General features: G+C 60.9%; 50 protein-coding genes and 3 riboswitches (1 of these 53 running past the window's edge). Of the genes, 27 read left to right on the top strand and 23 right to left on the bottom strand.

What is annotated here, in order from left to right; translation table 11 throughout:
* A protein-coding gene (locus BHC62_RS13280; protein WP_070995274.1) for an MFS transporter crosses the window boundary here: on the top strand, positions 1-100 show its 3' end. The gene continues 1,199 nt to the left of window position 1, outside the view; the window shows 100 of its 1,299 coding nt (coding positions 1,200-1,299); its start codon lies off the left edge, out of view; the stop codon is at positions 98-100.
* Positions 100-1,077: a D-glycerate dehydrogenase gene (locus BHC62_RS13275; RefSeq protein ID WP_070995273.1), complete on the top strand. Its 978-nt coding sequence runs from the start codon at positions 100-102 to the stop codon at positions 1,075-1,077. Before BHC62_RS13280 ends, BHC62_RS13275 begins: the two co-directional genes overlap by 1 nt.
* A gap of 177 nt (positions 1,078-1,254) precedes the next feature.
* Here BHC62_RS13275 and BHC62_RS13270 read toward each other — a convergent pair whose 3' ends face one another.
* Complete coding sequence (locus BHC62_RS13270) at positions 1,255-2,880, bottom strand: methyl-accepting chemotaxis protein (RefSeq protein ID WP_070995272.1); 1,626 nt, start codon at positions 2,878-2,880, stop codon at positions 1,255-1,257.
* Positions 2,881-3,114: 234 nt separating this feature from the next.
* On the opposite strand from BHC62_RS13270, the gene BHC62_RS13265 reads away from it, so the two are divergent.
* The 3 genes from BHC62_RS13265 to BHC62_RS13255 are packed head-to-tail and all read left to right on the top strand — an operon-like array spanning position 3,115 to position 5,572.
* Entirely contained in the window at positions 3,115-4,542 is a 1,428-nt protein-coding gene (locus tag BHC62_RS13265) for a nucleobase:cation symporter-2 family protein (RefSeq protein WP_029291503.1), read from the top strand.
* An 8-nt stretch (positions 4,543-4,550) separates the two neighbouring features.
* Positions 4,551-5,018: an LEA type 2 family protein gene (locus BHC62_RS13260; RefSeq protein ID WP_029291501.1), complete on the top strand. Its 468-nt coding sequence runs from the start codon at positions 4,551-4,553 to the stop codon at positions 5,016-5,018.
* Between the two features lie 5 nt (positions 5,019-5,023).
* Positions 5,024-5,572, top strand: coding sequence for a GNAT family N-acetyltransferase (locus BHC62_RS13255; protein WP_029291499.1), 549 nt, complete (start codon positions 5,024-5,026; stop codon positions 5,570-5,572).
* A gap of 72 nt (positions 5,573-5,644) precedes the next feature.
* Here the strand turns inward: BHC62_RS13255 and BHC62_RS13250 are convergent, their stop codons facing one another.
* Entirely contained in the window at positions 5,645-5,896 is a 252-nt protein-coding gene (locus tag BHC62_RS13250) for a hypothetical protein (protein ID WP_029291496.1), read from the bottom strand.
* 164 nt (positions 5,897-6,060) lie between these two features.
* On the opposite strand from BHC62_RS13250, the gene BHC62_RS13245 reads away from it, so the two are divergent.
* Positions 6,061-6,381: a YqjD family protein gene (locus BHC62_RS13245; RefSeq protein WP_070995271.1), complete on the top strand. Its 321-nt coding sequence runs from the start codon at positions 6,061-6,063 to the stop codon at positions 6,379-6,381.
* 39 nt (positions 6,382-6,420) lie between these two features.
* Here the strand turns inward: BHC62_RS13245 and BHC62_RS13240 are convergent, their stop codons facing one another.
* The gene (locus BHC62_RS13240; RefSeq protein ID WP_070995270.1) at positions 6,421-7,449 is read right to left on the bottom strand and encodes an Ldh family oxidoreductase; all 1,029 of its coding nucleotides are present in this window, start codon (positions 7,447-7,449) and stop codon (positions 6,421-6,423) included.
* A gap of 182 nt (positions 7,450-7,631) precedes the next feature.
* Between BHC62_RS13240 and BHC62_RS13235 the strand changes: the two genes are divergently transcribed.
* Positions 7,632-12,737, top strand: a complete 5,106-nt coding sequence (locus tag BHC62_RS13235) for a DUF6543 domain-containing protein (RefSeq protein ID WP_070995269.1) — start codon at positions 7,632-7,634, stop codon at positions 12,735-12,737.
* Positions 12,738-12,748: 11 nt separating this feature from the next.
* On the opposite strand, the gene BHC62_RS13230 is transcribed toward BHC62_RS13235, so the two are convergent.
* Positions 12,749-13,018 carry a PepSY domain-containing protein gene (locus BHC62_RS13230; protein ID WP_029291487.1) on the bottom strand — a complete coding sequence of 90 codons (270 nt, stop codon included), beginning with the start codon at positions 13,016-13,018 and terminating at the stop codon, positions 12,749-12,751.
* 151 nt (positions 13,019-13,169) lie between these two features.
* Here BHC62_RS13230 and BHC62_RS13225 point away from each other — a divergent pair, with 151 nt between their 5' ends.
* The 7 genes from BHC62_RS13225 to BHC62_RS13195 all read left to right on the top strand — a co-directional run bounded on the left by BHC62_RS13225 (position 13,170) and on the right by BHC62_RS13195 (position 19,176).
* Positions 13,170-14,168, top strand: a complete 999-nt coding sequence (locus BHC62_RS13225; RefSeq protein ID WP_029291486.1) for a FecR family protein — start codon at positions 13,170-13,172, stop codon at positions 14,166-14,168.
* 318 nt (positions 14,169-14,486) lie between these two features.
* Positions 14,487-14,945 (top strand): hypothetical protein, encoded by a 459-nt coding sequence (locus BHC62_RS13220; protein ID WP_029291484.1) that lies wholly within the window; start codon positions 14,487-14,489, stop codon positions 14,943-14,945.
* The gene (locus BHC62_RS13215) at positions 14,942-15,490 is read left to right on the top strand and encodes an adhesin (RefSeq protein ID WP_070995268.1); all 549 of its coding nucleotides are present in this window, start codon (positions 14,942-14,944) and stop codon (positions 15,488-15,490) included. The genes BHC62_RS13220 and BHC62_RS13215 overlap by 4 nt, the downstream gene beginning before the upstream one ends.
* Positions 15,491-15,557: 67 nt before the next feature.
* The gene (locus tag BHC62_RS13210) at positions 15,558-16,310 is read left to right on the top strand and encodes a hypothetical protein (protein WP_070995267.1); all 753 of its coding nucleotides are present in this window, start codon (positions 15,558-15,560) and stop codon (positions 16,308-16,310) included.
* A 59-nt stretch (positions 16,311-16,369) separates the two neighbouring features.
* Positions 16,370-17,050: a C39 family peptidase gene (locus BHC62_RS13205; RefSeq protein ID WP_029291480.1), complete on the top strand. Its 681-nt coding sequence runs from the start codon at positions 16,370-16,372 to the stop codon at positions 17,048-17,050.
* 37 nt (positions 17,051-17,087) lie between these two features.
* Positions 17,088-17,834 carry a hypothetical protein gene (locus BHC62_RS13200; RefSeq protein WP_029291478.1) on the top strand — a complete coding sequence of 249 codons (747 nt, stop codon included), beginning with the start codon at positions 17,088-17,090 and terminating at the stop codon, positions 17,832-17,834.
* A gap of 49 nt (positions 17,835-17,883) precedes the next feature.
* Positions 17,884-19,176: an autotransporter outer membrane beta-barrel domain-containing protein gene (locus BHC62_RS13195; RefSeq protein WP_029291476.1), complete on the top strand. Its 1,293-nt coding sequence runs from the start codon at positions 17,884-17,886 to the stop codon at positions 19,174-19,176.
* 75 nt (positions 19,177-19,251) lie between these two features.
* On the opposite strand, the gene BHC62_RS13190 is transcribed toward BHC62_RS13195, so the two are convergent.
* The gene (locus BHC62_RS13190) at positions 19,252-20,577 is read right to left on the bottom strand and encodes a sigma-54 dependent transcriptional regulator (RefSeq protein ID WP_070995266.1); all 1,326 of its coding nucleotides are present in this window, start codon (positions 20,575-20,577) and stop codon (positions 19,252-19,254) included.
* Between the two features lie 340 nt (positions 20,578-20,917).
* Here BHC62_RS13190 and BHC62_RS13185 point away from each other — a divergent pair, with 340 nt between their 5' ends.
* Together BHC62_RS13185 and nhaB are read left to right on the top strand one after the other, a co-directional pair.
* Complete coding sequence (locus BHC62_RS13185; RefSeq protein ID WP_029291472.1) at positions 20,918-21,184, top strand: hypothetical protein; 267 nt, start codon at positions 20,918-20,920, stop codon at positions 21,182-21,184.
* 216 nt (positions 21,185-21,400) lie between these two features.
* Positions 21,401-22,903 (top strand): sodium/proton antiporter NhaB, encoded by a 1,503-nt coding sequence (nhaB, locus tag BHC62_RS13180; RefSeq protein WP_070995265.1) that lies wholly within the window; start codon positions 21,401-21,403, stop codon positions 22,901-22,903.
* Here nhaB and BHC62_RS13175 read toward each other — a convergent pair.
* Genes BHC62_RS13175 through gnd form a run of 3 tightly spaced genes read right to left on the bottom strand, consistent with a single transcriptional unit; the run spans position 22,891 to position 26,212 of the window.
* Complete coding sequence (locus BHC62_RS13175) at positions 22,891-23,715, bottom strand: Cof-type HAD-IIB family hydrolase (protein ID WP_070995264.1); 825 nt, start codon at positions 23,713-23,715, stop codon at positions 22,891-22,893. The two genes, nhaB and BHC62_RS13175, sit on opposite strands and share 13 nt — an antisense overlap.
* Positions 23,712-25,235 (bottom strand): glucose-6-phosphate dehydrogenase, encoded by a 1,524-nt coding sequence (zwf, locus tag BHC62_RS13170; protein WP_070995263.1) that lies wholly within the window; start codon positions 25,233-25,235, stop codon positions 23,712-23,714. Before zwf ends, BHC62_RS13175 begins: the two co-directional genes overlap by 4 nt.
* A complete protein-coding gene (gnd, locus tag BHC62_RS13165; RefSeq protein ID WP_070995262.1) occupies positions 25,232-26,212 on the bottom strand; it encodes a phosphogluconate dehydrogenase (NAD(+)-dependent, decarboxylating) in 981 nt (326 codons plus the stop codon). The genes zwf and gnd overlap by 4 nt, the downstream gene beginning before the upstream one ends.
* 279 nt (positions 26,213-26,491) lie before the next feature.
* Between gnd and BHC62_RS28605 the strand changes: the two genes are divergently transcribed.
* From BHC62_RS28605 to BHC62_RS13155, 3 genes are all read left to right on the top strand, one after another.
* Positions 26,492-26,641 (top strand): DUF6026 family protein, encoded by a 150-nt coding sequence (locus BHC62_RS28605; protein ID WP_222936214.1) that lies wholly within the window; start codon positions 26,492-26,494, stop codon positions 26,639-26,641.
* Between the two features lie 155 nt (positions 26,642-26,796).
* Positions 26,797-28,542: a phosphoethanolamine transferase CptA gene (locus BHC62_RS13160; protein ID WP_029291462.1), complete on the top strand. Its 1,746-nt coding sequence runs from the start codon at positions 26,797-26,799 to the stop codon at positions 28,540-28,542.
* Between the two features lie 149 nt (positions 28,543-28,691).
* Positions 28,692-28,913, top strand: a complete 222-nt coding sequence (locus BHC62_RS13155) for a hypothetical protein (RefSeq protein ID WP_070995261.1) — start codon at positions 28,692-28,694, stop codon at positions 28,911-28,913.
* 98 nt (positions 28,914-29,011) lie between these two features.
* Here BHC62_RS13155 and BHC62_RS13150 read toward each other — a convergent pair whose 3' ends face one another.
* The 8 genes from BHC62_RS13150 to BHC62_RS13115 form a co-directional block, all read right to left on the bottom strand.
* Positions 29,012-29,503 (bottom strand): GNAT family N-acetyltransferase, encoded by a 492-nt coding sequence (locus BHC62_RS13150; protein ID WP_029291458.1) that lies wholly within the window; start codon positions 29,501-29,503, stop codon positions 29,012-29,014.
* Positions 29,504-29,654: 151 nt separating this feature from the next.
* Positions 29,655-30,761: a cell division protein ZapE gene (zapE, locus tag BHC62_RS13145; protein ID WP_070995260.1), complete on the bottom strand. Its 1,107-nt coding sequence runs from the start codon at positions 30,759-30,761 to the stop codon at positions 29,655-29,657.
* Between the two features lie 186 nt (positions 30,762-30,947).
* On the bottom strand, positions 30,948-33,605 hold the full coding sequence (gene pepN / locus BHC62_RS13140; protein ID WP_070995259.1) for an aminopeptidase N: 2,658 nt from the start codon (positions 33,603-33,605) through the stop codon (positions 30,948-30,950).
* A gap of 13 nt (positions 33,606-33,618) precedes the next feature.
* Positions 33,619-34,449 (bottom strand): DUF2797 domain-containing protein, encoded by an 831-nt coding sequence (locus tag BHC62_RS13135; protein ID WP_029291451.1) that lies wholly within the window; start codon positions 34,447-34,449, stop codon positions 33,619-33,621.
* Positions 34,446-34,706, bottom strand: a complete 261-nt coding sequence (locus BHC62_RS13130) for a YeaC family protein (protein ID WP_029291449.1) — start codon at positions 34,704-34,706, stop codon at positions 34,446-34,448. The genes BHC62_RS13135 and BHC62_RS13130 overlap by 4 nt, the downstream gene beginning before the upstream one ends.
* 30 nt (positions 34,707-34,736) lie before the next feature.
* A complete protein-coding gene (locus BHC62_RS13125) occupies positions 34,737-35,606 on the bottom strand; it encodes a rhomboid family intramembrane serine protease (protein WP_070995258.1) in 870 nt (289 codons plus the stop codon).
* On the bottom strand, positions 35,603-36,577 hold the full coding sequence (locus BHC62_RS13120; protein ID WP_175581895.1) for a metallophosphoesterase: 975 nt from the start codon (positions 36,575-36,577) through the stop codon (positions 35,603-35,605). The genes BHC62_RS13125 and BHC62_RS13120 overlap by 4 nt, the downstream gene beginning before the upstream one ends.
* Positions 36,574-37,464 carry an NAD(+) kinase gene (locus tag BHC62_RS13115; RefSeq protein ID WP_010210870.1) on the bottom strand — a complete coding sequence of 297 codons (891 nt, stop codon included), beginning with the start codon at positions 37,462-37,464 and terminating at the stop codon, positions 36,574-36,576. Before BHC62_RS13115 ends, BHC62_RS13120 begins: the two co-directional genes overlap by 4 nt.
* Positions 37,465-37,619: 155 nt before the next feature.
* Here BHC62_RS13115 and BHC62_RS13110 point away from each other — a divergent pair, with 155 nt between their 5' ends.
* Complete coding sequence (locus tag BHC62_RS13110) at positions 37,620-38,567, top strand: DUF1853 family protein (RefSeq protein WP_070995257.1); 948 nt, start codon at positions 37,620-37,622, stop codon at positions 38,565-38,567.
* A gap of 154 nt (positions 38,568-38,721) precedes the next feature.
* Here the strand turns inward: BHC62_RS13110 and BHC62_RS13105 are convergent, their stop codons facing one another.
* The 4 genes from BHC62_RS13105 to cobW all read right to left on the bottom strand — a co-directional run bounded on the left by BHC62_RS13105 (position 38,722) and on the right by cobW (position 45,381).
* The gene (locus BHC62_RS13105; RefSeq protein WP_032866420.1) at positions 38,722-39,324 is read right to left on the bottom strand and encodes a VWA domain-containing protein; all 603 of its coding nucleotides are present in this window, start codon (positions 39,322-39,324) and stop codon (positions 38,722-38,724) included.
* Between the two features lie 53 nt (positions 39,325-39,377).
* Complete coding sequence (locus tag BHC62_RS13100; RefSeq protein WP_070995256.1) at positions 39,378-40,376, bottom strand: ATP-binding protein; 999 nt, start codon at positions 40,374-40,376, stop codon at positions 39,378-39,380.
* 179 nt (positions 40,377-40,555) lie between these two features.
* Positions 40,556-44,317: a cobaltochelatase subunit CobN gene (gene cobN / locus BHC62_RS13095; protein WP_070995255.1), complete on the bottom strand. Its 3,762-nt coding sequence runs from the start codon at positions 44,315-44,317 to the stop codon at positions 40,556-40,558.
* A 2-nt stretch (positions 44,318-44,319) separates the two neighbouring features.
* Entirely contained in the window at positions 44,320-45,381 is a 1,062-nt protein-coding gene (gene cobW, locus BHC62_RS13090; protein ID WP_070995254.1) for a cobalamin biosynthesis protein CobW, read from the bottom strand.
* Between the two features lie 92 nt (positions 45,382-45,473).
* Positions 45,474-45,676: riboswitch (cobalamin riboswitch) on the bottom strand.
* A 221-nt stretch (positions 45,677-45,897) separates the two neighbouring features.
* Between cobW and BHC62_RS28600 the strand changes: the two genes are divergently transcribed.
* The gene (locus tag BHC62_RS28600; RefSeq protein WP_176770977.1) at positions 45,898-46,362 is read left to right on the top strand and encodes a hypothetical protein; all 465 of its coding nucleotides are present in this window, start codon (positions 45,898-45,900) and stop codon (positions 46,360-46,362) included.
* A gap of 78 nt (positions 46,363-46,440) precedes the next feature.
* Positions 46,441-46,620, bottom strand: a riboswitch (cobalamin riboswitch).
* 292 nt (positions 46,621-46,912) lie between these two features.
* Positions 46,913-47,614 (top strand): hypothetical protein, encoded by a 702-nt coding sequence (locus BHC62_RS28595; protein WP_169390805.1) that lies wholly within the window; start codon positions 46,913-46,915, stop codon positions 47,612-47,614.
* A gap of 71 nt (positions 47,615-47,685) precedes the next feature.
* Here the strand turns inward: BHC62_RS28595 and BHC62_RS29325 are convergent, their stop codons facing one another.
* Positions 47,686-47,871 carry a hypothetical protein gene (locus tag BHC62_RS29325; protein ID WP_143007536.1) on the bottom strand — a complete coding sequence of 62 codons (186 nt, stop codon included), beginning with the start codon at positions 47,869-47,871 and terminating at the stop codon, positions 47,686-47,688.
* Positions 47,872-47,927: 56 nt separating this feature from the next.
* Positions 47,928-48,131, top strand: a riboswitch (cobalamin riboswitch).
* A 95-nt stretch (positions 48,132-48,226) separates the two neighbouring features.
* On the opposite strand from BHC62_RS29325, the gene BHC62_RS13080 reads away from it, so the two are divergent.
* From BHC62_RS13080 to cobM, 4 genes are all read left to right on the top strand, one after another.
* Positions 48,227-48,415 carry a CbtB-domain containing protein gene (locus BHC62_RS13080; RefSeq protein WP_027606475.1) on the top strand — a complete coding sequence of 63 codons (189 nt, stop codon included), beginning with the start codon at positions 48,227-48,229 and terminating at the stop codon, positions 48,413-48,415.
* Positions 48,416-48,426: 11 nt separating this feature from the next.
* Positions 48,427-49,128 (top strand): CbtA family protein, encoded by a 702-nt coding sequence (locus tag BHC62_RS13075; RefSeq protein WP_070995253.1) that lies wholly within the window; start codon positions 48,427-48,429, stop codon positions 49,126-49,128.
* Entirely contained in the window at positions 49,125-49,517 is a 393-nt protein-coding gene (locus BHC62_RS13070) for a cobalamin biosynthesis protein (RefSeq protein ID WP_070995252.1), read from the top strand. The genes BHC62_RS13075 and BHC62_RS13070 overlap by 4 nt, the downstream gene beginning before the upstream one ends.
* Positions 49,518-49,586: 69 nt before the next feature.
* Complete coding sequence (cobM, locus tag BHC62_RS13065; RefSeq protein ID WP_070995251.1) at positions 49,587-50,333, top strand: precorrin-4 C(11)-methyltransferase; 747 nt, start codon at positions 49,587-49,589, stop codon at positions 50,331-50,333.
* Positions 50,334-50,535: 202 nt separating this feature from the next.
* Here the strand turns inward: cobM and nfuA are convergent, their stop codons facing one another.
* Positions 50,536-51,120 carry a Fe-S biogenesis protein NfuA gene (gene nfuA / locus BHC62_RS13060; RefSeq protein WP_003190728.1) on the bottom strand — a complete coding sequence of 195 codons (585 nt, stop codon included), beginning with the start codon at positions 51,118-51,120 and terminating at the stop codon, positions 50,536-50,538.
* An 86-nt stretch (positions 51,121-51,206) separates the two neighbouring features.
* Positions 51,207-53,498: a fatty acid cis/trans isomerase gene (locus tag BHC62_RS13055; RefSeq protein ID WP_070995250.1), complete on the bottom strand. Its 2,292-nt coding sequence runs from the start codon at positions 53,496-53,498 to the stop codon at positions 51,207-51,209.
* Between the two features lie 165 nt (positions 53,499-53,663).
* On the opposite strand from BHC62_RS13055, the gene metH reads away from it, so the two are divergent.
* Entirely contained in the window at positions 53,664-57,374 is a 3,711-nt protein-coding gene (gene metH / locus BHC62_RS13050; protein WP_070995249.1) for a methionine synthase, read from the top strand.
* The last annotated feature ends 297 nt before the right edge of the window (positions 57,375-57,671 follow it).

Raw genomic sequence — 57,671 nt, 5'->3', positions numbered from 1 at the left:
GCTGCTGTCGGTGGTGCTGACGATTTTCCTCAAGACCGGTGCACGTGAACCCTCCCCGACAGCACCGTTGCATTCCCTGGATTTGAAGGTAAGAACCTGATGAAAAAGCATGTCGTGTTGTACAAGAAACTCTCCGCGCCGCTGATGGCCCGCCTGCACGAAGCGGCCCAGGTCACGCTGATTGAAAACCTCGGCCCCACCGGCCTGGCACAATTGCGTGATGCCTTGCCCAGCGCCCACGGCTTGCTGGGCGCCAGCCTGCGCCTGGATGCGAACCTGCTGGACCTGGCACCGCAGCTGGAGGCGGTGGCCAGTGTTTCGGTGGGCGTTGATAACTACGACATCGACTACCTGACCCACCGCGGCATCCTGCTGAGCAACACCCCTGATGTGCTCACCGAAACCACCGCCGACACCGGTTTTGCGCTGATCCTGGCCACCGCCCGACGCGTGGTGGAGTTGGCGAATATGGTGCGCGCCGGCAACTGGAACCAGAACATCGGCCCCCTGCACTTTGGCAGCGATGTGCATGGCAAGACCCTGGGCATCATTGGCATGGGGCGTATTGGCGAAGCGCTGGCACAGCGTGGGCACTTTGGCTTTGGCATGCCGGTGATCTACCACAGCCACTCGCCCAAGCCTGCGGTAGATCAGCGGTTTGACGCGCAATACCACAGCTTGCCGGATCTGCTGCAGCAAGCCGATTTTGTTTGCCTGACATTGCCGTTGACTGCCGAGACTCAGGGGTTGATTGGCGCCAAGGAGTTCGCGCTTATGGGGCCGGAGACGATTTTCATCAATATCTCCCGGGGCAAAGTGGTGGACGAAGCGGCACTGGTCGAAGCCCTGCAACAGCGGACGATTCGCGCTGCGGGTCTGGATGTGTTCGAGCGTGAGCCGTTGAATCACGACTCGCCGTTGCTGCGTTTGAGCAACGTGGTGGCGACCCCCCATATCGGCTCTGCGACCCACGAAACCCGCGAAGCCATGGCCAAATGTGCGGTGGACAACCTGCTGGCAGCACTGGCCGGCGAACGCCCGAAAAACCTGGTGAACACCGGCGCCTGGAAGCAATGAGCCTGGCCTGATTGGTGAGAGGACTCGTCTGTGGTGAGAGGACTTGTCTGTGGCGAGCGGGCTTGCCCCGCGCTGGGCGGCAAAGCCGCCCCAACAGCCTCACCCTGTTCTGCCAGGTACACCAAGGTGGCTGGTTCCGGGGCAGCAGCCGCAGCCCCCCACTTTCCCCACCAGTCGTTAGATCACGAAACGCGCCACCATACCGTTCAAGTCCACCGCCAGGCGCGACAGTTCGTGGCTGGCGGCGCTGGTCTGGTTGGCACCGGCCGCCGATTGGGTGGCCAGGTCGCGGATGTTCACCAGGTTGCGGTCCACTTCCCGTGATACCTGGGCCTGCTCTTCAGAGGCGCTGGCGATCACCAGGTTGCGCTCGTTGATCAGGCTGATGGACTGGGTGATCTGCTCCAGCGCCACACCCGCCGCGCGGGCCATTTCCAAAGTGCTTTGGGTACGCTGGTTGCTCTGCTGCATGGATTGCACCGCTTCACCCGTACCGTTCTGGATCCCGGCCACCATCTTCTCGATCTCTTGAGTCGACTGCTGGGTGCGATGGGCCAGGGCGCGCACTTCATCGGCCACTACGGCAAACCCACGCCCGGCTTCACCGGCGCGTGCGGCCTCGATGGCCGCGTTGAGGGCCAGCAGGTTGGTTTGCTCGGCAATCGCGCGAATCACGTCCAGTACCTTGCCAATATCACGGCCCTGGGTCGCCAGGCCTTCGATCAACACCGAGGTGTTCTGCACGTCCTGGGTCATGGTCTGGATCGCGCCCACGGTTTCCACCACACGGTCGCGCCCTTCCCGCGCGGCCTGGTTCGACTGGGTCGAGGCCTCGGAGGTCGACACCGCGTTGCGCGCCACTTCCTCTACGGCGGCGGTCATTTCATTGACCGCCGTGGCGGCCTGGTCGATTTCATTGTTCTGCTGCTGCAAGCCCTTGGAGGCTTCCTCGGTAACTGCGCTCAGCTCTTCGGCGGCCGAGGCCAATTGCGTAGCTGAGCCGGCGATGTGCTGGATGGTCTGGCGCAGGTTGTTCTGCATGGTCGCCAGGGCACCGATCAGGCGGGCCGGCTCGTCCTGGCCGTCGTCCTCGATGGCTTTGCTCAGGTCGCCACTGGAGATGGTCTCGGCGGCCGCCACGGCCTTGCGCAGGGGCGTAACGATGCTGCGAGTCAGCAGCCAGGCAAGCAATACAGTCATCAGCGCCGCGACCACCGCCACCACGATGATCCCGCTGATCGCATCGCTATAGCTGCGCCCGGCGTCTTCGCCGGCCTGTTTGGCATCGGCGGCATTGATCGCAATCAACTGGTTCAGTTGTTCACCCATCCGATCGGTGCCGTCCTTGATCCGGCTGTTGATCAGGGCGCGCATCTCCTCGACTTTGTTCTGCTGGGACAGCGCAAGCATTTCGGCCTGGGCTTTGAGGTAGTTGTCGAGCGTGGCCGCAAAGGTCTTGTACAGCGCGGCTTCTTCGGCGCCGGCCGGCATCGCGGCATAACCTGCCTGGGCTTGGCGGGCCTTGTCGACCAGCACCCCGATGCGCGTTTGGGCATCTTGCAGGGCTGCCGGCTCACGATTGACCAAGATACGGAAGGACAGAATGCGCAGGCGCAACACGTTCTCGGTCATATTGGCCAGGTAGCCGACACTCGGCAGTTGGTTGGCGCCCATGTCCAACGCGGCCTGGCGAATCAGCGTCATGCGGTTGACGGCAAACACCCCTAGAACAATCACAAGCAACGCAATAAACGCAAAACCGAGAAACGCCCGAGGTGCGATGTTCAAATTACGGAGGGACATAGGAAAGCTCTCAAGAAGGGATGGCTGCGAGCGTCCTTGCCGCGACACGGTCACTGTGCGTCAACGCACACAGGTGACTGTTCGGCGCCACTGTTGTAAGGGTTATGTGGGCCTATAAGGGATATCGGCAGGCTTGAGGCTTTTTGCACGGATCCGAGAAATATATTTTCACACTTTTGACAGCGGGCGCTTTCTGGCATCCTGCGCGTCCATTTTCTGACCCGAGCACGTATTTTGTCTGACGCTCAAGCCCCCCGCCCCCGCTATAAATCGGACCTGATCTATGGTCTGGAAGACCGTCCGCACTTCACCGCGGCGATTTTTGCCGCCCTGCAGCACGTGCTCGCCAGCTTTGTTGGGATCATTACCCCGACCCTGATCGTCGGCGGCGTGCTGGGCCTGGAAAGCGAAGTTCCCTACCTGGTCAGCATGGCCCTGTTCGTCTCGGGCCTGGGCACGTTTGTCCAGGCGCGGCGCTTTGGTCCGGTGGGCTCGGGCTTGTTGTGCCTGCAAGGCACCAGCTTTTCGTTTATCAGCGTGATTCTCAGTGCCGGGTTCATGGTCAAGGCCCGGGGCGGCGGCACCGATGAGATCCTGTCGACGATCTTTGGCATCTGCTTCTTTGCAGCGTTTATCGAAGTGGTGCTCAGCCAGTTCATCGGAAAATTGCGCAAACTGATCACCCCGGTGGTTACCGGCACCATCATCACCTTGATGGGCCTGTCGTTGATCAAGGTCGCCGTCACTGACATGGCCGGCGGCTACGGCGCCGCCGACCTGGGTGCCGCCAGCAATATGGGGTTGGCCGCCCTGGTGTTGGTGACCATCGTGGTGCTCAACCGCTTCAATAACCCATTCCTGCGTCTGGGCTCGATTGTCATCGGCCTCACCCTGGGGTTTGTCGTGGCCTGGTGGCTGGGCCGGGTCGACCTGGCGGCATTGCCCCAGGTGCCGTTGGTCAGCGTGCCGGTGCCGTTCAAGTACGGATTTTCGTTTGATTGGGTGGCGTTTATCCCGGTAGCCGTGATCTTCCTGATTTCCCCGCTGGAGGCGGCCGGAGATCTGACAGCTAACTCGATGATTTCCCAGCAACCGGTCAAAGGCCCGCTGTACATCAAGCGCATCAAGTCTGGCCTGCTGGCTGACGGCCTGAACTCGGTGATGGCCGCCACCTTCAATAGCCTGCCGATGGTGACCTTCGCCCAGAACAACGGCGTGATCCAGTTGACCGGCGTGGCCAGCCGCTATGTGGCGTATTTCATTGCCGGCCTGCTGGTGCTGCTCGGTCTGTTCCCGATGATTGGCGCGGTCTTGCAATTGATGCCCAAGCCGGTGCTGGGTGGCGCGACCCTGATCATGTTCGGTACCGTGGCCGTGGCCGGGATCAAGATCCTCGCCGAGGCCGGGCTGCATCGACGCAATGTGCTGATCGTGGCCATTTCCCTGGGGATGGGCCTGGGTGTGGCGGCGGTGCCAGAAGTGCTGCGCGAGTTGCCCAAGGCCCTGCATAACATCTTCGAGTCGCCGATTACCGTCGGTGCATTCTGTGCGATCCTGCTGAACATCTTCCTGCCTGAAGAGTTCATAGAGTTGCAGGAAGATGAATTTGATCCGGAAGCCTCGACCCTCAAAGTGATGCAGGACCCGGCCCCGACGAAATAGGAACCCTTATGCGCAGATTGATCGGCCTGACCCTATCCCTGGTATTGCTCAGCCTGAGCGCCTGCGCCCTGTTCCCCGACCGTGACGCGCTGCATATCAATGTGGTGGGCATCGAACCGTTGCAGAGCCAGGACCTGGAAGTGCGGTTTGCGGTCAAGCTGCGGGTGCAGAACCCCAACGAAACAGCGATCGACTACAACGGCGTGGCCCTGGACCTGGAGGTCAATGGACGGCCACTGGCGGCCGGGGTCAGCGATCAACAGGGATCGATCCCGCGCTTTTCTGAGACGGTGCTGACAGTCCCGGTCAGCGTTTCGGCATTTTCCGTGCTGCGCCAGACCCTTGGCCTGAGCCAGACCCAGAGCTTGAACAACCTGCCCTATGTCCTGCGCGGCAAGCTGGCCGGTGGCTTGTTTGGCACCGTGCGTTTTGTTGATCGCGGGACGCTGGACCTGCCCACCACAGTGACGTGGTAAACAACATGGACACCTTGCCCACCCTGCACACCGAACGCCTGATCCTGCAACCGCTGACCCTGGACGACGCCGAGGGTATCCAGCAACAGTTTCCCCACTGGGAGGTGGTGCGTTACCTCAATGCCTTGGTGCCCTGGCCCTACCCGGCCGATGGCGCCCGCAGCTTCCTGGAGCAAATAGCCTTGCCGGCCATGGTCGAGGGGCGCGAGTGGCACTGGTCGATCCGCCTGCGCGAAGAGCCCGGGCAGTTGATCGGCAATGTGAGCCTGATGGATGAGCTGGATAACAACCGGGGCTTCTGGCTGGCCCCGCATTGGCAAGGTCAGGGGCTAATGAGCGAAGCCAGTGCGGCGGTGACCGAGTATTGGTTCAAGGTGCTCGAACGCCCACTGCTGCGGGTGCCCAAGGCCGCGCCGAACCTGGGGTCGCGCAGGATTTCGGAAAAAACCCGGATGCGCTTGATCCGCACGGAAGAAGGACGCTTCGTGGCGGGGGTATTCCCCAAGGAAATTTGGGAAATCACCCGCGAAGAATGGATGAAACAACCCCTGTAGGAGCGGGCTTGCCCGCGATAGCGGTATACCAGCCAGCACATGTAGTGACTGAACTACCGCAATCGCCGGCCCCTACTTGGCCGCCATCAGTCGGTTGACTTCACTGCGCACCATGTTGGCAAACTCCGGTGGCGACATGCCGTCCAATTCCGAGCGGACCCATTCAGCCCATTTGCCCTTGCGTTTGGAGCGCTCGCCAAACAGTCGGGCGCCCTCGCCTTTGGCCTTGCCCAGGTTGCTTTGCCACAAGTCGTACAGGCGCGACTTTTCATCTTCAAGCGCAGCGCGCTCGGCAAGGGGCTTGTTAGCCAGATTGAAGCTCATGTGGAATTACCTGCTGCACAAATAGGTGACATCTTACACTGTAGGTCGAAAGGTCCGAATTCGGATTTTATCCCGTGCTGAGAGTCAGCGAAAAAAACTGCAACTTTTAGCCTACTGCAAGACTCCATTGTTCACTGCCCACTTACCCCGCAAGGAGCTACTCAATGGCCCGTAAAACCGCCGCCCAAGCAGTCGAAGAGCAAATCAAGGACCAGGCGTTCAGCGAACTCCAGGCCCTGATCGAAGAATCGGACAAACTGCTCAAAAGCAGCGCGTCGCTGGTGGGAGAAGAAGGTGAAACCCTGCGCGAGCAGGTCGCGATCAAGCTCAAGCAGGCCCTGGACTCGGTGTCCAACGTGCGTGAGCGCAGCAAGCCGGTGGTCGATGCTACCGAAACCTACATCGGTGGCCACCCGTGGCAGACGGTGGCAATCTCGGCCGGTTTCGGCCTGGTCGTCGGCCTGTTGCTGGGCCGTCGCCACTGATAACGGTCATCACTGGCGCGGCGTCGTCCGCGCCGGTGTTCAGGCCTGGGCCAACGCCCGCAAGCGCTCCAACTCTTCACCGTCGATGATAATCCCCTCCTCCTCAGACCTGGCCCGCGCCCGATGACGGCGGTCGCCCGGCAAACGTCGTAACCCTGCTGCATGCATCTGGCGCACCAGTTCCTGGCTGCGTTCGGCAAAGCCCTGGCCAGCGTTTTTGCTCGGGTCGATGACGATCAGCAACTGGCCGGTCCAGGGCGTCTTGGCGCCGGGATGGTTGGACCAGTCGAACTCAAAGGAAAAATTGCCCCCCGTCAATGCGGCCGCCAACAGTTCAACCATCATCGACAAGGCCGAGCCCTTGTGCCCACCGAACGGCAGCAACGCGCCCCCTTCAAGGATGGCCCGAGGGTCCTGGGTCGGCTGGCCCAGGCTGTCGACACCGGTGCCAGGTGGCACGCGCTCGCCCTTGCGCGCGGCGATCTGCACGTCGCCATGGGCAATGGCGCTGGTGGCCAGGTCAAACACAATCGGCGGCCCATCGGCACGGGGCGCGGCGAACGCGATGGGATTGGTGCCGAACAAGGGGCGATCTGCGCCGTGAGGCACCACACAGGTCATGCTGTTGACCACACTCAGCGCCACCAGCCCTTCCTCGGCGAAAGGCTCTACATCGGGCCAGAGCGCCGCAAAGTGATGGGAGTTGCGAATGGCCAATACCGCGATCCCGGCGCTGCGGGCCTTTTGCACTAACAGCGGGCGCGCTGCTGCCAGGGCCGGCTGCGCAAAACCATTGTCGGCATCGACCCGGACAAAGCCTGACGCGACATCTTCGACCTGCGGCACGGCCATACCATTGACCCAGCCGCTGTTCAGCGTCGAGACGTAGCCAGGTATACGAAAGACCCCATGGCTGTGCGCGCCGTCCCGTTCGGCACGGGCGCAGTTATCGGCCAGGACAGCGGCCACATCGGGCGAGGTGCCATGACGAATGAAGATGCGTGTAAGCAGGGCCACCAGTTCGCTGAAGGCCATGGATGTGTTTGCAGTAACGGGCGTGGCTGACATCTGAAGCTCCGGAATTGTTATTGGAGGGGGCTACAGCCTGCTGGACTCAACGCCCTGATTAAACAACGCCCGGCAACCCGCCTGTCAACACCTGTGCGGGCTCGCGGCCTATTTATTTAGCGCCGCTGCGCCCATCGGTACTCGTAGGCTTTGCCCTTCCTCAAGCCAGTGCACAAACGATCATGGACGACCAGCCTCTACCCTATTTTTTCCCCGAAGCGTTACGGGTGATCAAGCGTTTGAACGAGCGTGAGCGACAACGCGGCATTACCGAAAAGGATCGGGAATTCCTGCGCAATCTGTTTTTTGTCGATGCCGATGCACGCAAGGCGCAAACCCCGCCAATGATTGCCGAACGGTTGTTGATCAACTTGCCGGGGCACGAGCCGGTCGAATTGGCCGGCGCCTTCATGATGAGTTCCGAAGACGCCTACACCCCTGTGTTTTTCTACGGCCCGCAAACCGGGCTGGAGAAGTTCAGTGATGCCAGGCAACTGCTCGATACCCTGGAAAAACGCCTGCTGGACGATGCACAACGGGGCGAACTCCTGCACTTCCTGGCCCTGGACGACCGCATAGGCCTGGACTTCAAGCCCGGCGCCAGCCTCACCCGACAGTTGATCACGGGCAACGTATTTGATGAACAGCGAGCCTGTATCGAACGTGGCCAGAACCGCACCGTGCAGACCCTGCTCAATGAATTGAGCAAGCTGCCATTGGTGGCAACCCTGCTGGACCAGTTGTTGTCCAGCACCTTGCGCAAGCCCTTCCCGAGCGTGGACCAGCGCAAGACCCATGTATTTTTTTACGCACGGGTTTCATCATCCACCGACCAGGAAAAATGGGTAAATGCCCTGTTGTTGCGTGATGCCCTACTGCTGTTCCACCGCCAGCATGCCTGGCCGGTGGGGCTGCGCCGGGTCTACACCAACCCCGAGATATTGTCGCCCTCAGGCACCAGCCCCCAGGCGCGCGACCTCAGCCGCTGGGACGATGGCATCCAGCAAGCGTCCGATCAACTGCGCCTGTATCTGAACAACTCACTGCTCACTTACTGGAACACCGACGTTTACGCCGGGTGGTCCAGGCGCGAATACTTTGCCCAGGCCATGAGCGATAAATCCAGGGTCGACTTACTGCTCAAGCGTCAGCAGGAGATCTTCACTCCCGGACAGTGGCAGCAACTGAACGCGCTCTACCAGCCCGTCGAACGCGAGCACGGGCCGTTGACTGAAAAAGTCCGCCTGTGGGAGCACACCTCTTACTATGTCGAGCTGGCCAGCACGCTGGTGGTCACTCATCCCGACGCCTACCTCTACACCCAGTCCAGAGGTTGGCAAGTGCTCAAGGACGAGCACGACTTGCAGGCCACGCTCAAGGCAATGGCCGTTGCGCAGGGGCATGAGGATGATTTCTTCGGGTTTTTGTCACTGGAAGAGCGGGCACGGTTTGTCGGGTTTGAAAACCCGCAGTTCAGCTCGGTGCCGTTCACTGGGCCGGTATTCAGCACCTTGTTGGAAACGGTCATCGGCAAACAGCAACAGAACCTCGAATACTGCCTGGACCTGTACCGACGCAACCAGGGTACGGTCAACGCCTACGCCATGCTGGATTACGGCCTGGATATCCGCGCGATGCTCGACCACAGGTTACGGGCACTGGACGCCGAGGGACGCTGGAGCACCCATCCTTGCGCGCCGTCGGTGCCGGCGGAAAAGGCCCGCCTGACCCACCGGCGATTGCACAGCGTCAGCCATGCGCTGGACACCCTGATAGCGCAGGTTCCCAGCCTGGAGCGCGTCATCAGCGAGCAGTTGCATGCCACATTCCCGGCCGCTGAGGTGGCCGCGCTCAACCCACAAGACCTTTTTATCAATCGCTATGCTGGCAATGCCGACGCCCAGGAGCGGCGCACGCCACAGTCCAGCCAGAGCCTGTTGGTGCACTGTGTCGCCCGCCTGCTGCACCAGGCAAAGGCCATCCCTGACACTGCGCAATACGGGGTATATGGACCACGGACTCGCGGCCAGGCCACGAAAAGACCGGACCTGGACATTGTCCGCCTCAATAGTATGGTCACCCAGTGGCTAGCCGGTCTGAGCCGCCAGCCCGCCGCGCAAATCCCCCGTGCGGGCCTGGAGGCCTTGACCCCCAAGCTGGCGCACAGCATGTCCGTGGGGATTCTTGAAGAGGCACGGCTCAGAGGGCTGGACAAGACCCTTGATGAGCGCGATATCCAGATCCTGCAAACGATGCTGGATCCGGACAACACAGTGCGCGGACAGGATCCTGTGTTGAAAGGCTTCACCCCACAAGCATTCACAGTGTCAGTGTTGCCCGCTGGCCAGACCAGCCTGCTGCGACTGACCAACTGTTTTGTGCTCACTGAACGCGGGGGCCTCGATCATTACCACTCCGGGCATGCGCTGCTGTGGACGCCGGCGGCAGGCGTGGAAGCCTTCGCTTCGATCAGCGACTTGCGCGAGGTCCTGGCTCAACGGCTACGCAGCCCGGCCCAGCGCCTGGGCCTGCTGGAAAACCTCTCGGCCTTGCAGCACATCCCCCATCGACGTTATGAGCTGGGGCCGTTGCAATTGATGACCAAGCCCGCATTGCAGCAATGCCAGCAATCCTGGATCGAGCATTATCTTGCCCAACGCCAACACACCCTGACGCTCAAGGCCCAAGCCTCGTCGCTGGCCCAGGCTCTGGGACAACTGCGCAGCGAAGTCCCCGCCAATAACCTGCAGCGCGCGATGGACATCGCACGCCTGGCAGAGCTGCGGCACTCACTGCACAACCGGCTGGGCGCAGCGCCGCCCAGGGAGCAACGGCGCCAGGCCGAGATATTGGAGCAATATCGCATCCACACCTCGCACGGCCGGGACTATCTCTACGAGCTTGATTCGTTGCGTCAACATGTGGAGAACCGCCTGAACGACATGCTCGTCGATTACTCAACCTATGCCACGGGCGTCGAGATTGTGCCCAGGCTGGCGCTGGCAGGACGGCGCCAAAGCCTGCTGGATTTCGCCATGGGCCCCACCAGTGCGCAAGCGCCCGAATTTGACGTGGTGTCCCTGGCCACCGGGCTGACGCAAACCGTGGTGCGTCAGATGCTGACGCAATTGAATATCCAGAGCGACTATTACACGTACCTGAATCAAAAACTGTCGGCGGGCGCAGCCGGTGTCGCACAGCGCTTGCAGGATTTCAGCCAGCAGTTGCCCTGGCAACTGTTGCAACACGCCCATGCCCTCAAGTTGCAAGAGCGCCTGTCAGATGTGGGTTTCGAACTGCTGCAACAGGCATTCGACATGCCGGATGCGGTGGCCCGTGCACTGGTGCCAGGCACCACGGCCCAGGTCAGGCCCCTGGAATTGCTCGCCACCGCCGGCGCTTCGCTGGCCCCGGCCCTGGGGCTGTACTTCATCAGCGCCGGGCGCGGGGGGCCGCAGGTGTTGTACGCGCCCTATCACCCAACCTTGAGCTTGCGCGAGTTCGAAAGCGAGGCGCAGTTCGTGCAAGCCCTGAATACTCCAGGCGCCCTGCAAGACTGGGTGCTCAGGCGGCTGGCTGCGCCCCAGGACGCCACCTATCGAAACCTGTTGGCCAGTTCCCAAGGCGCTACCTCGGAGATCACCCTGGGATTCAATCCGATCCAGGGCAACCTGCTGGGCCGCCTGTTCGACGATAACCGCCAGTTACTCCTCAATCTGCTGGGTGCCCAATTGATCCAAGGGGCCGAGGCCGAGTGGCAAACCCTCACCCAGGTGCTCGATGGCACTGCGGGCCGGATGCTCGGCTTGCTGCCCGGCAAGCTGGCACTGCCTTGGGCCATCTGGCAAAGCATTTCACTGTTCACTGAGTCCGCAGAGGCCTTGCAGGACCAGCACTGGGGCCTGGCCTTGCAGACGTTCATCAACGGGCTGGGACAAATGGCCGCGCTCGGCCAGGCCTTGCAGGACGCCAAGGCTTTGATCTTCGACCCGGCGCAGCAACCCCCCGTCGCGCCGACGCAACCCTCGGCCAATTGGTCGACACTGGACATCACCGCCCCACAGCGCACCCTGCTGTCGCCCAGCGAAGTGCACGATGTGGGATTGACGGGTATGACGCTCAATACATTCAACGGGACTTACCAGCATAAAGGCGTGCCGTACATTGCGCTGGCGGGCAAGGTCTACCGGGTAGAGAGCCTCGGTACGTTCTGGCGGATCAAGACGGCCGCTAACCATGGCCCGTTTGTCTATCGCGACAGCGCGGGCCAATGGCGCCTCGACACCCGGCAAAAGATCGCGCGCTATGGCCAGGCCTTGGGCCGCCTGCAGGACCGGGCAGATGTCAGCGCCTCAGCCCGTACCACCATGAATATCGAAGCGATCGGCATGAAGGCGATTCGCCGGTTGTATCCCCAGCGGGCCAGGATGATTGTGGAGGCCATGGACCTGGCAACGTTTTATGTGCAGAACTGCAAGCTGAACCTGGCGTTACTGGCGCCAGGCATCGCGCCGGTGACCCGTATACATCGCTTCGTCAACAGCTTCTTCGGGATCGATATCAACCCGGACCAGGGGCCTCAAGAGATTGCCCCGGCCCTGGTGCAAAAGCTGCATCGCGTCGTCGACCAGATTCTCGCCGGCCTGCTGGACCCCAGCCTGTATGCACTCGATTCGAAGCGGTTCGTGGTGGGGTCCCATCGAATCGACCCACAGAACAACTGGGGCTTCACCATCGACAAAGATCCGGACCGGCGGATCTTTTTGACTGAGCACTTTTTTGCACCGCCCTTCAGCGACTACGACAATCGTCTGACCGACTACTTCGACCGGGAGGTCCATGCGCGGGCCACGCTGTTGATTCACGAGTTGAGCCATCTGGTGGCCACGACGGCCGATGCAGCGTACCTGGACTCGGTGATGCCGTTTTCCGATCTGATCGAGACACTGACCCAGGCCGGGCGCGAGTTGGCCGCCTACCAGAAAAATCGGCAAACCACGGGGTATTCGCGCAGGACGCCCGTCAGCCAATTGTTCAAGTACGTGGACGTCGCGGGCAACGTCTGGAGAGACTTCGGCTCGACACCTGAAACCGAATACATCAGGGATCAGATCCTGCGTACTACGGGCGGTGTGGACCTGAGTAATGCGAGGGGGATATTCATGACCAATCTCGGCAAACGAGTCGACACTATCCTGGATAATGCCGACTCGGTGGCGTTCCTGATCAGTAACCTGGGACGTCAATTGGACCCGGTGCCTTTCGATCGAAAGGCGTCCGCGCACTGATCGGTTTGCGATCAGTCTTTCTGGTCGCGTGTCACATTGCCCGAGGCGCCATCGACACGGAACTCATAGACGCTGCCGTCAGCTTTGCGCCCCTTGCCTTCCCAATAACCGTCGTTATCGGCTTCGATACTGTAGACCTCGATGTAGCCGGCCTTGGTCTTGGCAGTCTCGATGGCTTTTTCGATGGTGATCCAGCCTGCACCTGGCTTATCGGCCAGGGCGGCGCCAGCGCCGAGCAAGGTGGCTGTGGCAAGCATGGCGGTGAGGGTTTTCTTCAGCATTTTCTTACTCCGTTATAGAGAATGACTTACAGATCCAGATTTTTAGGGTGTTTGCGGGCCCAATTAGTTCCACATTGATGCTCATTCGCCATGATGGCTGTTCTCGGCACCCTACCGGGAAGGTTAGAATGTACGAAATCAGGAAGCACCAATGACCCAACAGCCTTTTTCAGAAGCCGAATATGATGCCGTCACCGATGCCGCCGCGCATTGGTGCATGCGCCTGCACGCTTTTGATTGCACAGAGGCCGAGCGGCAGGCTTTCGAACAGTGGCACGATGCGCATCCCCTGCATGCCTTCGAATATGCCGCCATGCTGGAAATCTGGGATGTGGCCGACCATCTGCCACGCACAGGCCAACCTTCCCCGCCCGTTGCACTGGCGCCGCCGCCCAGCCGCTGGCGCAACTACGCCGTAGCTGCGGCCATCTCGTTGGTGGCCCTGCCCCTGGCCGCCTTCACTGGCTGGGAAGCGGGCTGGCTGCCCAGTTCCTATGAACATTACGATGCCGAAAACGGCCTGCGCCAAGTGACGCTGGCCGATGGCAGTGTGGTGGAGCTGAACCTGGGTACCGAACTGGTCTACAGCAACTATAAAAACGAACGCCGGGCCACCCTGAAAAAGGGCGAAGCGTTCTTCAATATCAGCCATGACCGCCAACACCCGTTTGTGGTGCGCGCCGGCGCCGGGCAGATCCGTGTGACAGGCACCCAGTTCAACGTCTGGAAGTATGACGATCAGGTGCGGGTCATGCTGCTCGAAGGCTCGGTGAAGATCACCAGCGATGCCAGCCACAGCGGGCTGAACCTGACGCCCGGGATGCAAGCCAGTTACAACCGCGGTGACGCGCAGCCACAGCTCCAGGCGTTCTCTCCCCATGATCCGGCACTGGCCTGGCGCACGGGCAAGTTGATCCTCGACAACCTGGCACTGGCGGATGCCTTGCCCCTGATCAACCGCTACCTCAACAAACCGGTGATGCTGGCCGATACCAGTACCGGCAATATCCGTATTGGCGGGATCTACGATATCCATGAAGTCACCCATCTGGTGTCCTCCCTGCCCAAGGTGCTGCCGGTCTATCTGACCCAGAACCAGGATGGCAACACCGTGCTCAACTCCATACCGCGCAAAGCACCGAAGATCTGAGCAGCACGCTCTGCCCAGGGTGTTGCTCGCGCCGCTGTGTCCACTTTTGAAACACTCAACGCCGCGCAACCGCCCTGTGGCTGCGGATTCATCGATTCGTCATCGATAGTGTTGCTTTGCTGAAACACCCCCTTCCCCCTGCAAGGCGCTGGTCATCCGCCGGCATCCTGTTTCATGCCTGATACACCCCACGCCACCTCCACCCCGCCATAAATCCCAAGCCATTGAAAAGCTGGAACATATAAAAAGCGGCACAGCTTCTGCTCTATTCCTTACAGCGCTGTTTAGGGTCAGCGTCACAAAACAAGGAATGATGCCGTGGCAACTCTCAATCAAGGCTCCATAGGCCTGCTGCTGATCAGCTGTGTACTCAGCGCCAGCGTGAGCCTGCCCGCCTGCGCCGAGGACGGCATCATCGTGACGGGCCGCAATGTGCAAGGGTTTATGGTCGGCCGGCCCGCCTTTGGCAAAGACCCGTACCCATCCACCGCCAACGCCAACCCCAGCCAACAGATCCTGCGCGCTACCGGCGGCGAACTCAGCGACAACGATTTTGCGGGGGTCAGCAGCGGCTCGAGCATCACCCGCGCCATCCTGCCTAACGGCGACCTTCCCGGCTTGAGCAATACCCTGGGCAGCAACTCCGCTGGCCTGGGCGCCGGTGCGGCGGCCGGACATGCCAGCGGCAACACGCTGGGCGGGCAGATCAGCGGCTCGATCGAGCGCGGCCTGGCGCCGCTGAACAACATCGGCGCGATGATGGGGGTCCAGCAATGAACCGTTCGTGGCTGTTCCTCACCGTAATCGGCTGTTCGGCGGCCATGGCCGATAGCAGCCACCAGGCGCTGATCGACAACGCCGGCAAGCAATACACCGGTGTGCTGTCAGTCAACCAGGCCGCCGGCAATCAACAACAGCAGATCAACAGCCGCGCGATCAGCCTCGGTGGCCAGGCCAGCGACGCGCTTGTCCAGAAACTCGACGGCAAGGTTGATCCCGCCCTTAACGCCAGCGCGGCGATCCAGGGCAACTCATTCAGCAATGGCAACGGCATCCTGGGTGTCAACCAGTCGGCCGGGGCCAATAACCAGATGATCAATGCGGTGCGGATCAGCACAGGTCCGCAGAGCATCGATGACAGCGTCCTGTCGCAACAGAACATGACGCTGTTACCAGACTCACGATCCCCCTCTACCACTGGCAGCCGCCAGGTCGTTACCAGCGACCAGGCCTTCACCGGCAGCCGTGGAGTGGTACAGGTGAATCAGAGTGCAGGGGTGGGGAACCGGATGGCTAACACCCTCGGTGTGACTATCAAGTAACAGCTTGATAGGTGTTTGTTAGACCGTACCAACACTTAACCAACTAATAGAAGCAAGGAGATACACCATGAAACCTACAATGGCTCTCAAACCACTGGTTTTCGCTCTGGCTGCGCTCATGGCTGTTGCTGCACAGGCAAGTCCTGCCGAAAAATGGAAACCAACCCCAGTTCCAACCGGCACCGTGGCTGCCGTTGTGACTGACACGCAAGTGAGCAAGGACAACAAGTTCGACAATACCAAGACCCTCAATAATGCAGGGGCCAACGGCTCGTTGAGCAGCAGCAAAGGTAACCTGGGTGCCAACATCGCAGCCGGTGATGCCAACCAGCAAGACAATGGTGCTGCCATCACCAGTAGCGCAGATGATGCGGCCAGTGTCTTCGCCGCAGCTGATATCTATCAAGAAAGCAAAGACAACAAGTTCATTAACAAAGGCACGCAGAACAACGCTTCGCTGGTCAACTCGGCCAACAACAGCTCCGGTAACGTGGGCGTGAACGTGGCAGCCGGTCAAGGCAACCAGCAGAAAAACAACCTGGCAATCGTGACAGCTGACGGCAAAAACGTCGCGTCTGCCTCGAACACCGAACAAGTGTCCCTGGATAACCACTTCCTCAACGAAGCGTCCTCCAAACACAGCTATCAACCTCAGTACGTGGTCAACAACGCTGGCCTGCTCAACTCCGCCAACAACGCGTCCGGCAACATCGGCGTGAACGTGGCGGCAGGTTCAGGCAACCAACAAAGCAGCACCCTCACCCTGGGCAGCGGCTGCACCGTCTGCGCAGGAGGCACCAGCAACAAACTGGCGTTCTGATGCAACGGGGCCTTGGCAACAAGGCCCTTTTTATTTCCAGTGTCCACCAGGTCATGATCATGCGCCTCGCGACCCTCTGCCTCTTGTTTTTACTCACCGGCCCGTCCTGGGCAGGGCAAATGGCGATTTCCGCCATGCCCGGCGGTGCAGTGATCTTCAAGAAGGTCGAGAGCATCCGGGAACGCCGGTTCGCCAACCTGGTGGAACAGAAAACCGATTTCAGCTGCGGTGCCGCGGCACTCGCCACCATCCTGCGCCAGGCCTATTGGCTGGACGTCGATGAAGCACACATCATCAAGGGCATGCTGATCAACGCTGACCAGGATCTGGTGCGCACCCAGGGCTTTTCCATGCTGGACATGAAGCGCTACCTGGAAAGCATCGGCATGCGGGCCAGGGGCTACAAGATCGGCCCCGACACTCTGCTGACGGTAAAGATTCCGGTAGTGGTGCTGTTGGAGATCCGTGGCTACAAGCACTTCGTGGTGATGCAGCGGGCCGAAAAAGACTGGGTCTATATCGGCGATCCGGTCCTGGGCAACAAGCGCTATTCGCGGGATGACTTCGTCGCAGGCTGGAATGGCATCGTGTTCGCCGTACTGGGTGAAGGCTATGACAAGACCAACGCCCTGCTCGATCCCCCTACGCCGTTGACCGCCAAGACCAAAATGAACGAGTTCCGGCCCGTGGGCGACGCCGAGCTGATGGACTTCGGTTTCATCCAGAGCGACTTCTTCTAGAAGCGCCATAAGGGGAAGGACGCCCCAGGAGCAGATGATGAACACTTCCCGTTGGCTCACGGCCCTGTGCCTGGCAGCCTCGATGCCTGCTTATGCGTCCTCGGCGTTCAAGCCCATTGAAATGAACGACGCGGAACTGGCTGAACTGCGCGGCCGCTTCGTGATGCCGGGGCGCATTATCAGTTTCGGCATTGTCATGAGCACCACCTGGACCAATGCTGCGGGCGACACCAGTACGGTGAGCGCCAACATGCATATCGACTCAGCCACGATCACTCCGCAATTCTATGTGCAATCCAGCGGGTCGGTGGGTAATGGCACCCAACGCGACCCGGGCACCGGCACCGTGGTCGGTGGCGCCGGGCTGGGCAGCGGCCAGGGTGTGACCCAGACCGTACGTGCCGCCGGCGATGGCAACACGGCGTACAACAACGTCGGGATCAATGTCAGTGAAAACGGCCTGTCACCGGCCAACGTGGCGCAATCAGGGCAGGCGTTGATGGCGGGCGGCTCCTTTACAACAGACAGTGCAGCCGGACGGGTCAGTGTGTCGGCCAACAATGGCGGCGTGCAGATGGCCATCGCGGCCCACAACAACCAGGGCAACGCGCTGCAGCAGATCGGCGGCGGCAACGTGCTGCAAGGCACGGTGTTGCAAGGCAACAGCAACTTCGTCAACAACATGACCCAGCTCAATGTCGCGCTTGGCAGCAATGGCCTGAGCGCCGGGGCTCTGAACTGCAATCTGGATCAACTCAAGGGCCTACGCACACTCGGTTATTGAACTACGCTGACCCTCGACACTTACGCATTAGAAAAGGACGGCTTACTTCATGCACCGATCGTTATCACTACGTGCCGTTGTCTGTTTAAGTACGCTCTTGCCCGCGAGTATGTTGTACGCAGCGCCAGACGCGGATATCGAAACCCTCAAACAAGAACTGCTGGAGCTCAAGCAGCGCTACGAAGTCCAACAAAAAGCCCTGGCAGTCCTCGAACAACGGGTACGCCAGGTGGAAGACCAGCCTGCTGTACCGGCACCCAAGCGCCTGGCCAAGTCGCCGGCAGACTTCAAGCAAAGCGGCAGCACCGTGGCCGCCAGCGGCGGTACGGGGGGGGCCACGGGTGGCAGCTCCTACGGGCAATCACTCAAGGATGATTCGGCGCCCGCGCAAAGTGTCAGTAACTTGTATAACGAAGCCAGCGGCTTCTTCGGCAACGGCAAGTTCAGTTTTGAAACCGGCATTACTTACGCGCGTTACGACGCCCGCCAGTTGACCCTCAATGGTTTCCTCGCACTGGATTCGATCTTTCTCGGCAATATCAACCTCGACCGGATCAAGGCCGATAACTGGACCCTGGACTTGACCGGCCGCTACAACCTCGATAACCGTTGGCAGTTCGACGTCAACGTCCCGGTGGTGTACCGCGAGTCCACCTATCAATCGGGTGGCGCCAGTGGCGGCGATCCGCAGGCCACTTCCGAAGAGTCCGTGAGCCGGGACCCGACCATCGGCGACGTCAACTTCGGGATCGCCTACAAGTTCCTCGACGAATCGCCAACCATGCCCGATGCCGTGGTATCGGTGCGGGTCAAGGCGCCAACCGGCAAGGAGCCGTTCGGGATCAAGTTGGTGCGTTCGACCGCCAACGACAACCTGTACGTGCCGGAGAACCTGCCCACCGGCAACGGTGTGTGGTCGATCACGCCGGGGATTTCCCTGGTCAAGACCTTCGACCCGGCCGTGCTGTTTGGTTCGGTGTCCTATACCCACAACCTCGAAGACTCATTTGATGACATCAGCAGCGACGTCAACCAGAAGGTCGGGGGTAAGGTCCGCCTGGGCGACAGCTTCCAGTTCGGCGTGGGTGTGGCATTTGCCTTGAACGAGCGCATGAGTATGTCGTTCTCGGTGTCCGACCTGATCCAGCGCAAGAGCAAGCTCAAGCCTGATGGCGGGGACTGGCAGTCGATTGTCTCAAGTGACGCCAACGCCGGCTATTTCAACGTCGGCATGACCATCGCCGCCAGTGAGAACCTGACCATCGTGCCCAACCTGGCTATTGGTATGACCGATGACGCACCGGACTTCACCTTCAGCCTGAAATTCCCGTACTACTTCTAAAACCGCCGCTCCTACAACGGAGAAAAGGAAAAGCCCCGTCGCGATAAGGGTCGCGACGGGGCTTTTTTACCCGCCCTAGCGGATCTGATGTTTGTGCAGCAACCGGTAGAACGTCGGCCGGGAAACCCCCAGCACACGGGCGGCGACACTCAGGTTGTCACTGTGCCGGTTCAACACATCACACAGCGCCTGGCGTTCAGCGCGGTGCTTGTAGTCCTCAAGCGTAGCCATGGGCAGCGCGATTGCCTGCTGGCTTTGCAAGCCCAGGTCGGCTGCTTCGATTTGCCGCCCTTCGGCCAGTACCAGGCCACGCCGCACTCGGTTGGCCAACTCACGCACATTGCCCGGCCAACCATGCTTGCCCATGGCGATCAGGGCGTCTTCGCTGAAGCTGCGTGGACGGCGCCCGGTTTCCTGGCTGTAGAACCTGGAGAAATGGTTGGCCAGCATGCCGACATCGCCATGCCGCTCACGTAACGGCGCGGTGATCACTTGCAGGACATTGAGCCGGTAGTACAAGTCCTCGCGAAAAGTCCCCCTCTCGATGGCGGCTTCAAGGTCGACGTGAGTCGCGGCCAGCACCCGCACATCTACCGGGATCGGTTGGCTACCCCCTACGCGCTCAATGTGTTTTTCCTGGAGAAAGCGCAACAGGTTGGCCTGCAACTCCATGGGCAAGTCGCCGATTTCATCGAGGAACAGGGTGCCGCCGTTGGCCGCTTCGATACGCCCGATCTTGCGTTGATGGGCGCCGGTGAATGCGCCCTTTTCATGGCCAAACAGTTCGGATTGGATCAAGTGCTCTGGGATCGCCCCACAATTGATCGCCACAAACGGCTTGGCGTGGCGCTGGGATTGGCGGTGCAGGGTCTTGGCCACCAGTTCCTTGCCGGTGCCGCTGTCGCCACGGATCAGAATCGGCGATTCGGTGGGGGCCAGCTTGGCCAATAGTTTGCGCAGCTCCCGGATTGGCCGGCTGTCGCCCAACAATTCATGTTCCAGTTCATTCACATGAGCGGCGCCTTTACCCCGCAGGCGTGCCATGCCAAAGGCGCGGCCCAGGGTCACTTGGACCCGTGATACATCGAAGGGCAAGGTGTGGAAGTCAAAAAACCATTCGCAGACAAAGTCGCCGACGTTCTGCAGGCGCAGCATTTCTGGGCTGAGCACGGCGATCCATTCGGTACCGCTGCGGCTGATCAGCTCCTTGACCGCCTCGGGTCGCTCCAAGTGCATGGGCTGGAGCCGCAACAACCCCACATCACAGGTACGATCCCCCAACGCATCCAGGGCGCAACTGTCTACATCCCAGCCAACCGCCCGCAAACCAGGCAATAACTGGTGGCAGTCGTCACAGGGATCGACCACGAGCAAGCGACGCAGGGCTGGTGTAACAACCATGACTATTCCTTGGCGTCAAAATCATTAAAGTTATTTAGAAACAATAGTTTGGGCAGGCTGCTCATAACCCTAGCAAGATCTTGACGCTAGCCTTGTATCGTTTCGCGATAAAACCATCACCGATACAGCGTTTAGCGATCAGGCCCTCGGCAAGCGCTACTTCAATCTTTCATTCACCTTTCAAAATCGCGCCTTACATGACGTTAATCACGAAAAGTTGAATTTTCTTGTTCTAACATGTGACCCGTACCCCGTCATCGTGCATCAGTACAGGTACTAGCCGAACGGTAAGCCCAACCGACGGCACATCTTCTGATTGGGCACTTAGAGAGAAGACCCCATGAACGCCCCGCTCCGTATCAACGAAGCTCTTTTGATCGCAGACCGTGCTTTCCAACCCTTTCACTGCGTGGCCTGGGCCCCACAAGACGGCACTGGCGAACTGAGCCTGACCGTGATCGACCGCACCGAGAAGCGCATCGGGCGCAAACAGATTCCGTGCAGCACTTACTCCGATCCAAAACAATTGGAAACCCTGCTGCTACAAGCCCGCGCCGAACTCAATGGCGAAGGTTATCAACTACAGTCCTGGGCAATGCCCAAGTAAGTTAAGGCAGCCACTGCGACATGCCGTCGCTTCTTATATTGGCTGCAACTTGTTAAGACTATTAAACCCGTGGCGCGTGAGTTCGACTCCCGCCACGGGTTTTGCGTGCCTGACATTTAAGTATCTCCCTTCTTTATATGGCTGCCATGCCATGACCGCTTGATCTTCCTGCGAGCATCGGGCACTTTGCGCGCTTCTCGCCCCCAGGAGCACCCCATGTCCGGTTCAATGGCCCAGGCCTTCGCCCATAACTTCCTGGGGCACTCGCCCCGTTGGTACAAGGCCAGCATCCTCGCTTTCCTCATCATCAACCCACTGGTGCTCTGGGCTTTTGGCCCGATTGCGGCTGGCTGGTTGCTGGTGGCCGAGTTCATTTTCACCCTGGCCATGGCGCTGCACTGCTATCCGTTGATGCCCGGTGGGCTGTTGATGGTCGAGGCACTGTTGCTGCGCATGACCACGCCCCAGGCACTGTACGACGAGCTGCTGCATAACTTCCCGGTGATCCTGCTGCTGATGTTTATGGTGGCCGGCATCTACTTTATGAAGGATTTGCTGCTGTTCCTGTTTTCGCGCCTGCTGCTGGGCGTGCGCTCAAAAGCGCTGCTGGGGCTGATGTTCTGCTTTTTGTCGGCCTTTCTTTCAGCCTTTCTTGATGCCTTGACGGTCACTGCGGTCATTATCAGTGCGGCCGTGGGCTTCTATTCGGTGTATCACCGCGTAGCCTCAGGCAATGATCCACGCCAGGACAGCGAATACAGCGACGACCGCCACCTGCCCACCTTGCACCACGCCGACCTTGAGCAATTTCGCGCTTTCCTGCGCAGCCTGTTGATGCACGGCGCCGTCGGCACCGCCCTGGGTGGCGTGTGCACGCTGGTAGGAGAACCACAGAACCTGTTGATCGGCCATGAGATGGGCTGGAATTTCACTGAGTTCTTCCAGCGAATTGCCCCGGTATCGCTGCCGGTGCTGGTCGCCGGCCTGATGACCTGCGTGCTGCTGGAAAAGCTGCGCTGGTTTGGCTACGGCACCCTGCTGCCGGACAACGTGCGCCAAGTGCTGGCCAACTACGCCCGTGAAGACAACGCCGAACGCACCCCGCGCCAACGTGCGGCGCTGATTGTTCAAGGCCTGGCAGCGCTGATCCTGATCGCCGGCCTGGCGTTTCATATCGCCGAAGTGGGCCTGGTCGGTTTGCTGGTGATCGTACTGATCACTGCCTTCACCGGGATTACCGAAGAACACCGCATCGGCAATGCCTTCAAGGACGCCCTGCCCTTTACCGCGTTGCTGGTGGTGTTTTTCGCCGTGGTCGCAGTGATTCATGATCAACAGCTGTTCACCCCATTGATCCAATGGGTGCTGGCACTGCCCGCCGAACAACAGCCGGGCATGCTGTTTATTGCCAACGGCCTGTTATCCGCCATCAGCGATAACGTGTTTGTGGCGACGATCTACATCACCGAGGTCAAGCAGGCGTTTGTGTCCGGCCATATGAGCCGCGAGCATTTCGAGACCCTGGCCATTGCGATCAATACCGGCACCAACCTGCCCAGCGTAGCGACGCCCAACGGCCAGGCAGCTTTCCTGTTTTTGCTGACCTCTGCGATTGCGCCGCTGATTCGCCTGTCCTACGGGCGGATGGTGTGGATGGCGCTACCGTACACCGTGGTGATGGGCGTGCTGGGCTGGTACGCGGTCAGCTATTGGCTGTGAAGGATAAACCGTTCAATAGCCTGGGCTGCGCCGTCCTCGAGATTGCTGCCGGTGACGACATCGGCCTGGCGCTTGACGGCCTCTTCGGCCTGGCCCATGGCAATCGATAACCCGGCCACCTGAAACATCGCCGGGTCATTGCCGCCGTCGCCGATGGCCGCTGTCTGCTCCAGCGCCACGCCAAGATGAGCGGCCAGGGTTTTCAGGGCATCACCCTTGTTGGCCTGCATGGCCGTGATATCGAGGTACACCGGTTGCGAACGCGATACCTGGGCCAGGCCTGCGACCTTGGGCTGCAACTGCACCTCCAGGTCAATCAACAACTGGGCGTTGGCGCTGGCGGCGACGATCTTGTCGATCCGCCCCAGGACCGGCTCGAAACTCTCCACCACCACCGGCGCATATCCCAGGCCCTGCTGCTCCCGAGGCACCATGGGGCCGGTGGGATCGCGCAGCAGCCAGTCGCCTTCGGCAAACACCCAGACTTCCACCTCTGGCTGCTCGCACAGCAGCGCCAGGGTGATCAGCGCCGCCTCAGCCGGCAAATGGTGGGCAACCAGGATGCTGCCATCCGGGTTGACCAGGGTGCCACCGTTGAACCCCGCGGTGGGCACGTCGACGCCCAGCGCTTCGATCTGCTGCAACATGGCCCTGGGCGGCCGCCCGGTGGCGAGGCTGAAAAACACCCCTGCCTCGCGCAGCGCCCTTACGGCTTCGATGGTGCGTTGGCTCAGGCTGTGATCGGGCAACAACAAAGTGCCGTCCATATCACTCAGCAAAAAACGGATGGGTTGAATCGCGTCTGCACTCATCCGAGGCTATGCCAAGCGCGGCCATCACGGGCCAGCAACGCATCTGCCGCCGCCGGGCCATCTTCGCCAGCCTTGTAGGCCTGGATCCCGTCGTCTTCTTTCCACGCATCGAGAAACGGCTGTACCGCACGCCAGCCGTTTTCGATGTTGTCCGCGCGCTGGAACAGCGTCTGGTCACCGGTCAGGCAGTCGTAGATCAGGGTTTCGTAGCCGGTGGACGGCTGCATCTCGAAGAAGTCCTTGTAGGCAAAGCCCAGTTGGATGTTGGCCATGTCCAGGGTCGGCCCGGGCTTTTTCGCCAGCAGGTCGAACCACATGCCTTCATTGGGCTGGATCTGGATCTTCAGGTACGTCGGCTTGAGTTCGTCGACTTCGGTGTCGCGGAACTGCGCATACGGCGCCGGCTTGAAGCAGATGACAATCTCGGTGTCGCGCACGCTCATGCGCTTGCCGGTGCGCAGGTAGAACGGCACGCCGACCCAACGCCAGTTATCGATCATCACCTTCAGTGCCACAAAGGTCTCGGTGCTGCTGTCCGGGGCCACATTGGCCTCCTGCCGATAGCCCGGCAGCGCCTTGCCACCGATCTCGCCGGCAGTGTATTGGCCGCGCACCGAGTTGGCCCGCGCATCTTCCAGCGACCAGGGGCGCACAGCGCCAATCACCTTGGCCTTCTCGCCACGTACCGCGTCGGCGCCAAACGCCGCCGGCGGTTCCATGGCAATCATCGCCAGCAGTTGGAACAGGTGGTTGGGCACCATATCGCGCAGGGTGCCCGTGTTTTCGAAGAAACTGCCCCGGGTTTCGACCCCGACGGTTTCCGCAGCGGTGATCTGCACGTGGTCAATGTAATGGTTGTTCCAGAACGCTTCGAACAGCACGTTGGAGAAACGGCTGATCAAGATGTTCTGTACCGTTTCCTTGCCCAGGTAATGGTCGATGCGGTAGATCTGCTTTTCGCTCATGACCTTGAGCAGGCAGGCGTTCAACGCCTCGGCGGTGGCCAGGTCGGAGCCGAACGGCTTTTCGATCACCACGCGGCGGAAAGCCTCGGGGCTCTCCTCCAGCAGGTTGGCCCGGCCCAGGCGCTGCACCACTTCACTGAAGAAGCGCGGCGCGGTGGCCAGGTAGAACACCGCGTTGCCAGTGCCGCTGTCAGCGATTTTGCTGGCGATGTCGGCATAGGTGCCATCATCGAGGAAATCGCCCTGCACGTAGCTGATGCCCTTGGCCAACTGTGCCCACAACTGTGGGTCCAGTGCATGTTCGGCATTGCCCTTGACCTTGCTCGCGGCTTCGGTGCGGATGAAGTCTTCGAGTTTCTTGGCGAAGTCGACATCGCTGATAGCGTTGTGATCCACCCCGACAATCCGCAGGCCCTCACCCAGCAGACCATCGCGACTGAGGTTGTACAGCGCCGGCATGAGCAGGCGCTTGACCAGGTCGCCATGGGCGCCAAACAGGAACAAGGTAGTGGGTGGAGCGGGTTCGGCCTTGGGTTTCTTGCCGTTGGCCGTCATTTTTTGGAAGTCTCCACATGGCCGCCGAAGCCGAAGCGCATAGCCGACAGCAGCTTGTCACCGTAAGTGCTTTGCTGGCGCGAGCGGAACCGCGCGAACAGCGAGTTGGACAGCACCGGCACCGGCACCGATTGCTCCATGGCCGCTTCGATGGTCCAGCGCCCTTCGCCGCTGTCGGCCACGGAACCGGAGTAACCGTCGAGCTTGGGGTCGGTCGCCAGGGCATCGGCGGTCAGGTCCAGCAGCCAGGAAGATACGACGCTGCCGCGACGCCAGACTTCGGCGATGTCGGCCACGTTCAGATCGAAGCGCTGTTCTGGCGGCAGGTTTTCCGAGTTCTTGGTCTTGAGGATGTCAAACCCTTCGGCAAAGGCCTGCATCATCCCGTACTCGATGCCGTTGTGGATCATCTTCACAAAGTGCCCGGAACCGGCAGGGCCAGCATGGATGTAACCACGTTCGGCACGGTCATCGGTGGCGGTACGGTCCTTGGTCCGCGGGATATCGCCCAGGCCTGGCGCCAGGGTGGCGAAGATCGGGTCCAAGTGCTTGACGGTCTCGGCGTCGCCGCCAATCATCATGCAGTAGCCACGCTCCAGGCCCCAGACGCCACCGGAAGTGCCGACGTCGATGTAGTGCAGGCCTTTTTCCGCCAGAGCCTTGCCGCGACGCACGTCATCCTTATAGAAAGTGTTGCCGCCGTCGATGATCACATCGCCGGGTTCCATCAGTTGGCTCAGGTCGTTGATCGTGGTTTCGGTGGGTTCGCCCGCCGGCAGCATGACCCAGACAGCCCGCGGTTTTTGCAGGCCCGCGACCAGGGCGGCGAGATCGGCAACGCCAGTGGCGCCCTCTTCACTCAAGCCTTTGACGAATGCTTCATTGCGGTCGTAGACCACGGTGGTATGCCCATTGAGCATCAAGCGGCGCGCAATATTCCCGCCCATGCGGCCTAGTCCGATAATCCCCAGTTGCATGTATTGATGCTCCCAACTACAAATAAAAAATGTGTGACACAGTTTATAGCGCAATGACGAATTAGTCCGGCGCCAATCGCACTAGTTTCATCACAAAAACAGGCCATCGTTTCACCATCACCGGCTGAAAAGTCACAACGACCCCGAAAAATAAAAAAGTTCCCTTGAGCCAAAAAAGAAATCAGAATCGCCCCTGACTCCTGCCGAGGGCCTCGACTCAAGCCCCCTGGCACCGCGATACACCGGCTATTTGCGAGGTAAGCAATGCGCACTGCACAGATCACACGCCCGCCACAAACCCTTTACGTCACCGTCCGCCGCGACGAGTTGCGCCAGTTGAAAGACGAACGTGAACAGTTGCAGCAGGAAGTGATCCGCCTGCGTGCGCAATTGCAGGCCCAGCTCACGAATCAAGCCATCACTTGCTGACCTTTTGTAGGGGCCGACTTGCCGGCAAGCCGGTTCCTACAGGGGTCGCCATCTCGGATCAAACTCACGAAGTTTTCACCCGCCCTTCCCGATAATCCTCCACCAGAACGCCGCCTCACCCATGGGCGGTGGCAATTATCGGGTTGGAGCGCTGCATGGCGATGTTCAAACGCAGCACAAAGTCTGCGACAGGGTTTGATTGGGCCGGCCTTGGCTGGATGTTCCTGTTTTTCTGGTATTTCTCGGGCATTACCCAGCTGCTGATCCAATTGACCGGTACTTCCGGCTTCAGTGGTTTCCGCCAGGCGTTCTTCATGAGTGCACTGTGGTTGGCGCCGATGCTGCTGTTCCCGCGTCGCGCCAGGCTGCTGGCGGCGCTGATCGGCGTGGTGTTGTGGGCCTGCTCCATGGCCAGCCTGGGCTATTTCTTTATTTACCAACAGGAATTTTCCCAGAGCGTCATCTTCATCATGTTCGAGTCGAACATCTCTGAAGCGGGCGAGTACGCAACCCAATATTTTGCCTGGTGGATCGTGCTGGCCTTTATTGCCCACACGGCCTTGGCCATCTTCCTCTGGACCCGCGTGCGCCCGGTCTATCTGCCCAAGGCACGGGCGATGGTCGCGGCCACCGCCATTGTGCTGGCGATTGTCGGTTATCCGTTGATCAAGCAGATCGCCACCAACGACACCCTGGAACGAGCCATCGATGGTTTCGAAACCCGTGTCGAACCTGCGGTGCCGTGGCAGATGATCGTCGCCTATCGTCGCTATACCCAGCAGTTGAACAACATGCAGGGCATGCTCGACAACGTCAGCAAGATCCCGCCCCTGAGCAACTTCAAAGACAGCATGGCCGGCCAGCCATCGACCCTGGTGCTGGTGATCGGCGAGTCCACCAACCGCCAGCGCATGAGCCTCTACGGCTACCCACGCAAGACCACCCCGGAACTGGACAAGCTGCGTGACCAACTGGACGTGTTCGACAACGTCATCACCCCGCGCCCCTACACCATCGAGGCGCTGCAACAGGTGTTGACCTTTGCCGACGAAGACCACCCGGACCTGTACCTCAAGACCCCATCGATCGTCAGCATGATGAAACAGGCCGGCTACAAGACCTTCTGGATCACCAACCAGCAGACCATGACCAAGCGCAACACCATGCTCACCACGTTCTCGGAACAGGCCGACGAACAGGTATACCTCAATAACAACCGCAACCAGAACGCCCGCCAGTACGATGGCGACGTGCTGGAACCGTTCTCCAAGGCCCTCGCCGACAAGGCCGAGCGCAAGCTGATCGTGGTGCACCTGCTGGGTACCCACATGAGCTATCAGTACCGCTACCCGCCGAGCTTCGACACCTTTACCGACCGCCAGGGCGTCCCGGATGGCGTGCGCGACGACCAGTTGCCGACTTACAACAGCTACGACAACGCGGTGCGCTACAACGACTTCGTGGTGTCGAGCCTGATCAAGGACTACGCCAAGACCGATCCCAACGGTTTCCTGCTGTACCTCTCCGACCACGGCGAGGATGTGTTCGACTCGGCGGGCCACGACACCCTGGGCCGCAACGAGGGCAAGCCGACGGCGCCGATGTACACCATTCCTTTCATGACCTGGGCCTCGCCGAAATGGCGCGCCAGCCACGACTGGAATATGCGAGGCGATTTACAACGGCCGTACAGCAGCTCGCAGTTGATTCATACCTGGGCCGACCTTGCCGGCTTGAGCTTCGACGAACTGGACCGCAGCCGCAGCTTGGTCAGCGATAGCTTCACCCCGCGGCCATTGCTGATTGGCGATCCCTACCAGCGTTCGCAGAAGGCCTTGATCGACTTCAGCCTGATCAAGCCCAAGGTCAGCGCCGACCCCAGGAATGTGGTGCTGAAGTAAACGCCCCCGCCCCGTCCAAAGTTAACCGGGTGATTAACTTTGGACGTTCTTGACGTTAATTCTCATTTAATAAGCTTCCTACAGACTATTCCCATAAATCTGATCAGGGACGGTGCAGATACCGATCACTCTTAATGGGAATACATGCAATGAAACTTTCAACCTTGATGCTCGCCGGCGTACTGGGCTTGACCTCGGCCGGAGCCTTCGCCGAAGGTGGCGCGGAACGCGTGAAGGAGCACTTCGACAACTTCAGCTTCACCCAGAAACAAATCCACAGCGATGCTGAGCAGACTGCCGCGACCGATGCCAAGGGCGCTGAAGGCGGCTCTGCCGAGCAGGCTCGGGATAGTCAACAACCCAAGAGCTGACGCGCCACTTACGCTCTGATGGAGACGTTCATCAAGGCTGTCTGTGGTGAGGGGCATTCGCAACCCGACGGGATAAGCCCCTTACCACCGACGCGGCCTTAAAGCACCTTGCTCCAGAACAGCATGCGGCCATGGGCGGGGTCGAACACCGAGTCATCAAACCCAAACTTGCGGTACGACGCCTGAGCCACCGGATTGCCTTCCAGCACTTCGAGGGTGATCTTGCAGCAGCCGCGTTGACGGGCGATTTCCTCGACCTTTTGCAGCATTTTCTGGCTCAGGCCCAGGCCACGGAACTGCTCCATGACGACCACGTCATGCACGTTGACCAGCGGGCGACAGGCGAAGGTCGAAAACCCCTCAAAGCAGTTCACAAGCCCGGCCGGCTCGCCACCCACAAAGGCCAGCACGCTGAATGCGTGGGCACGCTTGGCCAATTCAGCCGGCAGTTGCTCCAGCAGATCGGCGGACAGGGCTTTGCCTCCGCCCATCGGGTCTTGCGCGTAGTGATTGAGCAGCAGGCCAATGGCCTCGGCCTGTACAGGATTGCTGTAGCTGGCTTGCAACACCAGTATTTCTGCGGCTTCCATTTCCTTCCTCGATAACAGTTAGGCAGGGATCACCTCCCCGCAAAACCTCGATTGTAAGCGGGCTGTCGGCCATAGATGAAGGAGATTAACTACAGGTTTGTGCAGGAAAGCGCTGTCACGACTCCTGTCGAACAAAAGTGGCTCAAGGCCATTATCGGCCGAAGCGCTGTAGCTGCATTTCTTGTAAGCGACTGAACGTTCGTCGGAACGCAAATTCCAGGTAACCCTCTGTGTAAAGCGACACCAAGGGCACTTTGGCTTCGATGTATAACGGCACCTTGCGGTCGTAGCACTCATCGACCAGGGCAATAAAGCGTCGCACGCCGTCATCGTGCACAGACAATTGCGGCAACTCACGATCCCCCGCCTCCACACGCTGGGCGCCGTCCTCGGTGCCGCGGGCAATCCGTCCGGGACGCTGCTGAGCACTCAAGCAGGGGACCTCGCCGAGCAATATGGCGCTGTAACGATCGCACAGTTGCATGAAATCCATGGCCGCCAACGGTTGCTCGCACAAGTCGGCATAACGGCACCACAGCACCGTTGCACAGGATTTCACCGTGGCAATGCTGCGCGAGCCCACCACCACCGGCGCATCGCTGCAGGCTTGTCCCGCGCTCAATCGCTCAAATACCTGTGCCAGTGCCTGTGGCTCATCGACCCAGTAACGCTGCTCAGCGGTGCCGGGATGCAGGCGGTGATCTTCACTGCCCGCTACCGCCACCACCTGCATATGGGCCTTGATAGCCTCGATGGCCGGCATGAAGCGGTCCCGGTTGAAACCGTCAGCGTAGAGCTGCTCTGGCGGTTGATTGGAGGTGCAGACCATCACCACCCCTTCGTCGAACATCACCTGGAACAAACGCCCGAGGATGATCGCATCGCCGATGTCATTGACGAACAGTTCGTCAAAACACAGCACCCGCACCTCCCCGGCCAATTCACGGGCCAGGGCCTGCAAAGGGTCGGGCGTGCCGGTCAACTGGAACGAGCGCTGGTGAACCCAGCCCATGAAGTGATGAAAATGCTGGCGCCGCGCAGGCACCCGCAGGCTCTGGTAGAACTGATCCATCAGCCAGGTTTTGCCACGGCCCACCGGGCCCCAGAGATAAACCCCGGTCACGGGACCATGGGTGCCCTGATGCAAGGCCTCATGGCAATCCTGCAAGATTTGCACGGCATGGCGCTGGGCATCGTCAGCGACAAAACCCTCATGCAGGGCCTGCTGGTACGCGGCCAAGGGTGAATCAAAAATCATACCGATCCATAGCCAGAATGGCTCATCTGTGGCGAGGGGGCTTGTCCCCCGTTGGGCTGCGAAGCAGCCCCAGTAGGCTCCTGAGCTCTATCTGACACACCGAAGCAGCAGGTTTTGGGGCTGCTTTGCAGCCCAGCGGGGGACAAGCCCCCTCGCCACAGACAAGCACCTTCACTACAGAAAACCCTATGCAAGGCTTTTGCTGACCACCTCGAACACATCGCTGGACAGCTCGCCCGAACCGCGGATGCGCTCCAGTTCAGCCTTCATCAGCGCTTGGCGGGCGCTGTCGTATTTACGCCAGCGGGTCAGCGGCGCCAACTGACGCGAGGCGATCTGCGGGTTGAAGGCATTCAGCTCGATGACCAGGTCCGCCAGGAAGCGATAGCCCGAACCATCGGCCGCGTGGAAGTTGATCAGGTTTTGCCCGGCAAAGGCGCCAACCAGCGCGCGTACCTTGTTCGGGTTCTTGATATTGAACGCCGGGTGCTGCATCAAGGCCTTGACCCGCGCAAGCCCGTCCGGCAATACGCTGGCGGCCTGGACACTGAACCATTGGTCCATGACCAGTGGGTTGTCCTTGAAGTTCTCGGCAAACACTTGCAGGGCCTTGGCCTTCTCGGCCTCGAACGGCGAGTTGACCAGTACCGCCAATGCAGTCAGGCGTTCGGTCATGTTGTCGCATGCGTCGAACTGTTCCAGGGTCGCGGCCAGCACTTCGGGCTTGCCGCTGAGCATCAGGTACGACAGCGCGATGTTCTGCAGGGCGCGGCGGGCAAAGTGCTCGGCCGACGCCACGTACGGCGTGTTGCGCGAAAGATCGCGGTTGGCCTGGTAGCGCAGCCACAGGCCTTCGAACAGTTGGTCGGCCAACTGCTTGCGCGCAAATTCGCGGGCGGCGTGGATCGCGTCGACGTCTGCCACTTCGCTGATTTCGGTGAGGTAGGCTTCACCGGGCAACGACAACATTTCCGCGACCATGGCCTGGTCCAGGCTGTCGTCGCTCAGTACGCTGCGCAGTGCATTGACCAGCCGCTGATCCAGCACCAGGGCCTGGCCCTGTTGGTGTTGGCCGATCAGGTCCTGCAATACCTGCACTGCCAGTTGCTGGCCCGCCTCCCAGCGATTGAAACCGTCGCTGTCGTGTTGCATCAGGAACATCAACTGGTCACGGCTGTAGGGGAAGCTCAACTTCACCGGCGCGGAGAAACCACGCAGCAGCGACGGCAGTGGCTGTGCGGCGATATCGACAAAGGTGAACGTCTGCTCGGCCTCAGTCACCGACAACACCCGCGAGGTGCCCTGCGCGGCGGCTTCACCGGCCAGGCGCAGCGGCAAATCAGCCCCATCGGCGTCCAGCAGGCCCAGAGCCACGGGAATCACGAATGGCAGCTTTTCCACGTTGTCCGGGGTTTGCGGGCAGCTCTGGCGCACGGTCAGGCTGTAGGTCTTGGCTGCGGCGTCGTAGGACTCGCTCACCGCCAAGCGTGGCGTACCAGCCTGGCTGTACCAGCGCTTGAACTGGGTCAGGTCGGTGCCGTTGGCGTCTTCCATGGCCTTGATAAAGTCGTCGCAGGTCACGGCCTGGCCGTCGTGGCGCTCAAAGTACAGGTCGCTGCCTTTGCGGAACCCTTCGGCGCCGAGCAAGGTGTGGATCATGCCGACCACTTCCGAACCCTTTTCGTACACGGTCAGGGTGTAGAAGTTGGAAATCTCGATAAAGCTGTCCGGGCGCACGGCGTGGGCCATTGGCCCTGCATCTTCAGCGAATTGGTGAGTGCGCAGGTAGGCCACATCCTGGATCCGCTTGACGGTGGCCGAATTCATGTCGGCAGAGAAGCCCGAGTCGCGGAATACCGTGAAGCCTTCCTTAAGCGACAGCTGGAACCAGTCGCGGCAGGTCACGCGGTTGCCCGACCAGTTGTGGAAATACTCGTGGGCGACGATTGCTTCGACCCGCTGATGCGCGGCGTCGGTCGCGGTCTCGGCGCGGGCCAGCACCGCACTGGAGTTGAAGATATTCAGTCCCTTGTTTTCCATGGCGCCCATATTGAAGTCGTTCACGGCCACGATCATGAAGATATCCAGGTCGTATTCGCGACCGTAGACCTCTTCATCCCAGCGCATGGACTTCTTCAGGCTGTTCATGGCGTGCTGGCACTTGTCGATGTTTTCTGGCTCGACATAGATGCGCAGCGCGACGGTGCGCTGGCTCATGGTGGTGAAGGTGTCTTCGACACACCACAGGTCACCGGCCACCAGGGCAAACAGGTAGGCCGGTTTCTTGAACGGGTCTTCCCAGGTTGCCCAGTGCCGGCCGTCTTCGCCGGGGCCGCTGGCAATCGGGTTGCCGTTGGACAGCAGCACCGGATAGCTGTGCTGCTCGGCGATCACGGTGGTGGTGAACGTGCTCATCACGTCCGGGCGATCCAGGTAGTAGGTGATCTTGCGAAAACCCTCGGCCTCGCATTGGGTGCAGAACATGCCGCTGGACTTGTACAGGCCTTCCAGGGCGGTGTTGGTTTCAGGGTGGATCCGCACGCTGGTGTCGACAGTGAAGCTGTCGCTGAGCGGCTGCAATGTCAGGTGGCTGTCGCTCAACTGGTAGTCGGCAGCGCTCAGTTCCCGGTCGCCCAGGTTCACGCTCAACAGCTCCAGTTGCTGGCCGTCCAACACCAGTGGCGGCAGGCCGGCACCGCGCTCGGGATTACGGCGCATCACCAGCTGCGCGTGGACCAGGCTATGGTCCTCGAACAACTCGAAGGTCAGGTGGGTCTCGTCGATCAGGTACTCGGGCGCCTGATAGTCCTTCAGGTAGATCATCTTCGGTTGTTCGGTGCGCATGCGTGAAATCCTTCTACTGATGCACGGCGAGCTGGTAAGCCGTGTATTTACGAATATTGATAACGCCGGTATCGAAGATCAGGTATTGGCCCTTGACCCCCAGCAGCGTGCCTTCGGCAATCGGGTTCTTGTCCAGGTTGAAGCTGACGATCTTGGTCGGATATTGCTCCACCGGATAGCGGATTTCGAGGGGCTCGATATCAGTCACCGGTTGGATAGCCTGCAGGCCAAAGCGTTCCTGCAATTGCAGCAGGCCGTCAGCGCAGGAGACGAACAGCTCGTCGCGCACCTGCTTGAGGTCCACCGTGGTCGCGTCGCCCTTGAGCAAGGCGCGCCAGTTGGTCTTGTCGGCGACCTGGCTGCGCAGTACATCCTCGACAAAACCTGATTGCTGGCGTGTAGCCACGCGCATGATCGGCAGCGCCTGGCTTGCCCCCTGGTCCAGCCAGCGTGTGGGCAACTGGGTGGCGCGGGTGATGCCGACCTTGATCCCCGACGAATTCGCCAGATACACCACATGGTCGGTCATGCAGAATTTTTCGCCCCAGGCCGGATCGCGGCAAGTGCCGGCATCGAAATGGCAGCGCTCAGGGCTCATGATGCACAGGTCGCACTGGGCCAGCTTGGTCATGCATGGGTAGCAATAGCCCTGGCTGAAACTGGTCTTGGTCTTGCGTCCGCAATGGGTGCAGTGGATCGCACCGAGGTATTCCAGGCGTATATGAGTGCCAATCAACGGGTTGACCGGCACCTCGGTGTCACCCAGGCGAAAAGCGTATTGAACGGTCGGCGAACCCAGTTGCGCCGACATCTTGCTGACTGCACCACGGCCAATCTCAATCAATGGATGGCATCCGACTTGAACAGGATGTTTTCCACCGGGGTCGATTTGGACTGGCATTCCTGCGGGCCCATATAGCCGGTGCGCTGGTCTTCCGGCAGGTTTTGCAGCTCCCAGGCAATCATCGCCTGCAGGGACAGTTCACGCTGTTCGGCGGTGAGCTTGCGGCCGTCGGACCATTTGCCGATTTCTACCGCGAGCTTGAGGCTCTGGTAGATATCCGGAGTGATGTTTTCGATCATTTCAGCAAAAGAGGACATAAGACTCTTCCTTAAAGAATGGGCAGAGATTCAAGCGTTACGTTTATGGCGGCTGTACAACCCGCCGAGCAAACCGGTGATGCAACCCACCACCAGGCCGCCGACATGGGCCGCATTGGCGATTTCGCCGAAACCGATCATCGACACCAGGCCCGACAAACACAGCACCAGCCACACCAGCATCATCACCAGCACACCACGGGGCAGGCGATACGCCGGGTTGGGCGCGAGCAACTGATAGATCCAGCAATGGCCCAACAAGCCGTACAGCACGCCGGACAAACCGCCAAACAGGCCGGGGCCGCCAAAGGTGTATTGCGCGTAGTTGGAGGCCAGGCTGAACAGCAACGTCAGGCCCAGCAGGTTGATACTGCCCTGGCGCGACTCGATCCGCCGCCCCAGCTCCCAGTACCACATGCCGTTCATCGCCAGGTGGAGGATGCCGAAGTGGATCAGCATCGGCGTTACCAACCGCCACCACTGCCCCGCCGCCAGGCTGTCGGCCAGGGGGGTGAAGTACAGGTATTCGCCGGCCACGTGGAAATTGAGGAACGTCAACCAGCTCATTGCTTGCAGATTGTCACCCAGCATCGTGACAGCGCCGACGATCAGGCTCAGCAGCAGCACCGTGGCGGTCAGTGGGCTGTGGCGCAATTGCAGGAGGAAACCGGGACGCTTGCCCACCTGCTCCGGGGGAAGGTCCAATTGCTGGTCCGGGTCGCCAGCAGGAAAGCGTTGATACAGGCTGCGTACGTCCTCGCTGATCGCGTCCGGCACCCAGAGCACCTGCTCGCCGGCCTCTTCGCTGACGCGATGGGGCACTTGCATGCGCTGCAGCAGTTTGACGAAGCCACCCAGGTCCACGCTCAGGGGCAAGCGCAACACCGCAACGGTACTCATGAAATCACCTCAGGGCGCTCGACATCGACCCAGACAAATTTGTTCGGGTCGAGGCGGGTTTCTTGATCCAGTCGATAGGCCACCAGCTTGCCGTAGAGCACCGCGCTGTAGTCCAGGCAGGCCAGGTTCGAGCGGATCGGCGCCGGTTTGCCGCTGCGCCAGTAATGCCCCACGAACAACAGCGGCTCATCGACGCCATAACGCAGCAGGGAGTTTTTTTCAGTCGAGGACAACGGTGTACGCGCCACCGGGTCAGGCAAGGCGTCAGGCTGGAAAACAATATCGCCGTAGGTCTTCGGGTCGTCCTCCCAGAACTTGGTGCGGAAGAACGAACGGGTCAGGCCGTCGCCACCGGTCAGCGTCAGGCCGTCCGGCAGGCGCATATCGGTGCCGCGCAGCAGGCGGTCGAACGCGTTGCAGGCAAAACTGCCAGGCACCGCCGCCGCCTGCAGGAAGTGCTCGTCAATGCAGCCGTCGGGGAATTGCCTGCGCAGCGGCTCGATCAACCCCGAATCCCAGCAGGCGTGCACCACGCGAAAGCGCCCGGCGTCGACAAACAACGGCATGTCGTAGAACCAGGCCAGGAAGTCATGCCAGTCGCCAGGATGGTGTTCAAACTGGGTCAGGGTCTCGTGGATCAGCCGCGCGTGGCGTGGCGAATGTTCGCGCACGTACTGCTTGCCACTGCCGGGAGGCGCCAGGGTGCTCCAGCCCAGGGCGTTGAACTCATGGTTGCCCATGATGCACAGCGCCTGGCCGGCTTCGGTCATGTCATGGACGATATGCAATGCCTCGCGGATCCGTGGCCCACGGTCGATGATATCGCCGAGGAACACCGCCATGCGTGAAGGATGGCGCCAGGTGCCGCCCTGCTTGTGGTAACCCATCTGGTCGAGCAGGTGCTCAAGGGTATGAGCGCAACCGTGCACGTCACCAATCAGGTCGTAGCTACGCGCGGGATCGAGCATCAGTCGCCTCCACCCCCCAAGCGGCTGCCCCAGCCCAGCTTGGTGCGGCACACTTCGTAGTAGTTGTGATCCAGCGGGTGGATCAATCGCAGCTTCTGCGCCTTTTTGCTCACGGTGATGGTGTCACCGGGGGCGCAGGTGAAGTGGTTCTGCCCGTCACAGGAGACTTGCGGGTAGATCTGCATGTCTTTGGAAACCACGATTTTCAGCTCACTGTTGCCATCGACCACAATCGGCCGGCTCGACAACATATGGGGGTACATCGGCACGATCACAATGGCATCGAGCTTGGGATGCATGATCGGCCCGCCCGCCGACAGCGCGTAGGCCGTGGAACCGGTGGGCGTGGCGACGATCAGGCCGTCGGCTTTCTGACTGCAGACGAACTGGCCGTCGATGTACAACTCGAACTCGATCATCCGCGTCGATTTGCCAGGGTGCAGCACCACGTCATTGAGGGCATCGCCCTGGCCGATGGCTTCGCCGTGGCGACGCACTTCGGCTTGCAGCAGGAAGCGGTTTTCTACCAGGTAATGACCGTCCAGCACCTTGGCCACTTCGACTTCCAGGTCATCGGGGCGGATATCGGTAAGGAACCCCAGGCTGCCGCGGTTGATCCCCAGCACCGGCACGTTGTGCCGCGCCAGGGCGCGAGCGGCGCCCAGCAGGCTGCCGTCGCCGCCGACCACGATCACCATGTCGCAGACTTCACCCAGCATTTTGCGCGACGAGGTCTGCAGGCCGTGGCCCGGCAGAATCTCGGCGATGGTGTCTTCGAGGATCACATGCAGGTGGCGCTCAAGCAGAAACTTTTTCAGCCGGCGGACGGTGTCCAGAACCTGGGTACTGCCCAGGCGACCGATAATGCCGATATTGCGAAATTGCTCCATGGGGCTCCTGCAGGGTTTGGGTGTGGCGAAAAACAACGATTATGGGCGAAAGGCCGCATTAGACAAAATCCTTTGTCGCCGCAGGGCCCAGACGACAACGGTTCTCAACACCCGGCACGATCACCCCGGCAGTAGGAAACAGCTATGCTCGGACCATGAATCCGTTCCCAGACTTGCAGGACCTGCCCCGTCAACTACGCCATCCCGAGGTGCGGGACCTGGCGTGGGTGATCCTCGCCCCGCCGATGCTGGAACAGCCCCCCTGGCCGCAACGCCACCCACTGGCCGGCAGCGAGTGGGTGCAGCGGCCTGCGGCTCTGGAGCACTGGCTCAGGCAGCTGGACCAGGACAGCAGCGCCCTGCAGCATTGGCTGAGCCTGGCCCGCACCCGGCGCCTGGGCCTGTATTACGAGCGTCTGTGGCAGTTTGCCGTGCAGCACGCCCCCGGCGTGGAGTTGCTGGCGGCCAACCTGCCGATCCGCCAGGCCGGGCATACCTTGGGTGAGTTGGATATGCTGCTGCGCGACCGTGACGGCGTGCATCACCTGGAACTGGCGATCAAACTCTACCTCGGCCCGCAAGACGGTGACGGTCGTGATCCCGCGCAATGGCTCGGCCCAGGTTGTCACGACCGCCTCGACCGCAAGCTGGCGCACCTGGCCGACCATCAGTTGCCAATCTCGGCCAGAGCCGAAAGCCGGGAGGTTCTGGCGGCGCTGGATATCCAACAGTTCGATGCCCATCTGTGGCTGGGAGGCTACTTGCTGTACCCCTGGCCCGGCGAGGCTGGGCCACCCCTTGGCACCCATCCCCAGCACTTACGGGGGCGCTGGTTGCATCAGCGTGACTGGTCGGACTTTATCCGCAACAGCCCAGCGGGCCGCTGGCAGCCCCTGCCCCGCCACGCCTGGCTGGCGCCGGCGCATTACCCGGCAGAGGACGTGTGGACTGCCGAGCAGATGCAACGCTGGGTTGCCGACCTTGACCCGATGGCGCCAGCGCAGTTGTTGGTGCGGATGATTCAGAATGGCGGGGATTGGGAGGAAGCGGAGCGGCTGTTTCTGGTGGCGGATCTCTGGCCGAATGTTCCGGGGGCGGGCTGATATTCCGATGGTGGATTTGAGGGCCTCATGGCAGCATCGGTATCTACACAATTTTCAGACACTGACGACCTCCCCTGTGGCGAGCGGGCTTGCCACAGGGGAGGTCGTCAGCTTATCGGAACGCCGCACCGCCGCGAAATCGCTAGCCGCAGCGCTACAAACCATCAATATGCCGATAATCCACCTGCAACCCGGCGGCCAGCTCACGGGCCCGACCCAACCTGATCGGGCCGCGTTCAATATCCACCAACAGCCCGGGGCACTCCAACCCGGGCAACTGGCCGATATCTTTCAACCTGCCATCGGTAATCACCAGTAATCGCTGCTGTTCAGCCGGATACCGCTTGCGCCGTGCTACCAGCCAATGCCCGGCCTCGGTCAATGCCGCCAGCAACGGCGTACCGCCGCCCGCGCCCAGCCCGTCCAACCAACGGCCCAAGCCCTTCGCGGCCTTCAAGCCTTGGACCTGCCAGCTCGGCACCTGCCCGCTGGCCGTCAGCAATGCCAACCGCGCCCGTTGCCGATAGGCATCGTCAAACACCTGCGCCAGTAAGCCCTTGGCATCGCTCAACGCCTGATGGCGCCGCGTGGACGCCGAGGCATCGACAATCACCAGCCACAACTCATGGGCCGAGCGGCTGCGCAGGTGGTAGCGCAGGTCTTCACGAGATTGCGGCCGCCCCCCCAGCAAGGTGCCCGGCCAGTTGACCAGGCCCTGCTGCGCGCTGCGCGCCTTACCCTGCCGCCCGCTACTCAATCGCCCAGCCTTGGGGCGGGCATCCACCCCCGTGTCAGGTCGGGGGCGGATGCCTAGGGCTTTTTTGGCCAGGCCGGCACCTCTCGGCGAGCGCCCATGGGCAACGCAGGCGCGGGCATATCGCCCCACTGACCTTGGCCTGGCGCGTTATCTGAAGGCTGGGGCGCCTGGCCCTGCTCGGGCGTGCTCGCAGGCGAAGAGTGTTCCTGGCGACGGTGACGCAGGGCAAATTCCGCCACGGCCTCTATATCTTCTTCAGCGATGGCCACGGCACCACGCCACGCGGCATGGGCCCGCGCCCCGCGCAACCACACCAGGTCGGCACGCAGGCCATCGACCCCGGCGGCAAAACAGCGCTCGCTAATCTGCGCCAGGGCCTGGTCATCCAGGGCGATGCTGGCCAGGCGCGCACGAGCCTGGGTACAGCGTTCGCGCAGCGCCCCTTGCTGATCGGCCCACTGCGCACAGAAGGCCGCAGGGTCGCTGTCGAAATCCAGGCGGCGGCGAATGATCTGCCCACGCTCGGCCGGCAGTGTCTGCCCGCTCAGCGCCACATTGAAACCAAAACGATCCAGCAGTTGCGGGCGCAACTCGCCCTCTTCCGGGTTCATCGTACCGATCAGCACAAAACGCGCCGAGTGCCGGTGGGAAATGCCGTCGCGCTCGATCAGGTTGGTGCCGCTGGCGGCGACGTCGAGCAGCAGGTCCACCAGGTGATCGGGCAGCAGGTTGACTTCATCCACATACAACACGCCGCCGTCAGCCTTAGCCAGCACGCCCGGAGAGAACTGCGCACGGCCTTCGGCCAACGCAGCGTCAAGGTCCAGGGTACCCACCAGGCGCTCTTCAGTGGCGCCCAAGGGCAAGGTGACAAACTGCCCGCTGGCCAACAGATCGGCCAAGCCGCGGGCCAGGGTGGACTTGGCCATGCCGCGCGGGCCTTCGATCAGTACGCCGCCGATCTTCGGATCGATGGCGGCCAGGCACAGCGCAAGCTTCAGGTCGTCGGCGCCGACTACAGCCGACAATGGAAAATGTGGGGTGTCAGTCATACTGATATCTCAATGAATTCTGTAGCGCCCCTGTAGGAGCGAGCTTGCTCGCGAAAACAGTCAACGTTGACGCGAGCCTTGATGAGCGCGTTGCCCTTGGGTTTTTCGCGAGCAAGCTCGCGCCTACAGTGAGGCGTGCGCTCTTTTGGCACTGAGCTTCACGGCAAGCACGATCAGCATCAGGTGTCTTCTTCTATGTCCAGCAACAGGTTTTCCAATGCCTCGCGGTACGCCCCAGGCTCCTGCCACATGCCGCGCTGCTGGGCTTCGAGCATGCGTTCGGTCATGTCACGCAGGGCATCGGGGTTGTGCTGTTGCACAAACGCCCGGGTATCTGGGTCGAGCAGGTAGGCATCGGCCAGCAATGCATACTGATGATCGTCGATCAGCGCGGTGGTTGCGTCGAAGGCGAACAGGTTGTCCACCGTTGCCGCCATCTCGAACGCACCTTTATAGCCGTGGCGCTTGACCCCCTCGATCCACTTGGGATTGGCCGCGCGGGAACGGATCACCCGGTTCAGCTCTTCCTTCAGCGTGCGGATTTTCGGCAGGTCCGGCTGGCTATGGTCGCCATGGTAACTCGCGGCCTTGGCCCCACTGAGGGTTTCTACGGCGGCGAGCATGCCACCCTGGAATTGATAGTAGTCATTGGAGTCGAGCAGGTCGTGCTCGCGGTTATCCTGGTTCTGCAGCACTGCCTGAACCTGGCTCAGGCGCTGGGCGAACTGTTCGCGAGCGCCAGTGCCTTCATCGGCACCGCCATAGGCGTAGCCGCCCCAATTGAGGTAGACCTCGGCCAGGTCTTCACGGCTTTGCCACAGGCGGCCGTCAATTGCGCCCTGCACACCCGCACCATACGCGCCGGGCTTGGCGCCGAAAATGCGCCAGCCGGCCTGCCTGGCCGCGGCCTCCTCATCCAGCCCAGACTTGAGCAGCGCCTCACGCTCGCTGCGCACTTTGGCTGCCAGCGGGTTCATATCGTCCGGCTCATCCAGCGCCGCAACCGCCTGCACCGCGGCATCGAACAGCCGGATCAGGTTGGCGAACGCATCCCGGAAGAAACCGGACACCCGCAGGGTCACGTCCACTCGCGGGCGGTCGAGCAAGCTGATAGGCAGGATTTCAAAGTCATCGACACGCTGGCTGCCCGTGGCCCACACCGGACGCACGCCCATCAGCGCCATGGCCTGGGCGATATCGTCACCACCCGTACGCATGGTTGCGGTGCCCCACACAGAAAGCCCGAGTTGGCGCAAATGGTCGCCGTGGTCCTGCAGGTGCCGCTCGAGCATCAGGTTCGCGGACTGGAAACCGATCCGCCAGGCGGTGGTGGTCGGCAGATTGCGCACATCGACGGTGAAAAAGTTCCGCCCGGTCGGCAGTACATCAAGGCGCCCCCGGCTCGGCGCACCGCTGGGGCCGGCCGGTACGAAACGACCGCCCAGGGCATCCAGCAAGCCGCGCATTTCCGCCGGGCCGCAGGCATCCAGGCGCGGCGCGACGACGATGCGCAGGCTTTCGATCACCGATTTCACGTCTTCCCAGCCCGGCTCCTCAAGCTGTTCGAGCGGCCCTTCCAGCGCCTGTTCGATCAGCCGCGCCGCGTACAACTCCAGGCGCTCGCGGGTGTCACCGGCGGTGCGCCACAACTGGCCGTCGATTTTCTGCAACACCTCGGGGCGGCGCCCGGTCCAGGGCTCTGCCAAGGCACAGTCCAGTGGGTCAAAGCCCAGTTCGAAGGCCTTGGCCAACACGCGCAGCAGGCTCGATTGCGGGCCGCGCCCGTCGCCACGCGGGATGCGCAGCAGGGCCAGCAAGGTGTCGATACGCAGCCGACCTTCGGGTGATTCACCAAAGATATGCAGGCCGTCGCGGATCTGCGATTCCTTCAAATCGCACAGGTAGGTATCCAGGCGCGGCAACCAGACCGCAGCGTCGGCATCGTTATCCAGCTCAAGCTCTTGGTCGATACGGGTTTCGCGCACCAGCTTGAGGATGTCCTTTTGCAGCTCCAGGGCGCGTCTTGGGTCGAGCAATTGCGCTTCGTAATACTCGTCTGCCAACAGCTCCAGGTTGCGCAGCGGGCCATAGGTCTCGGCGCGGGTCAGCGGCGGCATCAAATGGTCGATGATCACGGCCTGGGTGCGCCGCTTGGCCTGGGCCCCCTCGCCCGGGTCGTTGACGATAAACGGGTAGATATTGGGCAACGGCCCCAGCAGCGCATCCGGCCAGCAGTGCTCGGACAGCCCGACGCCTTTGCCCGGCAGCCATTCCAGGTTGCCATGCTTGCCGACGTGGATCACGCCATGGGCGCCGTAGGTGTGGCGCAGCCAGAAATAGAACGCCAGGTAAGCATGGGGCGGCACCAGGTCCGGGTCGTGGTACACCGCACTGGCATCCACCTGGTAACCCCGCGCCGGCTGGATGCCGACAAAGGTCAGGCCCAGGCGCAGGCCGGCGATCATCATGCGCCCGTCGCGACACATCGGATCGTTATGGGGCGTACCCCAACGCTCCAGCACAGCCTGGCGGTTGGCCTCGGGCAAGCGATTGAACATCGCCTGGTAATCGTCCAGGCCCAGGCTTTGGTGGCAGGGTCGCAGGTCGAGACTGTCGAGGTCGTTGGTCACGCCGCCGAGCAGCTCATGGATCAAGGCCGTGCCGCTGTCCGGCAAGGTGGATGGCAGCGGATAACCTTCGGTTTGCAGGGCCCGCAGGATGTTCAAGGCGGCGGCCGGGGTATCCAGGCCAACGCCGTTGCCGATGCGCCCGTCGCGGGTCGGGTAATTGGCCAGAATCAGGGCGATGCGTTTATCTGCATTCGGCACCCGCGCCAGTTCGACCCAGCGCCGCGCCAGTTCGGCCACAAAATCCATGCGCTCGGGCGCCGCGCGATAGCACACTACGTCCGACTGACTGCGCTCGCTGCGCCAGGCCAGATCCTTGAAGCTGATCGGGCGGCTGATGATGCGCCCGTCCAGCTCCGGCAAGGCGATGTGCATGGCCAGGTCGCGTGGGCCAAGGCCTTGCTCGCTGGCTTCCCAACCGGGTTGGTTGTCCTGGGCGCAGATGGCTTGTATCACCGGGATATTGCGGCGAAACGGGCGCAGATGGGGCGCTTCGGGGCTGGATTGGGCAAAGCCGGTGGTGTTGAGAATCACCGCCGCCTGCACCTCATCAAGCAGATCCTCGACCACCGCCAGGCAGCCCGGCTCTTTCAAGCTGGCCACCGCCATTGGCAACGGGTTGAGGCCCGCAGCCTGCAAGCGTTGGCAGAACACATCGATAAAAGCGGTATTGGCCGCCTGCAAGTGCGAGCGGTAGAACAGCACCGCCGCCACCGGCCATGCAGCGTTCCAGTCTGCCTGCCAGTCATTCAGGCGCGCATTGGCCTTATGCGGATGATAAATCGCGGTGCGCGGCAGGGTTTGCGGCTCGTCCCAGGCGTAATCGCGCTCCAGATAGCTGCTGGCCAGGCAGCGATAGAAATCCAGTGCATTCCCCAGTCCACCCTGGCGCAAAAAGTGCCACAGACGGTCACGCGCCGGCGCATCCACGGAGCTCAGGCCGCTGAGTTCGGGATCGGGACGATCATCCCCCGGCACCAGGATCAACTGCACGCCCTGCTCGGCCAACTCCACCAGGCGCTGAATACCGTAGCGCCAATAGCCAATGCCACCATGCAGGGATATCAGGATGACCTTGGCGTGGCGCAGCACCTCGTCCACGTACAGGTCCACCGACGCGTGGTTCTGCACCTGCATCGGGTTGGCGAGGCGCAGGCTCGGATAGTCGTCGGGCAGTTGCTGGGCCGCTTCGGCCAGCAGCGCCAGGCTGGAATCACCGCTGCACAGGATCACCAACTCGGCGGGAGTCTGTCCAAGGTCGGCGATATTGTCATCAGAGACGAAACCGCCGGGCTGGGTCCTGAGCAGGTGCATGGTTAGACGCTGAGGGCGGCGCGCAGTTGCGCTTCGAGGCCAGCAGCATCCAGATCCTGGCCGATCAGCACCAGGCGCGTGATGCGCGCTTCGTCAGCGCTCCAGGCACGGTCGAAGTGCTTGTCGAAACGCGTGCCCACGCCCTGGATCAGCAACCGCATCGGCTTGTTTGGAATCGCTGCGAAGCCTTTGACACGCAGGATGCCGTGCTGCACCACCAATTGGGTCAAGGCATCGAGCAGCCGTGCTTCGTCAGCCTGTGGCAGGTCGATGGAGATGGAATCAAAAGCATCGTGATCGTGATCGTCTTCACCTTCGTGGTGATGATCGTGATGGCTGTGGCGCCCGTCGATATGCTCCTCGGAGCCGGCACCCAAGCCGATCAACACGTCCAGGGGCACGCGACCACTGCTGGCTTCGACGATTTTCACTGCTGGAGGCAGCTCTTCGGCGACTTCCAGGCGCACGCGGGCCAGGTCTTCGGCGCTGATCAGGTCGGTTTTGTTGAGGATCACCAGGTCGGCGCTGGCCAGTTGATCGGCAAACAGTTCGTGCAGCGGCGATTCGTGGTCCAGGTTGGGATCCAGTTTGCGCTGGGCGTCGACCTGATCAGGGAAGGCAGCGAAGGTGCCAGCCGCCACAGCTGGGCTGTCGACCACGGTAATCACCGCGTCAACCGTGCAGGCGCTGCGAATTTCCGGCCACTGAAAAGCCTGCACCAGCGGCTTTGGCAGGGCCAGGCCGGATGTTTCGATGAGGATATGGTCCAGATCGCCACGACGCGCGACCAGTTCACGCATCACCGGGAAGAACTCTTCCTGGACGGTGCAGCACAGGCAGCCGTTAGCCAGCTCATACACACGGCCGTTGGCCTCTTCTTCGGTGCAACCGATGGAACACTGCTTGAGGATCTCGCCGTCGATACCCAGCTCACCGAACTCGTTGACGATCACGGCGATACGGCGGCCCTGGGCGTTATCCAGCATGTGACGCAGCAAGGTGGTTTTGCCCGAGCCGAGAAAGCCGGTGACGATAGTAACGGGGAGTTTGGCCAGTGTTTTCATTGGATGCCCTTTGGGGCGGGCATACGGGACGACTGGCCCTGCGGCGACGCGCAGGCGCTGGATTCGTCACCGGATCACCCCGCCCGGTTGAAATGGAAAATCGGTTGCGAGGCAGGTCTCCTGGCTTGGGGCTTGCCGGCCTGGTGGCTGGCGCTGGCTGCGCCTTCCCGCCGGATAAAGGCAGTGGCGTGGCAGTCAGATAAACCCTTTACAGTTGCGGGGGCAGCCGCGGCATCGACCGCGTTCCCTTCTTAGCTTCGGCCTGGGCCGAAGAACCTCGAAGGTGCAAGGCTACGCAGTGCGAGAGGACGGGTCAATGTCGGCAAACCCAGATCAATTTTTACCCCACGGCACTCAGAGAAAAAACCTGTATCACTCTGCAGGCCTCGGCGGGGAACAAGTTTGATGGGGGCGCCACACATTTACCGATTCATGCATTTGCAGCCCTGTTGGCATTGCTCACAGGAGTCCATCTGCGGTGAACGCCCTATACAGCAGTGAATTCGAGGATCTGTCATGACACTTTCAATATCTCAGCCCCACAATCTCTACTCTCCGCCGATCACACCGGGCAACAACCAAGGGGCGGCTGAAGCCAGCGGTAACAGTCGCACAACCCGTGCAACGCCAGAGGAATCACGCCCAACACGTTCTCCCTCGTCCTATAACGACAAGCGTCTGCTGCAAGAGGTAAAGAAGCACTTTAGGGAGTACGCAGCGGGGGCCGATGACAAATACGTCAACTTTAATGAGCTAAAAGAAGCTGCCGGCCACCGTCCAAGCACTAGAACATTTTCTGCCCAAGCATCAGCAGTTGCGGATGAGCTGCTCAAACGCAGTCGCCTACTTAACGAGTTGGATATTGGCGTTGGGTTTACTTGGGATGGACGGGGCTTGAAAGATCAAAGGTTTGATCATGACAACCTTGATCACATGATCGGACGGTTGCCTGACAGGGTCAAATTCAAGTGGCGATCCTAAGGATAAATCTGTTGAAACAAGCACCTATACTCACCAACCACCGGTACGTCTGACGGTACTGCGATCAAAACCTCAGCCAGCGTTCAAGGTGTTTGAGGCACATCCCTCACACATGCTCTCCAGCGCCTTGTTTCGGGTGCCGTTGATTGGGTGAAACGGGAAACCGGTAAGCCGTAGTTGCGGGGGCAGCCGCGGCATCGACCGCGTTCCCTTCTTAGCTTCGGCCTGGGCCGAAGAACCTCGAAGGTGCAAGGCTACGCAGTGCCGAAGAGTGGGTCAATGTCGACAAACCGAGATCAATAATTTACACGCCGGCCTGGATTAATATTCTGTATGACTCTGCGCGTAGCAGCGAGGAACGGATTTATCGTCGGCGCCACTCATCTATCGACTCGCCCAGTTAAAGCCCTCTCGGCACTGCTACAGGAGCTTATCTGCGGAAAGCATCCAATACCGTAACAAACTTGAGTACACCGGCGTCGCCAGACTGAAACAGGCTATTCACCTATCAGGCGACACCGGCAAACTTTATAACTAACGAGATCAAGAAATGGCAATTACAGCGCCCAGTACGACCCAGCCCCTGCTGCAATCAAATGAATCCCCACAAACATCTGCAGCAGAATTATCAGCCCAGGCTAAACCTTACGAGACTATGACTAACAAAGAACTCGTCGGCCAACTATTGACTCATTCCAAGGCTATTGATCTGTATAAGGAAGACAGGTTCTCAACTCATACCCTAAAGCAATTATCACAAGGGACTCAAGCAAACGGCACAGACGCTACACCGGAGCAGAAGGATCTTGCGAAAGAACTATTGAAACGCCCGGAACTGCTTGACTACCTCGACCTATCTCCCAATGGCGGTGTCGAAGATGGACAGATAACCTGGGACGCCGTCGCAGCCATGGCTGGAGAACCTTCTCGCCTCAGCGATCGGGGACTGTTAATGGAGGCCAAAAGATATCACCAGGAGTTCGATTCAACCGGCAATGGCTACGTGAACTTTAAAGAGTTGAAAGAAGCAGCCGGATTATTACCCAGTGATCGAACGTTTTCCGAGGGGGCACGACAAACTGCCCGCGAACTACTGAAGCGCCCTAGCCTTCTCAAGACGTTGGATATCGGTGTCGGTTTCTTAGGGCTGCCTGGCAAACAAGACGAAAGGTATGATGTCACCAATCTAGACCATACAATCGCTAAGAGCTCACGCACCCATAATCATCCTTTTAGAAGCAAGACGGACTGATATTGACCTTGCCGTGCAGCGAGCAAGGGGCGCGAACAGCGGCTTTGCTCACTGCTTTGGATTTCAATTCGTCAGGTGTCCGCGCCTGCGCCACCCTTGATTATGTTGTCCGCGTGGTTGCCGATGATCACGTCATTGCCCGAGCCCAACCAACCATTGCGCGAAGACCCGCTGCAGTTACATATAGGCTCAGAAGATATTTTTGTATTACGGCAACAGATCAATACCTGTTCATGTTTTTTGATATAGATCGGCATGAGTTTTCTCAGCGCGCGCACTCACTCAATTGACGGGATCCCCCTGACCATGCTCTCCTACACATCTTGTTTCAGGTGCCCTTCACAGGGTGAAACGGGAAACCGGTGACCCATGCGTGCATGACAGTCCGGTGCTGCCCCCGCAACGGTAGGCGAGCGAAGTGTCAGATCCACTGTGCCTGTACGGCATGGGAAGGTGATGCTTTTAGGCCCAGAGCCCCTCGCAAGCCCGGAGACCGGCCCGAACAATCAGATAACAAACCCGCGGTGGGCGGGCGCTGTTCAGAACCCTGCGTGCCCGGCTCGCGGGGTTTTCATGCGCTCGTATCACCCTGCCACTCGAAAGGGACGTGCCATGTCGATCATCAGCAGCACCTCACACACCGCCAGCAGCTCCGCCACCTTGAGCCAGCGCCTGACCGCAGCCATTGGCGCGTCGATCCTGGGTGCGTGCCTGGTGTATTTCGCCGGGTTCTCCCATATCGAGGCCGTACACAACGCCGCCCACGATACGCGCCACAGCGCTGCCTTCCCGTGCCATTGAGACCTGCCGCCATGATCAAGCGAATTGCGCAAACCGCAGGTTTCAGCGGCCTGCTGGCCGCCCTGCTGCTGACGCTGCTGCAGAGTTTCTGGGTAGCCCCGCTGATTCTGCAGGCGGAAACCTTCGAAAACGCCCCGGCCGCAACCGAGGTACATGAACATGCCTCAGGTGGCGCAGCCCACAGTCACGACGCCGAGGCCTGGGAACCGGAAGACGGCTGGCAACGCGTGCTGTCCACCACCGGCGGCAACCTGGTGGTCGCTGTCGGTTTTGCGCTGATGCTCGCGGGCCTATATACCCTGCGCGCTCCGACCCGTACTGCCCAGGGCTTGCTCTGGGGCCTGGCCGGCTACGCCACCTTTGTGTTGGCGCCGACCCTGGGCCTGCCACCGGAACTGCCCGGCACCGCAGCGGCAGACCTGGCGCAACGGCAGATCTGGTGGATTGGTACCGCAGCCTCCACGGCTGCCGGCATTGCGCTGATCGTGTTTGGCCGCAACTGGCTGTTGAAGATCCTCGGCGTGGCGATCCTGGCGGTGCCCCATGTGGTTGGCGCGCCACAGCCGGAAGTTCACTCGATGCTGGCTCCCGAAGCACTGGAAGCACAATTCAAGATCGCCTCGCAGCTGACCAACGTCGCGTTCTGGCTGGCGCTGGGGCTGATTAGCGCCTGGTTGTTTCGCCGCAATCGTGACGATCAATACGCCGCATGATTTTGACGGTTGGCCTGGGTTGCCAGCGTGGCTGTGAGGTTGAAGCCTTGATGGAACTGTTCAACAGTGCGCTGGCCGAGGCCGGTATCGACCCCGGCCAAATCTGCGCTTTGGCAAGTATTGCTCACAAGTGCGATGAGCCAGGCATAGTCGCCCTGGCCAACGCGTTGAACCTGCCATTGCAGTGCTTTGATGCACAACAACTGCAGGTCTACGAAGGACGATTGAGCCATAAGTCGGATGTGGTTTTTGCCCATACGGGGTGCTACGGCATCGCCGAAAGTGCCGCTTTGGCATTGGCAGAACAGCTTGCCAAGGCCCCTGCCCACCTGCTGATCACCCGCAAAAAAGCCCCCAGAGCCACGTTTGCATTGGCCTGCGCTGGCTAAAGTCTGATAATTGCCCTTCTCGATCATGAGCCGTACTCATGCGCGCCCGCTTTTGCACAGGATTTTTCCATGACCGTCTTCTTCATCGGCGCTGGCCCCGGCGACCCGGAACTGATTACCGTCAAAGGCCAGCGGCTGATCCGCGATTGCCCGGTAATCGTCTACGCTGGCTCCCTGGTGCCGGCTGCCGTGCTTGAGGGGCACCGGGCCGAACAGGTGGTCAACAGCGCCGAACTGAACCTGGAGCAGATCATTGGCTTGATCAAGGCCGCCCATGAAAAAGGCCAGGATGTGGCGCGGGTACATTCTGGTGATCCGAGCCTGTATGGGGCGATTGGCGAGCAGATCCGCCATTTGCGCGAGCTGGGCATCCCCTTCCAGATCATCCCCGGTGTTACCGCAGTCGCCGCTTGTGCCGCGCTGCTGGAGACCGAGTTGACCCTGCCGGATATCGCCCAGAGCGTGATCCTGACTCGCTATGCCGATAAAACCACGATGCCGGCCGGTGAAGCCTTCGCCAGCCTGGCCAGCCATGGCACGACCATGGCGGTGCATTTGGGGGTCAATCATCTGCAGAAAATCGTCGCCGAGTTACTGCCCCATTATGGTGCCGACTGTCCGATTGCCGTGGTGCATCGGGCGACGTGGCCGGATCAGGATTGGGCCATTGGCACCTTGGCGGATATTGTTGAAAAGGTTGCTGCGAAGGGGTTCAGACGGACTGCGCTGATTGTGGTGGGCCGGGTGTTGGCCAGTGACAGCTTTAGCGAGTCCTCGCTGTATCGCGCAAGCCATGCCCACCTCTACCGGCCCTGACACCACGCAGACACTGTGTGGGAGCTGGCTTGCCTGCGATAGCGGTAAAACAGTCGATAGATAAGTCGCCTGGCGCACGGTCATCGCAGGCAAGCCAGCTCCCACAGTTGATTCTCTTTGTTAGATAGCTCGTGTAACTCATTAATTTAAATCAATAAAAAACGGCGCTCACGGGCGCCGTTTTTTGTTTGCAGCGAACGCCTTAGTAGTAGGCGTTTTCTTTCTGCGTATGGTCGGTCACATCACGTACGCCCTTGAGCTCGGGGATGCGCTCGAGCAACGTACGCTCGATACCTTCACGCAAGGTCACGTCAGCCTGGCCACAGCCCTGGCAGCCGCCACCGAACTTGAGCACGGCGATGCCGTCATCCACCACGTCGATCAGGCTGACCTGGCCGCCATGGCTGGCCAGGCCCGGGTTGATCTCGGTCTGCAGGTAATAATTGATGCGCTCGTTGACCGGGCTGTCGGCATTGACGTTCGGCACCTTGGCGTTGGGGGCCTTGATGGTCAGTTGGCCGCCCATGCGATCAGTGGCGTAGTCGACCACGGCATCGTCAAGGAACGCTTCGCTGAAGGCATCGATGTACGCAGTGAAGCTCTTGAGCCCCAGCGCGGTATCTTCAGGCTTCTCTTCCCCCGGCTTGCAGTAGGCAATGCACGTCTCTGCGTACTGGGTGCCCGGCTGGGTGATGAAGACGCGGATGCCGATGCCCGGGGTGTTCTGCTTGGACAGCAGATCGGCCAGGTAATCGTGGGCGGCGTCGGTAATGGTTATGGCAGTCATGGGAACTCCTCACAGGCTTGCCGGCAGTTTACGCCAATCGCCCCGGCGGCACAAAGTCCTAGTATTTTTGTCAGGCAAATCCACATCTACAGGTTCTCGTAGCGGTTCATATCCAACACACCCTCTTCCACCGGCGTGGTTTCGTGCAGGTACTGCGACAGATCGTGGAAGTACTCCCAGAACTGCGGGTGACTGCGGCGGATGCCCCAGCGCTCGACAATCCGCTCAAAACGCTTGGTATCCCTGGCCAACTCCATGTCCTCGACGAACTCAGGCACATCCTCGGCCGGCACGTTGAAGATGAAGTTGGGGTAGCTGCTGAGTACGCCCGGGTAGATCGTCAGGGTATCCAGGCCCGGCTGGTAGCGATAGGCCTCGCCCAGCATAAACGCCACGTTGCTGTGGGCACGGTTGCGCAGCAGGCTGTAGACCTCGCGCTTGCCACTGCGGGTCTGGATGCGCAGCAAGGTGGCTTCCGGCAATTGCTCGATCACCTTGAGCCCGGCCGCCGGCCTGGAAGTCAGGCGGCTGAGGGTCTGTTCGGCATCGCGCAGTTGCGGATCGATACCGGGACGCGAGCAATAGGCGCTGATACAGCGGTTGATCGGGTCGGGGCTGGCGTTCAAATTGCCATAACGGGCGAGCAACTGGTTGGCAAAGTCGCGTTTCGGGTCCTTTTCATCCAGCTTCAGGCCCGTTGGCTTGTCGTTGTCGATGGCTTCATAGTCCAGCCACAGCTTGACCTTGCCGCTGTTCTGGTACCAGTCATCCAGGTATCCATCGCGCGAATCCGCCGGCATCAAGCGCAGGAAGTTCTGTTCGGCGCCATTGCGGATCAGGTCGAAATACAGGCGGGTCTGGGCCTGGTGCGAGACATTGCCGAATACGTCGAAGTTGACCGCCAACTGGTAATAGGTGCGCTCCAGCAACGGGAAATCGAACAACCACATCGTCTGCGGCACTTCGCCAATCAAGCCCTTGGTCACCGAGGCGCTATCGAAATGGCGGAAGATGCTCAGCAAGGCGTTGTCATTGCCTGCCCACAGGCTCGGCCAGCCAGGCGCCGGTAAGTCAGCATAGTTGTCGCGGCGCAGGGCCTCGTATTGATTGCGTTTGTCGCGGTAGGCCAGCCACAGGCTCAACACACTGCCCACGTCATCGTTCTGCCCCGGCATGGCAAGCAACGGCGTGGCCTGGCCGCGATAACGGGCATCGGTGATGTACAGGTCGTGGTCCGGATCCTGGAACAGGGTCCAGAAGTTGTCGCGGATCACATCCGTGGCAATCTGCCCCCGGCACACCGGCCCACGGATAAAGGTGCGCACGAAGTATTCGGCGTTATCGAGCATGAACTGATAGCGCGCCTTGGCCGGGATCGCCTCGAAGGTTTCGAACGGGTTGGCCCGACGGCCAGGGCCGTAGCCCGGCAGCGCCATGGCCTGCCAGTCGCCGCTGTAGAACAGCGACTTGATCCGCGCCATCTTCGCCGCGCTGAACGGGTAGGTAATGTGGGTCTTGTGCACGATCACCCCTTGTACCGGCCACAGGCGGTAGTACACCTGGGTGCCCGGGTCGTCATTGGGGCGACGGGTGTTGATCAGGTCGATCGGCTGGCCGCTGGGCGTACGCGAGCGCACCCATTGGAAGTAATGCCCCGGCTCACCGCCTTCGAAATAGATGTGGGCAAGGAACAAATGCTCGAACAACCAGCGCGCCACCAGGCTTTCGCGGGCACCGGGCTGGTTCAGCAGGTTTTCCCATTGCTGCACCTGCAAGGCTTCCTGGGCATTGGGCGCCAGGCCTTGCTCATCAATCGGCGCGCCGGACGCGAGCCAGCGCTGCAAGGTCTGGTATTGCTGGTCGGTCAGCCCAGTGACGGCCAGGGGCATGCCTTCCTTGGGATGCGCGCCTGCGTAGGCGTCGAACTCCCCCGGCAGCGGGCACATGTTCTGGCGGTTCAGGCCCAGCACAATGTCATCGGGCAACTTGGCATTGGGTGCCAAGGGGGTGTTATGGCCCAGCTCCAGCATGCGCGCCATCAACGCAGCCTGGGAGCCCTGGGCATCCAGTACGGAGGCAAAGCCCTGGCGTTGCCAGGCGGCCTTGCCAAAGGCGTCATAAAACAACCGGGTCGGCTGCGACGCCTGGCTGCGCTCGCCGTCATACACCGGCGCCTTGCTTGCGCCGCGTGCCGCGCCTTCGCCACTGCCCAGGTTGAGCTGGCAGGCAGAGTCATAGCAGGCATGGCAAGCCACGCATTTCTCGGTGAAGATCGGTTGAATGTCGCGGGTATAGGAAATCGCCGGGGCGGGTCCGTTGGCCTGTGCGATACAGGCGACCAGCGCCAAGGCGGCGCTGGTAATGAGGCGAAGTGACATGTATCCGGTCCCGATTCAATGCGTGCGCTGAAAAATTGCCGCGATTCTACCGATGTCGGCACCCCATCAACATGAGCGATATTCATGCAAAACCAGGGCATGCTCTAAAAGCGCACAGGTTTGCTATGATCCACGCCCTCCGTAATGCCTGATTAGAGTAGTCCCATGTCCGATCGTAGCACTCGCCTGCAAGCCCTCCAGCAAGCCCTCAAGGAACGCATCCTGATCCTCGATGGCGGCATGGGCACGATGATCCAGAGCTACAAGCTGGAGGAAGAGGACTACCGCGGCAAACGCTTTGCCGACTGGCCAAGTGACGTCAAGGGCAATAACGACCTGTTGATCCTGACCCGCCCGGACGTAATCGGCGGGATCGAGAAGGCGTATCTGGATGCCGGCGCCGATATCCTCGAAACCAACACCTTCAACGCCACCCAGGTGTCCCAGGCCGACTACGGCATGGAGGCGCTGGCCTATGAGCTGAACCTGGAAGGCGCGCGCCTGGCGCGTAAAGTCGCCGACGCCAAGACCCTCGAGACCCCGGACAAACCGCGCTTTGTCGCCGGCGTGCTCGGCCCGACCAGCCGTACCTGCTCGCTGTCGCCCGACGTGAACAACCCCGGCTACCGCAACGTCACCTTCGATGAACTGGTGGAGAACTACACCGAGGCCACCAAAGGCCTGATCGAAGGCGGTGCGGACATGATCCTCATCGAAACCATCTTCGACACCCTCAACGCCAAGGCTGCAATCTTCGCCGTACAAGGCGTATATGAAGAGCTTGGCGTCGAGCTGCCGATCATGATTTCCGGGACCATCACCGACGCCTCCGGGCGCACCCTGTCGGGCCAGACCACCGAGGCGTTCTGGAACTCCATCGCCCACGCCAAACCGATTTCCGTGGGTTTGAACTGCGCCCTGGGCGCCAGTGAGTTGCGGCCGTACCTCGAAGAGCTGTCGAACAAGGCCGACACCTACTTGTCCGCGCACCCCAACGCCGGCCTGCCCAACGAATTCGGCGAGTACGACGAGTTGCCCTCGGAAACCGCCAAGGTCATCGAAGAGTTTGCCCAGAGTGGCTTCCTCAATATCGTCGGCGGCTGCTGCGGCACCACGCCGGGGCATATCGAAGCCATCGCCAAGGCCGTGGCCGGCTACGCGCCGCGCCCGATCCCGGACATCCCCAAGGCCTGCCGCCTGTCGGGCCTGGAGCCGTTTACCATCGATCGCCAGTCGCTGTTCGTCAACGTCGGCGAGCGCACCAACATCACCGGCTCGGCCAAGTTCGCCCGGTTGATCCGCGAAGACAACTACACCGAAGCCCTGGAAGTTGCCCTGCAGCAGGTGGAAGCCGGCGCCCAGGTGATCGATATCAACATGGACGAGGGCATGCTCGATTCGAAGAAGGCCATGGTGACCTTCCTCAATCTGATTGCCGGCGAACCGGATATCTCGCGGGTACCGATCATGATCGACTCCTCCAAGTGGGAAGTGATCGAGGCCGGCCTCAAATGCATCCAGGGCAAGGGCATCGTCAACTCCATCAGCATGAAGGAAGGCGTCGAGCAGTTCATCCATCACGCCAAGCTGTGCAAGCGCTACGGCGCGGCGGTGGTGGTGATGGCGTTCGACGAAGCCGGCCAGGCCGACACCGAGGCGCGCAAGAAAGAAATCTGCAAGCGCTCCTACGACATCCTGGTCAATGAGGTGGGCTTCCCGCCGCAAGACATTATCTTCGACCCGAACATCTTCGCCGTGGCCACCGGTATCGAAGAGCACAACAACTACGCCGTGGACTTTATCAACGCCTGTGCCTATATCCGCGATGAGCTGCCCTACGCGCTGACCTCTGGCGGCGTGTCCAACGTGTCGTTCTCGTTCCGTGGCAACAACCCGGTGCGCGAGGCGATCCACTCGGTGTTCCTGCTGTATGCGATCCGCAACGGCTTGACCATGGGCATCGTCAACGCCGGCCAGTTGGAGATCTACGACCAGATCCCCGCCGAGTTGCGCGACGCCGTCGAAGACGTGGTACTCAACCGCACGCCGGAAGGCACCGATGCCCTCCTCGCTATCGCCGACAAGTACAAGGGGGATGGCAGCGTCAAGGAAGCCGAGACCGAGGAATGGCGTGGCTGGGACGTCAACAAGCGCCTGGAACACGCGCTGGTCAAGGGCATCACTACCCATATCGTCGAAGACACTGAAGAGTCGCGGCTGTCCTTCGCGCGCCCGATCGAGGTGATTGAGGGCCCGCTGATGTCCGGCATGAACATCGTCGGCGACCTGTTCGGCGCCGGCAAAATGTTCCTGCCCCAGGTGGTCAAGTCCGCCCGGGTGATGAAGCAGGCCGTGGCTCACCTGATCCCGTTCATTGAACTTGAAAAGGGCGACAAGCCGGAAGCCAAGGGCAAGATCCTCATGGCCACGGTCAAGGGTGACGTGCACGATATCGGCAAGAACATTGTCGGTGTGGTACTCGGTTGCAACGGCTACGACATCGTCGACCTGGGCGTGATGGTACCGGCGGAAAAAATCCTGCAGGTGGCCAAGGAGCAGAAGTGCGACATCATCGGCCTGTCCGGGCTGATCACGCCGTCCCTGGATGAAATGGTGCACGTGGCCCGCGAAATGCAGCGCCAGGACTTCCACCTGCCATTGATGATCGGCGGCGCCACCACCTCCAAAGCGCATACGGCGGTGAAGATCGAACCCAAGTACAGCAACGATGCGGTGATCTACGTGACCGACGCCTCGCGTGCGGTGGGCGTGGCCACACAGCTGCTGTCCAAGGAACTCAAGGCCGGCTTTGTCGAGAAGACCCGCCTGGAATACATCGACGTGCGTGAGCGCACTTCGAACCGCAGCGCCCGCACCGAGCGCCTGAGCTACGCGGCGGCCATCGCCAAGAAGCCCCAGTTCGACTGGGGCACCTACACCCCGGTCAAGCCGACGTTTACCGGGGCCAAGGTGCTGGACAATATCGACCTCAAGGTCCTGGCCGAATACATCGACTGGACGCCGTTCTTTATTTCCTGGGATCTGGCCGGCAAATTCCCGCGCATCCTCACCGATGAAGTGGTGGGTGAAGCCGCCACCGCGCTGTACGCCGACGCCCAGGAGATGCTCAAGAAGCTGATCGACGAAAAACTCATCAGCGCCCGCGCGGTGTTCGGCTTCTGGCCGACCAACCAGGTGCAGGACGATGACCTGGAAGTGTACGGCGACGATGGCCAGCCGATTGCCAAGTTGCACCACCTGCGCCAGCAGATCATCAAGACCGACGGCAAGCCGAACTTCTCCCTGGCCGACTTTGTGGCGCCCAAGGACAGCGGCGTGACCGACTACATCGGCGGGTTTATTACCACCGCCGGCATCGGCGCCGAAGAGGTGGCCAAGGCCTACCAGGATGCGGGCGACGACTACAACTCGATCATGGTCAAGGCCCTGGCCGACCGCCTGGCCGAGGCCTGCGCCGAGTGGCTGCACCAGCAGGTGCGTAAGGACTACTGGGGTTACGCCAAGGACGAAGCGCTGGATAACGAGGCTCTGATCAAAGAGCAGTACAGCGGCATCCGCCCTGCCCCAGGCTACCCGGCGTGCCCGGATCACACCGAGAAGGCCCAATTGTTCCAGTTGCTGGACCCTGAGGCCCGCGAAATGCACGCTGGGCGCAGCGGTGTGTTCCTCACCGAGCACTACGCGATGTTCCCGGCAGCGGCGGTCAGCGGCTGGTACTTCGCCCACCCGCAGGCGCAGTACTTCGCCGTGGGCAAGATCGACAAGGACCAGGTGACGAGCTACACCGCACGCAAAGCGCAAGACCTGAGCGTGACCGAACGCTGGCTGGCGCCGAACCTGGGATACGACAACTAAGGGCTGCATGGGTCCCTCTGGCTAGAGGGACAAGCCCCCTCGGTGTATCTGGCAGGACTTGGTGAGGCTATTGGGGCGGCTTTGCCGCCCAGCGCGGGGCAAGCCCGCTCGCCACAAGAAAAGCCAGTGTTGGCAGCGAGTTCCAGGGTGCTGCGTAGACCTCTGTGGCAAGGGGGCTTGTCCCCCGCTGGGCTGCGCAGCAGACCCAAAACCATTCCCCTCGGTATATCTGGCAGAGCGTGGTGAGGCTGTTGGGGCGGCTTTGCCGCCCAGCGCGGGGCAAGCCCGCTCGCCACA

Origin of the sequence: Pseudomonas sp. 06C 126 (genome assembly GCF_001855215.1) — a bacterium.
GTDB classification, from domain to species: domain Bacteria; phylum Pseudomonadota; class Gammaproteobacteria; order Pseudomonadales; family Pseudomonadaceae; genus Aquipseudomonas; species Aquipseudomonas proteolytica.
Note: the sequence above shows the minus strand (reverse complement) of the source record. Positions and strands in the feature narration are given on the sequence as shown.

Bases quoted from the DNA above. Each gene is read 5' to 3' on its own strand.
- BHC62_RS13070 (WP_070995252.1), top strand. From the start codon at position 49,125: ATGATTTTGACGGTTGGCCTGGGTTGCCAGCGTGGCTGTGAGGTTGAA.
- BHC62_RS13115 (WP_010210870.1), bottom strand. From the start codon at position 37,464: ATGGAGCAATTTCGCAATATCGGCATTATCGGTCGCCTGGGCAGTACC.
- BHC62_RS13155 (WP_070995261.1), top strand. From the start codon at position 28,692: ATGAAACTTTCAACCTTGATGCTCGCCGGCGTACTGGGCTTGACCTCG.
- BHC62_RS13230 (WP_029291487.1), bottom strand. From the start codon at position 13,018: ATGCTGAAGAAAACCCTCACCGCCATGCTTGCCACAGCCACCTTGCTC.
- BHC62_RS13055 (WP_070995250.1), bottom strand. From the start codon at position 53,498: ATGTCACTTCGCCTCATTACCAGCGCCGCCTTGGCGCTGGTCGCCTGT.
- BHC62_RS13250 (WP_029291496.1), bottom strand. From the start codon at position 5,896: ATGAGCTTCAATCTGGCTAACAAGCCCCTTGCCGAGCGCGCTGCGCTT.
- BHC62_RS13235 (WP_070995269.1), top strand. From the start codon at position 7,632: ATGGACGACCAGCCTCTACCCTATTTTTTCCCCGAAGCGTTACGGGTG.
- cobW (WP_070995254.1), bottom strand. From the start codon at position 45,381: ATGAAAACACTGGCCAAACTCCCCGTTACTATCGTCACCGGCTTTCTC.
- BHC62_RS13130 (WP_029291449.1), bottom strand. From the start codon at position 34,706: ATGTCCTCTTTTGCTGAAATGATCGAAAACATCACTCCGGATATCTAC.
- BHC62_RS13150 (WP_029291458.1), bottom strand. From the start codon at position 29,503: ATGGAAGCCGCAGAAATACTGGTGTTGCAAGCCAGCTACAGCAATCCT.
- BHC62_RS13160 (WP_029291462.1), top strand. From the start codon at position 26,797: ATGGCGATGTTCAAACGCAGCACAAAGTCTGCGACAGGGTTTGATTGG.
- BHC62_RS13175 (WP_070995264.1), bottom strand. From the start codon at position 23,715: ATGAGTGCAGACGCGATTCAACCCATCCGTTTTTTGCTGAGTGATATG.
- BHC62_RS13100 (WP_070995256.1), bottom strand. From the start codon at position 40,376: ATGACTGACACCCCACATTTTCCATTGTCGGCTGTAGTCGGCGCCGAC.
- cobN (WP_070995255.1), bottom strand. From the start codon at position 44,317: ATGCACCTGCTCAGGACCCAGCCCGGCGGTTTCGTCTCTGATGACAAT.
- BHC62_RS28595 (WP_169390805.1), top strand. From the start codon at position 46,913: ATGGCAATTACAGCGCCCAGTACGACCCAGCCCCTGCTGCAATCAAAT.
- BHC62_RS13205 (WP_029291480.1), top strand. From the start codon at position 16,370: ATGCGCCTCGCGACCCTCTGCCTCTTGTTTTTACTCACCGGCCCGTCC.
- BHC62_RS13215 (WP_070995268.1), top strand. From the start codon at position 14,942: ATGAACCGTTCGTGGCTGTTCCTCACCGTAATCGGCTGTTCGGCGGCC.
- BHC62_RS13190 (WP_070995266.1), bottom strand. From the start codon at position 20,577: ATGGTTGTTACACCAGCCCTGCGTCGCTTGCTCGTGGTCGATCCCTGT.
- BHC62_RS13240 (WP_070995270.1), bottom strand. From the start codon at position 7,449: ATGTCAGCCACGCCCGTTACTGCAAACACATCCATGGCCTTCAGCGAA.
- nfuA (WP_003190728.1), bottom strand. From the start codon at position 51,120: ATGACTGCCATAACCATTACCGACGCCGCCCACGATTACCTGGCCGAT.
- BHC62_RS13270 (WP_070995272.1), bottom strand. From the start codon at position 2,880: ATGTCCCTCCGTAATTTGAACATCGCACCTCGGGCGTTTCTCGGTTTT.
- BHC62_RS13075 (WP_070995253.1), top strand. From the start codon at position 48,427: ATGATCAAGCGAATTGCGCAAACCGCAGGTTTCAGCGGCCTGCTGGCC.
- BHC62_RS28600 (WP_176770977.1), top strand. From the start codon at position 45,898: ATGACACTTTCAATATCTCAGCCCCACAATCTCTACTCTCCGCCGATC.
- BHC62_RS29325 (WP_143007536.1), bottom strand. From the start codon at position 47,871: ATGCCGATCTATATCAAAAAACATGAACAGGTATTGATCTGTTGCCGT.
- gnd (WP_070995262.1), bottom strand. From the start codon at position 26,212: ATGCAACTGGGGATTATCGGACTAGGCCGCATGGGCGGGAATATTGCG.
- BHC62_RS13255 (WP_029291499.1), top strand. From the start codon at position 5,024: ATGGACACCTTGCCCACCCTGCACACCGAACGCCTGATCCTGCAACCG.
- nhaB (WP_070995265.1), top strand. From the start codon at position 21,401: ATGTCCGGTTCAATGGCCCAGGCCTTCGCCCATAACTTCCTGGGGCAC.
- BHC62_RS13110 (WP_070995257.1), top strand. From the start codon at position 37,620: ATGAATCCGTTCCCAGACTTGCAGGACCTGCCCCGTCAACTACGCCAT.
- BHC62_RS13080 (WP_027606475.1), top strand. From the start codon at position 48,227: ATGTCGATCATCAGCAGCACCTCACACACCGCCAGCAGCTCCGCCACC.
- BHC62_RS13210 (WP_070995267.1), top strand. From the start codon at position 15,558: ATGAAACCTACAATGGCTCTCAAACCACTGGTTTTCGCTCTGGCTGCG.
- metH (WP_070995249.1), top strand. From the start codon at position 53,664: ATGTCCGATCGTAGCACTCGCCTGCAAGCCCTCCAGCAAGCCCTCAAG.
- cobM (WP_070995251.1), top strand. From the start codon at position 49,587: ATGACCGTCTTCTTCATCGGCGCTGGCCCCGGCGACCCGGAACTGATT.
- BHC62_RS13125 (WP_070995258.1), bottom strand. From the start codon at position 35,606: ATGAGTACCGTTGCGGTGTTGCGCTTGCCCCTGAGCGTGGACCTGGGT.
- BHC62_RS13200 (WP_029291478.1), top strand. From the start codon at position 17,088: ATGAACACTTCCCGTTGGCTCACGGCCCTGTGCCTGGCAGCCTCGATG.
- BHC62_RS13275 (WP_070995273.1), top strand. From the start codon at position 100: ATGAAAAAGCATGTCGTGTTGTACAAGAAACTCTCCGCGCCGCTGATG.
- zwf (WP_070995263.1), bottom strand. From the start codon at position 25,235: ATGACGGCCAACGGCAAGAAACCCAAGGCCGAACCCGCTCCACCCACT.
- BHC62_RS13225 (WP_029291486.1), top strand. From the start codon at position 13,170: ATGACCCAACAGCCTTTTTCAGAAGCCGAATATGATGCCGTCACCGAT.
- zapE (WP_070995260.1), bottom strand. From the start codon at position 30,761: ATGATTTTTGATTCACCCTTGGCCGCGTACCAGCAGGCCCTGCATGAG.
- BHC62_RS13260 (WP_029291501.1), top strand. From the start codon at position 4,551: ATGCGCAGATTGATCGGCCTGACCCTATCCCTGGTATTGCTCAGCCTG.
- BHC62_RS13245 (WP_070995271.1), top strand. From the start codon at position 6,061: ATGGCCCGTAAAACCGCCGCCCAAGCAGTCGAAGAGCAAATCAAGGAC.
- pepN (WP_070995259.1), bottom strand. From the start codon at position 33,605: ATGCGCACCGAACAACCGAAGATGATCTACCTGAAGGACTATCAGGCG.
- BHC62_RS13195 (WP_029291476.1), top strand. From the start codon at position 17,884: ATGCACCGATCGTTATCACTACGTGCCGTTGTCTGTTTAAGTACGCTC.
- BHC62_RS13185 (WP_029291472.1), top strand. From the start codon at position 20,918: ATGAACGCCCCGCTCCGTATCAACGAAGCTCTTTTGATCGCAGACCGT.